This is a genomic window from Streptomyces sp. NPDC057287, assembly GCF_042667905.1.
Lineage (GTDB): Bacteria > Actinomycetota > Actinomycetes > Streptomycetales > Streptomycetaceae > Streptomyces.
The window spans coordinates 56,333-112,530 of sequence record NZ_JBHUYV010000023.1 but is presented as its reverse complement, the minus strand read 5'-3'; the positions used below and the strand labels follow the sequence as shown (position 1 = coordinate 112,530).

51 protein-coding genes (2 of these 51 running past the window's edge) are annotated in these 56,198 nt (G+C 71.9%); 29 read left to right on the top strand and 22 right to left on the bottom strand.

The features are described from left to right. Together ACFUNE_RS33170 and gdhA are read left to right on the top strand one after the other, a co-directional pair. Window positions 1-225 carry the 3' portion of an ABC transporter ATP-binding protein gene (locus ACFUNE_RS33170; protein ID WP_383575706.1) on the top strand. The gene continues 459 nt to the left of window position 1, outside the view, so only the last 225 of its 684 coding nucleotides appear in the window; the start codon falls outside the window, past its left edge; its stop codon occupies window positions 223-225. Window positions 226-511: 286 nt separating this feature from the next. Continuing rightward, a complete protein-coding gene (gene gdhA / locus ACFUNE_RS33165) occupies window positions 512-1,891 on the top strand; it encodes an NADP-specific glutamate dehydrogenase (protein WP_383575703.1) in 1,380 nt (459 codons plus the stop codon). A 43-nt stretch (window positions 1,892-1,934) separates the two neighbouring features. On the opposite strand, the gene ACFUNE_RS33160 is transcribed toward gdhA, so the two are convergent. Beyond that, entirely contained in the window at window positions 1,935-2,318 is a 384-nt protein-coding gene (locus ACFUNE_RS33160; protein ID WP_383575701.1) for a YrdB family protein, read from the bottom strand. A gap of 246 nt (window positions 2,319-2,564) precedes the next feature. On the opposite strand from ACFUNE_RS33160, the gene ACFUNE_RS33155 reads away from it, so the two are divergent. Continuing rightward, a complete protein-coding gene (locus ACFUNE_RS33155) occupies window positions 2,565-2,921 on the top strand; it encodes a helix-turn-helix domain-containing protein (RefSeq protein WP_383575698.1) in 357 nt (118 codons plus the stop codon). Window positions 2,922-2,951: 30 nt separating this feature from the next. Here ACFUNE_RS33155 and ACFUNE_RS33150 read toward each other — a convergent pair whose 3' ends face one another. From ACFUNE_RS33150 to ACFUNE_RS33125, 6 genes are all read right to left on the bottom strand, one after another. Then, window positions 2,952-3,557 carry a ClpP family protease gene (locus ACFUNE_RS33150; RefSeq protein WP_383575695.1) on the bottom strand — a complete coding sequence of 202 codons (606 nt, stop codon included), beginning with the start codon at window positions 3,555-3,557 and terminating at the stop codon, window positions 2,952-2,954. A gap of 1 nt (window position 3,558) precedes the next feature. Further along, complete coding sequence (locus ACFUNE_RS33145) at window positions 3,559-4,197, bottom strand: ATP-dependent Clp protease proteolytic subunit (RefSeq protein ID WP_383575692.1); 639 nt, start codon at window positions 4,195-4,197, stop codon at window positions 3,559-3,561. A 124-nt stretch (window positions 4,198-4,321) separates the two neighbouring features. Then, entirely contained in the window at window positions 4,322-5,107 is a 786-nt protein-coding gene (locus ACFUNE_RS33140; RefSeq protein ID WP_383575690.1) for a hypothetical protein, read from the bottom strand. Between the two features lie 113 nt (window positions 5,108-5,220). Beyond that, the gene (gene msrA, locus ACFUNE_RS33135; protein ID WP_383575688.1) at window positions 5,221-5,928 is read right to left on the bottom strand and encodes a peptide-methionine (S)-S-oxide reductase MsrA; all 708 of its coding nucleotides are present in this window, start codon (window positions 5,926-5,928) and stop codon (window positions 5,221-5,223) included. Window positions 5,929-5,996: 68 nt separating this feature from the next. Further along, window positions 5,997-6,155: a hypothetical protein gene (locus ACFUNE_RS33130; RefSeq protein WP_383575685.1), complete on the bottom strand. Its 159-nt coding sequence runs from the start codon at window positions 6,153-6,155 to the stop codon at window positions 5,997-5,999. A gap of 39 nt (window positions 6,156-6,194) precedes the next feature. Next, window positions 6,195-7,298, bottom strand: a complete 1,104-nt coding sequence (locus ACFUNE_RS33125) for a hypothetical protein (RefSeq protein WP_383575683.1) — start codon at window positions 7,296-7,298, stop codon at window positions 6,195-6,197. Between the two features lie 79 nt (window positions 7,299-7,377). Here ACFUNE_RS33125 and ACFUNE_RS33120 point away from each other — a divergent pair, with 79 nt between their 5' ends. After that, the gene (locus ACFUNE_RS33120) at window positions 7,378-8,523 is read left to right on the top strand and encodes a cystathionine gamma-synthase (RefSeq protein ID WP_383575680.1); all 1,146 of its coding nucleotides are present in this window, start codon (window positions 7,378-7,380) and stop codon (window positions 8,521-8,523) included. 82 nt (window positions 8,524-8,605) lie between these two features. Here ACFUNE_RS33120 and ACFUNE_RS33115 read toward each other — a convergent pair whose 3' ends face one another. Together ACFUNE_RS33115 and ACFUNE_RS33110 are read right to left on the bottom strand one after the other, a co-directional pair. Continuing rightward, window positions 8,606-8,797: a DUF1059 domain-containing protein gene (locus ACFUNE_RS33115; protein ID WP_383575678.1), complete on the bottom strand. Its 192-nt coding sequence runs from the start codon at window positions 8,795-8,797 to the stop codon at window positions 8,606-8,608. Window positions 8,798-8,883: 86 nt separating this feature from the next. Further along, complete coding sequence (locus ACFUNE_RS33110; protein WP_383575676.1) at window positions 8,884-9,414, bottom strand: MarR family winged helix-turn-helix transcriptional regulator; 531 nt, start codon at window positions 9,412-9,414, stop codon at window positions 8,884-8,886. Between the two features lie 158 nt (window positions 9,415-9,572). Here ACFUNE_RS33110 and ilvA point away from each other — a divergent pair, with 158 nt between their 5' ends. The 3 genes from ilvA to ACFUNE_RS33095 all read left to right on the top strand — a co-directional run bounded on the left by ilvA (window position 9,573) and on the right by ACFUNE_RS33095 (window position 12,799). After that, window positions 9,573-10,802 carry a threonine ammonia-lyase gene (gene ilvA / locus ACFUNE_RS33105; protein WP_383575673.1) on the top strand — a complete coding sequence of 410 codons (1,230 nt, stop codon included), beginning with the start codon at window positions 9,573-9,575 and terminating at the stop codon, window positions 10,800-10,802. 150 nt (window positions 10,803-10,952) lie between these two features. Continuing rightward, window positions 10,953-11,954: an ATP-binding cassette domain-containing protein gene (locus ACFUNE_RS33100; RefSeq protein ID WP_383575670.1), complete on the top strand. Its 1,002-nt coding sequence runs from the start codon at window positions 10,953-10,955 to the stop codon at window positions 11,952-11,954. 59 nt (window positions 11,955-12,013) lie between these two features. Beyond that, on the top strand, window positions 12,014-12,799 hold the full coding sequence (locus ACFUNE_RS33095) for an ABC transporter permease (protein ID WP_383575744.1): 786 nt from the start codon (window positions 12,014-12,016) through the stop codon (window positions 12,797-12,799). Window positions 12,800-12,862: 63 nt separating this feature from the next. Here ACFUNE_RS33095 and greA read toward each other — a convergent pair whose 3' ends face one another. Continuing rightward, a complete protein-coding gene (gene greA / locus ACFUNE_RS33090; protein WP_329232229.1) occupies window positions 12,863-13,360 on the bottom strand; it encodes a transcription elongation factor GreA in 498 nt (165 codons plus the stop codon). A gap of 188 nt (window positions 13,361-13,548) precedes the next feature. Next, window positions 13,549-13,953: a DUF4307 domain-containing protein gene (locus ACFUNE_RS33085; RefSeq protein WP_383575667.1), complete on the bottom strand. Its 405-nt coding sequence runs from the start codon at window positions 13,951-13,953 to the stop codon at window positions 13,549-13,551. A gap of 97 nt (window positions 13,954-14,050) precedes the next feature. On the opposite strand from ACFUNE_RS33085, the gene mca reads away from it, so the two are divergent. Beyond that, window positions 14,051-14,932, top strand: a complete 882-nt coding sequence (gene mca / locus ACFUNE_RS33080; protein ID WP_383575664.1) for a mycothiol conjugate amidase Mca — start codon at window positions 14,051-14,053, stop codon at window positions 14,930-14,932. Window position 14,933: 1 nt separating this feature from the next. Further along, complete coding sequence (locus ACFUNE_RS33075) at window positions 14,934-15,203, top strand: hypothetical protein (protein WP_383575662.1); 270 nt, start codon at window positions 14,934-14,936, stop codon at window positions 15,201-15,203. 161 nt (window positions 15,204-15,364) lie between these two features. On the opposite strand, the gene ACFUNE_RS33070 is transcribed toward ACFUNE_RS33075, so the two are convergent. Both ACFUNE_RS33070 and ACFUNE_RS33065 read right to left on the bottom strand, forming a co-directional pair. Further along, entirely contained in the window at window positions 15,365-18,583 is a 3,219-nt protein-coding gene (locus tag ACFUNE_RS33070) for a tetratricopeptide repeat protein (protein ID WP_383575658.1), read from the bottom strand. A 322-nt stretch (window positions 18,584-18,905) separates the two neighbouring features. Beyond that, window positions 18,906-19,472, bottom strand: a complete 567-nt coding sequence (locus tag ACFUNE_RS33065; RefSeq protein WP_383575656.1) for a Uma2 family endonuclease — start codon at window positions 19,470-19,472, stop codon at window positions 18,906-18,908. A gap of 172 nt (window positions 19,473-19,644) precedes the next feature. On the opposite strand from ACFUNE_RS33065, the gene ACFUNE_RS33060 reads away from it, so the two are divergent. Next, window positions 19,645-21,672 carry a thioredoxin domain-containing protein gene (locus ACFUNE_RS33060; RefSeq protein ID WP_383575653.1) on the top strand — a complete coding sequence of 676 codons (2,028 nt, stop codon included), beginning with the start codon at window positions 19,645-19,647 and terminating at the stop codon, window positions 21,670-21,672. Window positions 21,673-21,724: 52 nt separating this feature from the next. Here the strand turns inward: ACFUNE_RS33060 and ACFUNE_RS33055 are convergent, their stop codons facing one another. Beyond that, window positions 21,725-22,408, bottom strand: coding sequence for a hemolysin III family protein (locus ACFUNE_RS33055; protein WP_383575651.1), 684 nt, complete (start codon window positions 22,406-22,408; stop codon window positions 21,725-21,727). 207 nt (window positions 22,409-22,615) lie between these two features. Between ACFUNE_RS33055 and ACFUNE_RS33050 the strand changes: the two genes are divergently transcribed. Further along, on the top strand, window positions 22,616-24,442 hold the full coding sequence (locus ACFUNE_RS33050; protein WP_383575649.1) for a phosphoenolpyruvate carboxykinase (GTP): 1,827 nt from the start codon (window positions 22,616-22,618) through the stop codon (window positions 24,440-24,442). A 305-nt stretch (window positions 24,443-24,747) separates the two neighbouring features. Here ACFUNE_RS33050 and ACFUNE_RS33045 read toward each other — a convergent pair whose 3' ends face one another. From ACFUNE_RS33045 to ACFUNE_RS33035, 3 genes are all read right to left on the bottom strand, one after another. Beyond that, window positions 24,748-25,146 (bottom strand): hypothetical protein, encoded by a 399-nt coding sequence (locus ACFUNE_RS33045; protein ID WP_383575646.1) that lies wholly within the window; start codon window positions 25,144-25,146, stop codon window positions 24,748-24,750. An 80-nt stretch (window positions 25,147-25,226) separates the two neighbouring features. Beyond that, complete coding sequence (locus ACFUNE_RS33040) at window positions 25,227-26,438, bottom strand: pyridoxal phosphate-dependent aminotransferase (protein ID WP_383575645.1); 1,212 nt, start codon at window positions 26,436-26,438, stop codon at window positions 25,227-25,229. A 267-nt stretch (window positions 26,439-26,705) separates the two neighbouring features. Further along, entirely contained in the window at window positions 26,706-27,524 is an 819-nt protein-coding gene (locus ACFUNE_RS33035; RefSeq protein ID WP_383575642.1) for an arylamine N-acetyltransferase, read from the bottom strand. 77 nt (window positions 27,525-27,601) lie between these two features. Between ACFUNE_RS33035 and ACFUNE_RS33030 the strand changes: the two genes are divergently transcribed. Beyond that, complete coding sequence (locus tag ACFUNE_RS33030; RefSeq protein ID WP_383575640.1) at window positions 27,602-27,955, top strand: hypothetical protein; 354 nt, start codon at window positions 27,602-27,604, stop codon at window positions 27,953-27,955. Between the two features lie 119 nt (window positions 27,956-28,074). Then, window positions 28,075-28,968 carry a serine protease gene (locus ACFUNE_RS33025; protein WP_383575637.1) on the top strand — a complete coding sequence of 298 codons (894 nt, stop codon included), beginning with the start codon at window positions 28,075-28,077 and terminating at the stop codon, window positions 28,966-28,968. A gap of 21 nt (window positions 28,969-28,989) precedes the next feature. Here the strand turns inward: ACFUNE_RS33025 and ACFUNE_RS33020 are convergent, their stop codons facing one another. Further along, window positions 28,990-30,612 (bottom strand): amidohydrolase family protein, encoded by a 1,623-nt coding sequence (locus tag ACFUNE_RS33020; protein WP_383575635.1) that lies wholly within the window; start codon window positions 30,610-30,612, stop codon window positions 28,990-28,992. 54 nt (window positions 30,613-30,666) lie between these two features. After that, on the bottom strand, window positions 30,667-31,968 hold the full coding sequence (locus ACFUNE_RS33015; protein WP_383575633.1) for an alanine racemase: 1,302 nt from the start codon (window positions 31,966-31,968) through the stop codon (window positions 30,667-30,669). A gap of 138 nt (window positions 31,969-32,106) precedes the next feature. On the opposite strand from ACFUNE_RS33015, the gene ACFUNE_RS33010 reads away from it, so the two are divergent. From ACFUNE_RS33010 to ACFUNE_RS32995, 4 genes are all read left to right on the top strand, one after another. After that, window positions 32,107-33,168, top strand: coding sequence for a sugar kinase (locus tag ACFUNE_RS33010; protein WP_383575631.1), 1,062 nt, complete (start codon window positions 32,107-32,109; stop codon window positions 33,166-33,168). Beyond that, entirely contained in the window at window positions 33,165-33,923 is a 759-nt protein-coding gene (locus ACFUNE_RS33005; RefSeq protein ID WP_383575629.1) for an IclR family transcriptional regulator, read from the top strand. The genes ACFUNE_RS33010 and ACFUNE_RS33005 overlap by 4 nt, the downstream gene beginning before the upstream one ends. A 6-nt stretch (window positions 33,924-33,929) precedes the next feature. Then, the gene (locus ACFUNE_RS33000) at window positions 33,930-34,340 is read left to right on the top strand and encodes a RidA family protein (protein WP_383575627.1); all 411 of its coding nucleotides are present in this window, start codon (window positions 33,930-33,932) and stop codon (window positions 34,338-34,340) included. A 195-nt stretch (window positions 34,341-34,535) separates the two neighbouring features. After that, on the top strand, window positions 34,536-36,008 hold the full coding sequence (locus ACFUNE_RS32995) for a GntP family permease (RefSeq protein WP_383575625.1): 1,473 nt from the start codon (window positions 34,536-34,538) through the stop codon (window positions 36,006-36,008). Between the two features lie 144 nt (window positions 36,009-36,152). Here the strand turns inward: ACFUNE_RS32995 and ACFUNE_RS32990 are convergent, their stop codons facing one another. Next, a complete protein-coding gene (locus tag ACFUNE_RS32990) occupies window positions 36,153-37,580 on the bottom strand; it encodes a serine/threonine-protein kinase (RefSeq protein ID WP_383575623.1) in 1,428 nt (475 codons plus the stop codon). 172 nt (window positions 37,581-37,752) lie between these two features. On the opposite strand from ACFUNE_RS32990, the gene ACFUNE_RS32985 reads away from it, so the two are divergent. The 5 genes from ACFUNE_RS32985 (at window position 37,753) to ACFUNE_RS32965 (ending at window position 45,832) form a co-directional block, all read left to right on the top strand. Next, on the top strand, window positions 37,753-39,060 hold the full coding sequence (locus ACFUNE_RS32985) for an Nramp family divalent metal transporter (RefSeq protein ID WP_383575621.1): 1,308 nt from the start codon (window positions 37,753-37,755) through the stop codon (window positions 39,058-39,060). Window positions 39,061-39,222: 162 nt separating this feature from the next. Further along, complete coding sequence (locus tag ACFUNE_RS32980) at window positions 39,223-40,341, top strand: hypothetical protein (protein WP_383575619.1); 1,119 nt, start codon at window positions 39,223-39,225, stop codon at window positions 40,339-40,341. Continuing rightward, complete coding sequence (locus ACFUNE_RS32975) at window positions 40,338-41,039, top strand: hypothetical protein (protein ID WP_383575618.1); 702 nt, start codon at window positions 40,338-40,340, stop codon at window positions 41,037-41,039. The genes ACFUNE_RS32980 and ACFUNE_RS32975 overlap by 4 nt, the downstream gene beginning before the upstream one ends. A 2-nt stretch (window positions 41,040-41,041) precedes the next feature. Then, window positions 41,042-41,710 (top strand): RES family NAD+ phosphorylase, encoded by a 669-nt coding sequence (locus tag ACFUNE_RS32970; protein WP_383575616.1) that lies wholly within the window; start codon window positions 41,042-41,044, stop codon window positions 41,708-41,710. Between the two features lie 18 nt (window positions 41,711-41,728). After that, window positions 41,729-45,832 carry a CHAT domain-containing protein gene (locus tag ACFUNE_RS32965; protein WP_383575614.1) on the top strand — a complete coding sequence of 1,368 codons (4,104 nt, stop codon included), beginning with the start codon at window positions 41,729-41,731 and terminating at the stop codon, window positions 45,830-45,832. A gap of 12 nt (window positions 45,833-45,844) precedes the next feature. Here the strand turns inward: ACFUNE_RS32965 and ACFUNE_RS32960 are convergent, their stop codons facing one another. Beyond that, complete coding sequence (locus ACFUNE_RS32960; RefSeq protein WP_383575612.1) at window positions 45,845-47,803, bottom strand: caspase family protein; 1,959 nt, start codon at window positions 47,801-47,803, stop codon at window positions 45,845-45,847. A 197-nt stretch (window positions 47,804-48,000) separates the two neighbouring features. Here ACFUNE_RS32960 and ACFUNE_RS32955 point away from each other — a divergent pair, with 197 nt between their 5' ends. The 5 genes from ACFUNE_RS32955 to ACFUNE_RS32935 are packed head-to-tail and all read left to right on the top strand — an operon-like array spanning window position 48,001 to window position 52,768. Continuing rightward, window positions 48,001-48,471, top strand: a complete 471-nt coding sequence (locus ACFUNE_RS32955; protein WP_383575610.1) for a hypothetical protein — start codon at window positions 48,001-48,003, stop codon at window positions 48,469-48,471. Between the two features lie 30 nt (window positions 48,472-48,501). Then, window positions 48,502-50,283 carry a hypothetical protein gene (locus ACFUNE_RS32950; RefSeq protein ID WP_383575608.1) on the top strand — a complete coding sequence of 594 codons (1,782 nt, stop codon included), beginning with the start codon at window positions 48,502-48,504 and terminating at the stop codon, window positions 50,281-50,283. Next, window positions 50,280-50,495 carry a hypothetical protein gene (locus ACFUNE_RS32945; protein ID WP_383575606.1) on the top strand — a complete coding sequence of 72 codons (216 nt, stop codon included), beginning with the start codon at window positions 50,280-50,282 and terminating at the stop codon, window positions 50,493-50,495. The genes ACFUNE_RS32950 and ACFUNE_RS32945 overlap by 4 nt, the downstream gene beginning before the upstream one ends. Further along, window positions 50,492-51,151, top strand: coding sequence for a hypothetical protein (locus ACFUNE_RS32940; protein ID WP_383575604.1), 660 nt, complete (start codon window positions 50,492-50,494; stop codon window positions 51,149-51,151). The genes ACFUNE_RS32945 and ACFUNE_RS32940 overlap by 4 nt, the downstream gene beginning before the upstream one ends. 51 nt (window positions 51,152-51,202) lie before the next feature. Beyond that, window positions 51,203-52,768: an ATP-binding protein gene (locus ACFUNE_RS32935; protein WP_383575602.1), complete on the top strand. Its 1,566-nt coding sequence runs from the start codon at window positions 51,203-51,205 to the stop codon at window positions 52,766-52,768. Between the two features lie 69 nt (window positions 52,769-52,837). Here the strand turns inward: ACFUNE_RS32935 and ACFUNE_RS32930 are convergent, their stop codons facing one another. Continuing rightward, window positions 52,838-54,568, bottom strand: coding sequence for a chitinase (locus tag ACFUNE_RS32930; protein ID WP_383575601.1), 1,731 nt, complete (start codon window positions 54,566-54,568; stop codon window positions 52,838-52,840). A 571-nt stretch (window positions 54,569-55,139) separates the two neighbouring features. On the opposite strand from ACFUNE_RS32930, the gene ACFUNE_RS32925 reads away from it, so the two are divergent. Beyond that, on the top strand, window positions 55,140-56,006 hold the full coding sequence (locus ACFUNE_RS32925; protein WP_383575599.1) for a hypothetical protein: 867 nt from the start codon (window positions 55,140-55,142) through the stop codon (window positions 56,004-56,006). A gap of 84 nt (window positions 56,007-56,090) precedes the next feature. Beyond that, window positions 56,091-56,198 carry the 5' portion of a Flp pilus assembly protein CpaB gene (cpaB, locus tag ACFUNE_RS32920; RefSeq protein WP_383575597.1) on the top strand. The gene runs 597 nt beyond the window's last position, so 108 of the gene's 705 nt are visible here — the first part of the coding sequence; it begins with the start codon at window positions 56,091-56,093; its stop codon lies off the right edge, out of view.

The window sequence follows — 56,198 nt, the reverse complement described above, 5'->3', positions numbered from 1 at the left end:
AGGGCGCTGGTGAAGCGGCCGAAGGTGCTGCTCGCCGACGAGCCGACCGGCAACCTCGACGAGTCCATGCGCGACGAGATCATGGACCTGCTCGACGGGCTGTGGAAGGAGCACGGGCTGACCTTCGTGATGGTCACCCACGACAGCTCCCTCGCCCGCAAGGCACCCCGGGTGGCGACCATCCGCAAGGGGAAGGTGACGGTGACGGAGAACGCGGCGGCCTGATCCGCGGTGACGTGCGGACCTCACGGCCGTCCTCCTCCGGCTGTGAGGTTCGCCACCCGTACGGCCCCGCGACCCGGGCGCCGTGCGGCCTCGCGCGGACGGGCGTACGTGTGCAGAGCGGCCACTACCGGGGCGAACAACCCCGTCCATTCCGTGGATGTCGCCCGGGCACGGCCGGTTCGCGCTGCGAGACTTGCCGGGTGCAACGGCCCGCACGGACCGTAGGCGCCTCCGGGGACAGGGAGCGCCGACGCGCACGAGCCCACCCACGGAAGGTCTTGATCAGATGCCGGCCAGCTCCGAAATCCTCACCCCGCGCACCGCCGGGAACCGCGTCATCGAACCCCTCTACGCGGAGATCCTGCGACGCAACCAGGGCGAGGGCGAGTTCCACCAGGCGGTGCGCGAGGTCCTCGAAACCCTCGGCCCCGTGCTGGCGCAGCGTCCGGAGCTCGTCGACGCCCGCATCATCGAGCGGGTCTGCGAGCCCGAGCGCCAGCTCATCTTCCGGGTGCCGTGGTCGGACGACGCCGGCGACATCCACGTCAACCGCGGCTTCCGCGTCGAGTTCTCCAGCTCGCTCGGCCCGTACAAGGGCGGACTGCGCTTCCACCCCTCGGTCAACCTCGGCATCGTGAAGTTCCTCGGCTTCGAGCAGATCTTCAAGAACGCCCTCACCGGCATGCCGATCGGCGGCGGCAAGGGCGGTGCGGACTTCGACCCCAAGGGGCGGTCCGACGCCGAGGTCATGCGCTTCTGCCAGTCCTTCATGACCGAACTCCACCGCCACCTGGGCGAGTACACCGACGTCCCCGCCGGTGACATCGGCGTCGGAGGCCGGGAGATCGGCTACCTCTTCGGCCAGTACAAGCGGATCACCAACCGCTACGAGTCCGGTGTGCTCACCGGCAAGGGCCTCGGCTGGGGCGGCGCCCAGGCACGTACCGAGGCGACCGGCTACGGATGCGTCCTGTTCACCGCCGAGATGCTCCGTGTGCGCGGCGAGTCCCTCGACGGCCAGCGCATCGCGGTCTCCGGCTCCGGCAACGTGGCCATCTACGCCATCGAGAAGGCCCAGCAGCTCGGCGCGACCGTCGTGACCTGCTCCGACTCCGGCGGCTACGTCGTGGACGAGAAGGGCATCGACCTCGACCTGCTGAAGGAGATCAAGGAGCACGGCCGCGGCCGGATCTCCGAGTACGCCGAGCGGCGCGGCGATCACGTGCGGTACGTCGAGGGCGCGGGCGTCTGGAGCGTCCCCGTGGACGTGGCGCTGCCCTGCGCCACCCAGAACGAACTCCACGAGGCCGACGCCCTGGCCCTCGTGCGCAACGGGGTCAAGGCGGTCGCCGAGGGCGCCAACATGCCCACCACCCCGGAAGCCGTGCACGTCTTCCAGGAGGCGGGTGTCGCCTTCGCCCCCGGCAAGGCAGCCAACGCGGGCGGGGTGGCCACCAGCGCGCTGGAGATGCAGCAGAACGCCTCCCGCGACTCCTGGACCTTCGCCCACACGGAGGAGCGCCTGGCGCAGATCATGCGGCACATCCACGACTCCTGCCACACCACGGCGGAGAAGTACGGCAGCCCGGGCAACTACGTGGTGGGTGCGAACATCGCGGGCTTCGAGATCGTCGCCGACGCGATGCTGGCGCAGGGCTTGATCTGACGGTGCCGCGACGCGGGGGCCGGTGCGAGGAGCACCGGCCCCTTCAGGGCTGACGGCGCCGGTAGTACTCCGCGCAGCCCGTGTTCACCACCGTCACCGCGGCGAGGACGACGCCCGCCACCGGGTGCCCCGTCCCGTACACCGCCGCCGCGCCGCCGCCGAGGACCAGGGTCTTCACGGCCAGTACGCCCGCGAGCGGCAGTGGGAACCGGGCGCGGGGTGCGGCGAACAGGCCCCACAGCACGACGGCCGCCGCGGGTGCCCCGATCCCGAGCGCCGTCGACGCCGCCACACCCTCCGGGGCCGTGAAGCCCCAACAGGCCAGGGCGCCGATCGCGACCAGTTCCAGGACGAACGCGAGCACCTCGTTCGCGGCGAACCAGGGGCGGTCCCACGGGACGGAGCCGTCGCCGTCACTTGCCGTCATGCCGAGTCCTCTCGTCGCCGGTCCCCCTCAGGGTGCCGCACCATGGGGCGGCGTGCGGGCGTCTGTTGAAGGAGAGCGGCACCTGCGTGGACGTACCGATGGCGTCGTCAGCGGGCGCGCGGGGCCGGGGACCGGAGGGCCAGGCCGCGTCCGTCCCGGGCCACCGCCGTTCTGCCGACAGCAGATCCGCCCGGCGCGGAAGGGTTTCCCCTGCCGTTCCGGGCGGATCGTTCCTACGCTTGGACGATGAGCAGCCACGCGTCGAACCGCGCCCGGGTCATCCCTCTTCGTCCCGTTCCCGCCGCAAGGGAGCCCCTCTGGCGGGACGTCGTCGGCGATGTCCTGCGCCGCGAGCGCCTCGCGCAGGAGCGGACGCTCAAGGACGTGGCCGAGGCCGCGCAGATCTCCGTGCCCTACCTCTCCGAGGTCGAGCGCGGCCGCAAGGAGGCCTCGTCCGAGGTGCTCGCCGCGGCCGCCCGCTCGCTCGGGCTCGGGCTGGCCGACGTGCTCTCCCTGGCTCAGGGAGAGCTCGCCCGCCGCAGCACGACCTCCCGTGTGTCGCCGGTCCGGGCCTCGATGGGCGAGGTGAGGCTGGCCGCCTGACCCGGCACGCGTGGGTGGGTGGGGCGTGCGTCAGGCGGCGGCCAGGGCCCGTCGGCTGAGGACCTCGTCCGCGAGGCCGTACGCCACCGCCTCCCGCGCGGTGAAGATCCGGTCCCTGTCGGTGTCGGCCCGCAGGGTCGCCGGGTCGTGCGGGGTGTGCCGGGCCAGGACGTCCTCGACCTGTGACCGGATCCGCAGCATCTCCCTGGCGTGCAGCCGGAGGTCGGAGACGGTGCCCTGCTGTCCGCCGCTGGCCGGCTGGCCCAGCAGCACACGCGAGTGCTCCAGGACGAACCTCCGCCCCGGGTCCCCGCCGGCCAGGAGCACCGCCGCCGTCGAGGCCGCCTGGCCGACGCAGTACGTCGCGATGGGGGCCGAGACGAAGCTCATCGTGTCGTAGATCGCCATCAGCGAAGTGAACGATCCTCCGGGTGAGTTGAGGTAGACGGAGATCTCGGCGCCGGGGCTCGACGACTCCAGGTGGAGCAGCTGGGCGATGACGACGTTGGCGACCCCGTCGTCGATCTCGGTACCGATGAAGATGATCCGCTCGGACAGGAGCCGGCTGAAGACGTCGTAGGACCGTTCCCCCTGCGGGGTCCGCTCGACGACGTTCGGGATCGTGTACTGGCCCATGTCAGAGTCCTGCCCGTCGTCGCGAGCCGGCCGGACGCACGTCGTCGAGCGACGTGACGACGTGGTCGACCATGCCGTACGCCTTCGCCTGCTCGGCCGTGAACCAGCGGTCCCGGTCGCCGTCCCGGGAGATCGTCTCCGCGGACTGCCCCGTGTGGGCCGCCGTGATCCGCTCGACGGCCTGCTTCGTGAACTCCAGGTTCTCCGCCTGGATCGCGATGTCGGAGGCGGTCCCGCCGATACCGGCCGACGGCTGGTGCATCATGATCCGCGCGTTCGGCAGGGCGAACCGCTTGCCCTCGGTCCCGACGGTGAGCAGGAACTGCCCCATGGACGCCGCGAAGCCCATGGCGAGGGTGGAGACGTCGTTCGGGACGAGCCGCATCGTGTCGTAGATGGCCAGCCCCGCCGTCACGGAGCCGCCGGGGCTGTTGATGTAGAGGCTGATGTCCGTGCGCGGGTCCTCGGCGGACAGGAGCAGCAGTTGCGCGCAGACCCGGTTCGCGGAGATCTCGTCCACCTGGGTACCCAGGAACACGATGCGCTGGGCGAGGAGCTGGGCCGCGAGGTGGTCGTCGAAGCGCGTCGGCGGGGTGCCCTCGTCGGCGGCGCGTGGAAGGGCTGCGGGATGGGGCGACATCGGATCTCCCGGTGGTGGGGGCGGCCGGTGCGGCCGCGCTCACTCCACTCTTGGCCCGCCCGGGCGCGCACGTCACCGATCTCTGCCCGCGGCAGATTCGCCGCGGGCAGAGGAGGCCGCCTGCCTACTTCACCGTGACCGCGTCACCGGTGGAGACGACCTTCATGGTCGTCGTCGTGCCGAGGAACGCCCAGCGCCAGCTGCCCGACGCCGAGGCCTTCACGGTCGTCCGGAGCCGTCCCGCGCTGTCGGTGGTCGCCGTCTTGACCGTGTGGTAGGAGCCGCCGGGCGTCTTGTACTGCAGCTTCACCACCTGCTTGGTGAACCCGTGGTACTTGAGGTCCGTCCAGTTGGCCCGGGACAGCTTGCCGGTGACGGTGAGCGTGCCGCCCTTCTTCACCGGCTCGGGCGCCGCGTCCGTCGTCAGCGTCGCCGCGCGCTTCACCTTGAACGTGGTGATGCGGTCGGAGATCCAGTAGTCCTTGTCGTTGGCCTGCACCGTGGCGTTGACCTGCCAGGTCCCGGCCACCGAGTTGGCGTCCCAGCCCTCGTTGCCACTGCCGTAGGAGTCGATCCACGACGGGTCGATCTCCATCGTCGCCGTGCACACGGACGTGGTGGAGCTGCTCTTCCTGCACGACGTGCCCAGGTACGACACCGGCCCGTGGGCGTTGGCCGTGTTGAAGGCGGACACGTGCGCCACGCCCTTCACCCCCGAGTTGTCCTTGATCGTCATGACGATCGGGAACCGCTTCACGTTCTTGACGCCGACGATCACACTGCCGCCCGCGTTCACGACCGTCTTGACGACCCGGATGTCGCCCCGGCCCTCGGCGTGTGCGGCCGGAGCCGTCACCACCGCGGCGCCCACGGCCGCCACCGCCGCGAGTGCGGCGATTCCTCTGCGCATGTCCCACCCCTGTTGTTCCCCCGCCCGTGGTCGGGCGGGGGAACAGAGTAGCGATCACGCGGTCACGGAGGTGCCGGCACTCCCGGTCGCCTGCTCCGCGGGACGGGCGGGGCTCAGCCGTCCGTCGGCGCGGGCGCGATGCCCGTCGGGCAGGCGCGGCCCCAGTTCGTCTCGGAGGGGGACTCCAGGGTGGCTCCCGTGCCGCCGATGCCGCAGTAGCCGTCGGGGTTCTTGTCGAGGTACTGCTGGTGGTACGCCTCCGCGGGCCAGAAGGTGCGGCCCTCGGCCGGGAGGATCTCCGTGCTGATCGTGCCGAAGCCGGCGCCCGTCAGCACCTGCTGGTACGCCTCACGGGAGGCCTCGGCGGCCTCCGCCTGTTCGGGGGAGTGGGGGTAGAGCGCCGAGCGGTACTGCGTGCCCACGTCGTTGCCCTGGCGGAAGCCCTGGGTCGGGTTGTGGGACTCCCAGAAGAGCTTCAGGAGGTCCGCGTAGCTGACGACCTTCGGGTCGAAGACGACACGGACCGCCTCCGTGTGGCCGGTCAGGCCCGAGCAGGTCTCCTCGTACGAGGGATTCTCGGTGTAGCCGCCCTGGTAGCCGACGAGCGTCGTCCAGACGCCCTCCGTCTGCCAGAACTTGCGCTCGGCGCCCCAGAAACAGCCCAGCGCGAAGTCGGCGACCTCGAGGCCCTGCGGGTACGGGCCGGTCAGCGGGTTGCCGAGGACCGTGTGGCGGGACGGCACCGTGAACTCGGGGGTGGGTCGACCGCGCAGGGCCTCCTCCGGGGTGGGGAGCTGCGGGGTGCGGTTGGTCAGGAACATGCGGGGGCTCCTCCGGGGTCGGGGTTCGCTCCGTACAACGCCGCGGGGGCGTCGTGGATTCCGTGGTCTCAGGCCGCGGGGGCCGGGGGATCGCGGCGCTCGTCGCCCTCACGGTCCCGCCCTGCGGGGGACTCGTAGGAGGACATGTACGCGGCGGTCTTCCTGCGCGCCCGGAGCCAGAACCAGACGGCGAGGGCAATCAGGATCAGCGGGACGAGTCGTGCCATGGGTGTGCCTGTCCAATCCGGAGGGGAGGGCGTGCCGGGTCAGTGGAGCAGCGTCGCGGGGCTGCCGCCGTTCGCCTCGTACCCGGCGACGGCCAGAGCCCGGTACACCGTGTACTCGGCGGCCGGGTCGGGGTTCTGGGTCCAGGGCAGCGCGCCCACGTGGCCGTCGATGTGGACGAGCTGGTGCATCGCCTCCGACCAGCGTTCCATGCGGACGAGGAAGAGGACCAGCAGGTGCCGGACGTGCGCGAGCACCGGGTCGTCGGCGCGTGCCGCGTGCACCGCGAACATCGCGCCCTCGACCGCCTTCGTCACGACGGCACCCCGGTAGAAGCCCTGCACGAGATTGACCTCGGGCAGGTGCTCGTACAGCGCGAACAGGGGCAGCGCGGCCAGTAGCGAGCCCTGCGGGGCCCGGGCGGCGGCGGTCGTCGCGAAGCGGTCGGCCTCCTCGCGCGAGCCGTGCCACTTCTCGCACCAGAAGTGGAGGGCGGCGATGTGCGCGCCCATGTGCGCGGGGGCACGGTCGATGATCTTCGCCCAGAGCTGGTCGAACTGCTCGTGGGAGTAGCCCAGTCCACGGGCGACGGCCAGCTCCACGAGGTACGGGACGGGGTCGCCCGGGGCCAGCAGGGCCGCCTCGCCGCAGACCGTGCGGGCCTCCTCCAGGATGATCCGGAAGTCGTCCGTGCCCACGGTGCCGGTGCGCCACGCCTGCTGCACCAGGAACTCCGCGTGCACCGCGGCGGCGCCCGCGTCCTTCGGCGCCTCGGCCCGCCACGTCCTCAGCCAGGCCCCGCCCGTACCGGGCTGCCGGGCCAGCTCAAGCGACGCCGCCCCGGCGAACGCCTGCACCCGCTGCCAGCGGATCTCGCTCTCCTTGGGCGTCCCCGCGAGCAGCTGGGAGGCGGCCTTCCAGCTCCCGGTGGACTGCACGACGTCCAGGACGTCGAGGAGGTCCTGGTCGGGTCCGGGCATCCGGACGTCCAGCTCCTCCTGACGCGCGAAGCCGTAGGTGTCCGGGTCGGCGGCATCGGGCGAACCGGGCGCGACCTGGCGGATACCGCCGCGGCGCCGCAGCATGAGCGGCCCGACGACGGCGACGAGCATGCACAGGGCGAGCAGCAACCAGAGAATCTCCATGCGCTCCATTGTCCCCGGACGGGTAAGCGGGCGGCGAGTGGCCTGTAACTGCCCGCCCGACGAACTACGCTCGGGCCCCATGAGCGACCAGCACAGCTTCGAGACCCTTGCGATCCATGCCGGCAACACGGCGGATCCCCTCACCGGCGCCGTGGTCCCGCCGATCTACCAGGTGTCCACGTACAAGCAGGACGGTGTCGGCGGACTGCGCGGCGGTTACGAGTACAGCCGCAGCGCCAACCCGACCCGCACCGCGCTGGAGGAGAACCTCGCGGCGCTGGAGGGCGGCCGCCGAGGACTCGCCTTCGCGTCGGGCCTCGCCGCCGAGGACTGCCTCCTGCGCACGCTGCTGACCCCCGGTGACCACGTCGTCATCCCGAACGACGCCTACGGAGGCACGTTCCGGCTGTTCGCGAAGGTCGCCTCCCGCTGGGGCGTGGAGTTCTCGGTCGCCGACACCTCGGACGTGAGCGCGGTACGGGCGGCGCTCACCCCGCGCACCAGGGCGATCTGGGTGGAGACGCCGTCGAACCCGCTCCTCGGCATCACCGACATCGCGGCCGTCGCCGGAGTGGCCCGCCAGGCGGGCGCCCGGCTGGTCGTCGACAACACCTTCGCCAGCCCCTACCTCCAGCAGCCGCTCGCGCTCGGCGCCGACGTCGTGGTGCACTCCACCACCAAGTACATGGGCGGTCACTCGGACGTCGTCGGCGGCGCGCTCGTCGTCAGCGACCCGGAGCTGGCCGAGGAACTGGCGTACCACCAGAACGCGATGGGCGCGGTGGCCGGGCCGTTCGACGCGTGGCTGGTGCTGCGCGGCATCAAGACCCTCGCGGTCCGCATGGACCGCCACGACGAGAACGCGACCAAGGTCGCCGACCTGCTCACCCGGCACCCCAAGGTGACCCAGGTCCTCTACCCCGGGCTGCCGGAGCACCCGGGCCACGAGGTCGCCGCCAAGCAGATGAAGGCGTTCGGCGGGATGGTGTCCTTCCGGGTCGCGGGCGGCGAGGAGGCGGCGGTCGAGGTCTGCAACCGCGCGAAGCTCTTCACGCTCGGTGAATCGCTCGGTGGCGTCGAATCGCTCCTGGAGCACCCGGGCCGCATGACGCACGCCTCGGCGGCGGGCTCCCCGCTGGAGGTGCCGGCCGACCTCGTCCGGCTGTCCGTCGGCATCGAGAACGCCGACGACCTGCTGGCCGACCTGACACAGGCGCTCGGCTGACGACGTCCGTCCGGCCGGGACGGTTGGGTCCCGGCCGGACGGCTCCAGCGCGATCGGACGGCGGTCTTCCGGCCCTCCGCGGTCAGACGGCGACCTTCTCGTCCTCCAACGAGGCCCGGATCTCTTCACGCATTCCGGGGCTGTCCTCGTGCTCGTGGACCGAGACCGCGTGTTCGGCCGCGGCACGGACGACTTCGTCCTCCTCACCGGAGATGGTGAGGGAACAGTTCGACACGCTCGGGTACTTGCGGCAGTCGGCGACTTTCCGTGTCATGGCGGCCTCCTCGATGGACGAGTGCACGCACTACAAGGGTAGATCCGAAACGCCGCACCCACAGGCCGGGAACGCGGGACCGCCGGTCAGCTCTCCTGCGCCGGCTGGCTCGCCGCCTGCCGGGCCGCCAGCGAGGCGTTGAACCGGGTCAGCAGGGTGCAGAAGGTGTCACGCTCCTCCTCGCTCCACCCGTCGGTCACCTGGAACATCAGCTCACGCCGCGAGGCGCGGACCTCGTCGAGCCGGGCCTGGCCGCGCGGCGACAGCTGCAGCACGACGGCGCGCCCGTCCTCCGGGTGCGAGGTGCGCTTGACCAGGCCGGTGTCGACGAGCGGCGCGACCTGCCGGGTCACGGTCGAGGAGTCGATCCCCATCCCCGCGGCCAGCGCCTTGACGCCCATGGGGCCTTCCACGTCGAGCCGGTTGAGCAGCAGATAGGCCGCCCGGTCCATCGAGTTGCGGACCTGGCCTACACCGCCGAGGCGGGTCTGCTCGGCACGCCGGGCGAAGACGGCCACCTGGTGCTGGAGCGCGTCGAGGAGGTGGTCCGTTCCCGGATGTCCGGGGGCCGTGCCCCCGGAAGGAGACGCAGCAGTCGTCATGTCCTGAGGGGGCATGGCCGTGGGCTCTCTTCGTGCGAGTGTCGGATGGGTGGGGGACAGAGTACGCGGCCACGGGGCAACGTGTACCAGCGCTGCACAAACCCGTGGACACCACCTCAGGCCGCCATGAGATGCGACGGCCCCGACCGCTCCGAGCTGCAAGACTTGCTGTCATGACCTTCCGTACGTCTGGCCCCTTTCCGCCGCTGATCCTCGACGACGTCCGAGGCGCGCAGAAGATGCTGTCCGGGGTGGCCCGGACGACCGGGATGGAGGGCAGCCGCCATCTCAGCTCCCTCGTCGGCGCACCGGTCCACTTCAAGTGCGAGAACCTCCAGCGCACCGGCTCGTTCAAGCTGCGCGGCGCGTACGTGCGGATCGCGGGCCTCAGCCCCGTCGAGCGGGCGTCCGGCGTGGTGGCCGCGAGTGCCGGAAACCATGCGCAGGGTGTGGCACTCGCCTCTTCGCTGCTCGGCGTACGCTCGACGGTCTTCATGCCCGTCGGCGCCCCCCTCCCGAAGGTGGCGGCGACCCGCGAGTACGGCGCCGAGGTGAGGCTGCACGGGCACGTCGTCGACGAGACGCTGGCCGCCGCCCAGGAGTACGCCGAGGAGACCGGCGCCGTCTTCATCCACCCCTTCGACCACCCGGACATCATCGCGGGCCAGGGCACCGTGGGCCTGGAGATCCTCGAACAGTGCCCGGAGGTCCGCACGATCGTCGTCGGCGTCGGCGGGGGCGGCCTCGCCGCGGGCATCGCGGTCGCCGTGAAGGCGCTGCGCCCCGACGTCCGGATCGTCGGCGTCCAGGCGGCGGGCGCGGCCGCCTTCCCTCCCTCGCTGTCCGCCGGGCACCCGGTGGCGCTCGACTCGGTGCAGACCATGGCCGACGGGATCAAGGTGGGGCGGCCGGGCGACCTCACGTTCCCGCTGGTCCAGGAGCTCGTGGACGAGGTCCGCACGGTCTCCGAGGACGAGCTCTCCAGCGCGCTGCTGCTGTGCCTGGAGCGGGCGAAGATGGTCGTCGAGCCCGCCGGGGCGAGCCCGGTCGCGGCGCTGCTGAGCGACCCGGGGTCCTTCCGGGGGCCCGTCGTCGCCGTGCTGTCGGGCGGCAACGTGGACCCCCTGCTGATGCAGCGCATCCTGACGCACGGCATGGTCGCGGCGGGCCGTTACCTGAGCCTGCGGCTCCGGCTCACCGACCGTCCCGGGGCGCTGGCCGCGCTGCTCGCCACCCTGACCGTGGCCGACGCCAACGTGCTCGACATCCAGCACGTACGGACCGATCCCCGGCTGGGACTCACCGAGGCCGAGGTGGAGCTCCACCTGGAGACCAAGGGCCCGGCCCACTGCGACGAGGTCGCCTCGGAGCTGCGGGCCGCAGGGTACCTGGTGAGGATCTGAGCGGCGGGATCTCCGGGCAAAACCTGTTGTGGGCCCCGCGCCACGGCCTTACTGTGCATCGCCGAACATCCCGGTGTTCCCGGCTCTCAGCGGCCGGAAACTCTACGATCCGCTCAGGAATCCATGCGAGAGCAACTGGGGGAGTCCCGTATGCCAGGCGCCATCTACGCCGAAGGCCTGGTGAAGACCTTCGGCGATGTACAAGCACTGGGCGGCGTCGATCTCGACGTACCCGAAGGCACCGTCCTCGGCCTGCTGGGGCCCAACGGCGCCGGCAAGACGACAGCCGTGCGCGTTCTGACCACACTGCTCCGGCCGGACAGCGGGCGGGCCGTCGTGGCGGGCATCGACGTCCTGAAGAATCCCGACGAGGTGCGCCGCTCGATCGGCCTCTCCGGCCAGTTCGCGGCCGTCGACGAATACCTCACGGGCCGCGAGAACCTCCAGATGGTCGGGCAGCTCTACCAGATGAGCTCGCGCGACGCGAAGAGGCGGGCCGGGGAGCTCCTGGAGAAGTTCAACCTCGCCGACGCGGCCGACCGCACCGCGAAGACGTACTCCGGAGGCATGCGCCGCCGCCTCGACCTGGCGGCCGCGCTCGTCGTCTCACCACCGGTGATGTTCATGGACGAGCCCACCACCGGACTCGACCCGCGCAACCGGCAGCAGCTCTGGGAGGTCATCGAGGAGCTCGTCGCGGGAGGTACGACGCTCCTGCTGACCACGCAGTACCTGGAGGAGGCCGACCACCTCGCCCACGACATCTGCGTCATCGACCACGGCAAGGTCATCGCCCGCGGTACGTCCGACGAGCTGAAGGCCCGTACCGGCGGCGAACGCGTCGAGGTCGTCGTCCACCAGTCCGACCAGATCGAGGCCGCCCGCTCGGTGCTCGCCACGTACGGCAAGGGGGAGATCTCCGTCGCCGAGCACACCCGCAAGCTGACGGTGCCGGTCACCGGCGGGGCCAAGCTGCTCGCCGACGTCATCCGCGACCTCGACACCCACGGCGTGGAGATCGACGACATCGGTCTCCGCCGCCCCACCCTCGACGACGTCTTCATCTCGCTCACCGGGCATGCCGCAGAGCTGGAGAAGAACGGCGAGAACGCGTCGCCCGAGGCCGCAGAGGGCCGGAAGGAGGAGAAGTGAGCATCACCGACACGCCGAACCAGGCTCCGCTCAGGACCCGGGGGGCGGTCAGCCGATCGATGGCCGACTCCCTGGTCATGGCCCGGCGCAACCTGATCCGCATGAGCCGCATCCCCGAGATGGTGCTCTTCGGGCTCATCCAGCCGGTCATGTTCGTGGTGCTGTTCAGCTACGTCTTCGGTGGGTCGCTCGTGGTCGACGGCTCGACCAGTGCCGTCGAGTACCGCAACTTCCTGATGGCCGGGATCTTCGCGCAGACGGTCACCTTCGCCACGGCCGGCGCGGGCGCCGGGATCGCCGACGACATGCACAAGGGGCTCGTCGACCGGTTCCGGTCACTGCCCATGGCGCGCGGCGCGGTGCTCACCGGCCGCACGCTGGCCGACCTCGTCCAGACCACGCTCACCGTCATCGTGCTCATGATCGTTGCCCTGCTGGTCGGCTGGCGCATCCACGAAGGCGTCCCGAAGGCTCTGGGGGCCTTCGCCCTGCTGCTCCTCCTCGGGTACGCCTTCTCCTGGATCGGCGCCCTGATCGGCCTGTCCGTACGCACCCCGGAAGCGGCGACCTCGGGCGGCCTCATCTGGCTGTTCCCGGTCACGTTCATCTCGAACGCCTTCGTGCCCACCGAGAACATGGCGGGCTGGCTCCAGCCGATCGCCGAGTGGAACCCGTTCAGCGCGACCGTCCAGGCGTGCCGCGAGCTGTTCGGGAACCCCGGTGTCTCCCCGTCCGACGCCTGGCCGATGCAGCATCCGGTCTGGGCCTCGCTGATCTGGTCCGTCGTCATCGTCGTGGTCTTCCGCACGCTCGCGGTCAGGAAGTACCGCCAGGCGTCGGTCTGAGCCGCCCCACGACGGAGCCCCCGGCCGCCTGTGCGGCCGGGGGCTCCGTACGTGCTGGGGGGATCAGCCCTGGTACGGCTTGGCCGAGACGATCTTCACGCCGGCCTTCTTGCCGTTCGGGAGCTCGTACTCCGCGTCGTCGCCCACCCGCTTGCCGTTCACGCCCGTGCCGAGCGGGGACTGCGGGGAGTAGGTCTCGATGTCGGTGCTCGCGTACTCGCGGGAGGCGAGCAGGAAGGTGACCGTGTCGTCCAGGTCGCCGTCGAAGGCGATGGTCACGACCATGCCGGGCTCGACCACGCCGTCGTCGGCGGGGGCCTCGCCGACCTTCGCGTGCTCCAGGAGCTGGGTCAGCTGACGGACCCGGAGCTCCATCTTGCCCTGCTCCTCCTTGGCCGCGTGGTAGCCGCCGTTCTCGCGGAGGTCACCCTCCTCGCGGGCCGCCGCGATCTTGACGGAGATCTCCGTGCGCGCGGGACCAGACAGGTACTCCAGCTCCGCCTTCAGCTGGTTGTACGCCTCCGGCGTGAGCCAGGTGACGTTATCGCTGGTCTGGGTCACAGGGTGCTCCTCGTCGGTGCTGGGAATACAAAGCAACGCCCTACCCCAAGCATGCGCTGCCACGGGTGGGCGAAACAACGAGCCTAACAATTCCGCGCGAAAAGGGGGAGAAGGTAAATCATCACACGCGCGTTCCCGCAGGTCGGTGCGGGAGCGCGGGCATCGGGGGCGGCGCGCGCCCCGTACCGTCAGCCGTCCGCCGAGCACCCCTTGAGCTCCACCGCGGTCGCCCTGGAGGTGGTCCGCAGTGAGACGACCTCGTCGATCCGCTCGGAGCGCTCGTCGAAGCGGAAGTCCGCCCTGCCGACCTCGCCGCCCTCCTCGCTGAGGGCGCGGAGCGTGCAGTGCCCGTCGGTGTCCCGTTCCTTGCGGACCTCGAGGTGGGCCTCCGCGCGGGTGTCCGAGACGACCTTGGACTTGATGAGCTCCGCGCTGACGTCCTGACCGGCCACGTAGTCGTAGCCGAACCAGCCGATCATGGCCAGGAAGGCCACGCCCAGCACCGAGCCGACGATCTTCAGCTTGCGGTCCGCGCGCTCGTCCTGCGACCGGCCGTAGCGCCCCTCGGGCAAGGCCTCGCGCACCGCTGCCATGATCGTCCCTCCCGTGCCGGGGATCGAGGAATTTTCCACCCCCCGGTTCAGTCACTATAGAAGCCGACCATTGCGACCAATCACTGAGGACCGAGTCTTGACCGAGCAGCTGAGACTGATGGCCGTTCACGCCCACCCCGACGACGAGTCGAGCAAGGGCGCGGCCACCATGGCCAAGTACGTGTCCGAGGGGGTGGCCGTCCTGGTCGTCACCTGCACAGGGGGCGAGCGGGGCTCCATCCTGAACCCGAAGCTCCAGGGGGACGCGTACATCGAGGCCAACATCCACGAGGTGCGCAAGAAGGAGATGGACGAGGCCCGGGAGATCCTGGGCGTCGAGCAGGAGTGGCTGGGCTTCGTCGACTCCGGTCTGCCCGAGGGCGACCCGCTGCCGCCGCTGCCCGAGGGCTGCTTCGCACTGGAGGACGACGAGACGGCGGCGGGGCGTCTCGTCGCGAAGATCCGGGCGTTCCGGCCGCAGGTGATCACCACCTACGACGAGAACGGCGGGTACCCGCACCCCGACCACATCAAGACGCACACGATCTCGATGATCGCGTTCGAGGCCGCCGCGGACACCGAGAGGTTCCCGGAGGCGGAGTTCGGCCCGGCCTGGCAGCCGCAGAAGCTGTACTACAACCAGGGCTTCAACAAGCCGCGCACGGTCGCCCTCCACGAGGCCCTGCTGGCCCGTGGTCTGGAGTCCCCGTACGGCGACTGGCTGGAGCGCTGGAAGGAGTTCGAGCGCGCCGAACGCACCCTGACCACGCACATTCCGTGCGACGACTTCTTCGAGATCCGCGACAAGGCGCTGATCGCGCACGCGACGCAGATCGACCCGGACGGCGGCTGGTTCCGGGTCCCGATGGACGTCCAGCGGGAGGTCTGGCCGACCGAGGAGTACGAGCTCGCCAAGTCCCTGGTCGATACCTCCCTCCCCGAGAGCGACCTCTTCGCGGGCATCCGCGACAATGCCTGATATGTACGCGACCCAGGCACTGACGCAGCTCGTTCCGCTCGCCGCCGATGAGCTCGACAAGAACAAGGTGACTCCCGGCGTCCTCGGCTTCCTCGTCTTCGCGGCGCTCGCCGTGGGGGTGTGGTTCCTGATGAAGTCGATGAACCGACACATGGGCAAGGTCGACTTCGAGGAGGCCCCCGACCCGGCGGCGGAGCCCGCGGGCACCGACGGGAAGGCCGGGACGGCCGCTTCCGGCACGACGAAGGCGGTCTCCTCCGGCCAGGGCTGACGAGGCCGGGCGGCCGGCCCCACCTCCTGCCGGCGCGTCGGTCCGCCGACGTCCCGCGGGTCCGCCGACGTCCCGCGGGCCCGCTGTCGTTCCGGCCCGCCGCTGTGCCGGGCCGTCGCCGTTCCGGGCCATCCCGGTCCCGGAACGGCCCGGTGCCGGTCTCAGGGCCGTACGCCCACCGGCACCCCCATCACCTCGCGGGCGTGCCGGGACGGCGTGAGGCCGAGGCGCCAGGCCTGCCAGCCGTCGTCCAGGTCGACCCCCCGGTTCAGGACGACCCGGAAGGCCTCGGCGCAGTCCTCCAGCTTCGCGTCACGCAGCGGGTGGACGGCGTCCAGCAGGTCCGCGAGCTCCTGCTGGGCCACCGCGGTGCCCACCTCGCTGCCGCCCGGCGAGGCGTACGGCAGCAGAGTGCACCGCAGGAACGCCGCCCAGTCGCCGCCCCGGACGTCCCCGTACGAGGCGAACAGGGTGACGGCCTCGCCGCAGAGCTCCAGCGCCTGCGCCGCGCGGTTGTTGCCGCCGTCGATCAGCGCCAGGTCCAGGCAGGCCCACGCCTCCCCGTGGGGCACCCCGATCCGGCGGAAGTCGGCCCGGGCGTCCGCCAGCAGCTGGCGGGCGAAGCCGGAGTTGCGCAGGTTGCCCGTCTGCGCGGCCCGCTGGTCGCGGGTGACCCGTCCGGAGTGGTGGCGGGCGCACGCCAGGCCGTACACGTCCCGCATCCGGGAGAACATCGTGCGGGCCCGCTCCAGCTCCCGCACCGCCTGGTCGGTGTCACCGTCCTCCTCCAGGGCCTGTCCCAGGTGGTAGCGCGTCCACGCCTCGCCCCGGGCGTCCTCGTTGCCGCGGTGCCGGGCGAGCGCCCCGCGCAGCTGTTCCACCGCCGGGGCCGGGGCGTCCTCCATCAGCCGGGCGCGCCCCAGCTGGGTCAGGGCCCAGGCCTCCCCGCGCTCGTCCCGGGTGCGGCCGTACAGGTCCAGCGCGGTGGACAGCTCCTCCTCGGCCCTCGTGACCTCGCCCATCCGCAGGCAGACCTGGCCGAGCTGGAAGTGCGTCCAGGCCTCGCCGTGCAGCGACTCGCCCTCGCGGTGCAGGGCCAGCGCGGTGTCCAGCAGGGTCAGGGCCTCGGCCAGATTCGCGCGGTCGCGCTCTACGGCGGCGAGGGCGTGCAGGGACCAGGCGCGGTCCTCGGCCTGTCCCGGCGAGGCCTGAAGGTCGAGGGCCTCCCGCAGCCGTGCCGATGCCTCGCTCAGATTGCCCTGGTGGTGCAGCGTGATGCCGAGCGAGCAGAGCGCGAGGGCGGCGCCCGCGTCGTTCTGCGCCTCGCGGTAGAGACCGACGACGGAGGACAGCGTGGTGCGCGCCTTGTCGAGCTCGCCGAGCTGCCGGGCCGCGATGCCCGTACGCCACTGGACCGACCGCTCCAGGAGCCCGTGGTCGACGGCGCGCGTCAGCTCGCTGATCTCGCCGAGCCGGTAGAGGTCGCCGCGCAGCAGGCAGTAGTCGCACAGGGCGCCCAGCAGATGGAGCACCGCCCCCTGGTCGACACCCTCCGTGTGCCGCAGCGCCGAGGTGATGAAGCTCGACTCGTCGTCCAGCCAGCGCAGGGCCGCGTCCAGCGAGCTGAAGCCGTGCGAGCCGAACTGCCCCGCGCGGGTGGACATCTTGCCGTCCACCATGCGGATCACCGCGTCGGCGAGTTCCGCGTAGTTCTGGATGAGGCGTTCCTGTGCGGCCGTACGGTCCGCCGCCGGTTCCTCGTCCAGCAGCCGTGCCAGGGCGAAGTCCCGTACGAGGTCGTGCAGCCGGTAGCGCGCGCCCCGCACATGGACGAGGAGACCGGTCCGGGCCAGTGACTCCAGGAGGCGGCCGGCCTCCTGCTCGTCGGAGGAGAGCAGCGACGCCGCGGCGGCGGCCCCGAGGCTGGCGCGTCCGGCCAGGGCGAGCCGCCGCAGCAGCCGGCGGGCGGCTTCGGGCTGGTCGGTGTAGCGCAGCCACAGGGCCCGCTCGACGGGGGCGACCGGGCCGTACGCCCCGAGGGCCACCGCGAGCTCCGCCCGGGTGCGCGCGCCGAGTGAGGAGCCGGCGACGCGCAGGGCGAGCGGCAGCCCGCCGCACAGCTCGGCGACGGTGTCGGTCGACGGGGCGTCGTACGGACCGGCCTCCTCGTCCTCGGCGGACTCGCGCAGCACCTCCTCGGCGCCCGCCGCGTCCAGACCGCCGACGGGCAGGTGGTACACCCGGGCCGGGATGTCGGCGGGCAGGTCGAGGGGCTCGCGGGCGGTGACGAGGACGAGGCTGTCGGAGCGCTCGGGCACGAGCGTGCGGACCTGGGCGGCGTCGGTGGCGTCGTCCAGGACGACCGTGACCGGTGTCCCCGTCAGGTGCTGGTGGTACAGCTCGCTCAGCCGCCGTACGTGCTGTTCGGCGGAGGACCTCTCCCGGAAGAGGAGCTGTTCGCGGGGTGCGCCCAGCCGGTTGAGGAGGTGCAGCAGGGCGTCCCGCGTCGGCAGGGGGGCCTCGCCGGCGACGTCGCCCCGCAGGTCGACCACGCACGCCCCGCGGAACTGGTCCTTGAGCGCGTGCGCGGCGCGTACGGCGAGTGTCGTGCGTCCGGAGCCCGGGGCGCCGTGCAGGACGACGACGGTCGGCCTGGTCTCGGTCGCGGCGCGCGCGGCGTGCACCCACTGCGCGATCTGCGCCAGTTCGCTCCTGCGCCCCGCGAACGGGCCGTCCACGGCGGGCAGATGACTGAACGACTGTTCGAGGAGTGACCGGGTGCGCGCGGCGGCGCTGCGGTCTCCGCCGCGCAGCTGCGCCACCACGGACGCCCCGGCCTTCTTCGACGGGCGCGCGGAAGCCGTCAGCATGCGCTGCTGGTCGAGGAACGGGCGGATTCCCCGTACCTCCAGGGCCGTCAGCCATGCGAGCCGCAGCTGTTCGGGGCCGCCGGGCTGGTTCCGCTCGCCCGCCCTGCGATGGGCCGCGGGCCAGTGCGAGGCCGTCACCCGAGCCACCGTCGCGGTCGTCCCCGCGACGGCGACGACCGCGCCCGCGCCGAGGGCGAGACCGGCCGCGGTGCCGAGCGCCAGGTCCGCCCCGAAGGCAGCCGCGGCGGCAACCCCCGTCACCAGCAGGGGTGTTCCCAGCGTCGCTCTGCTGAACCGTGCCGACAGCGGTTGCAGGCCGGCCCCCGCGGCGTCCAGCGCCTGCGTGTAGGCGGCGTACTCGTCGGCCGCGCCCGCCGCCAGGGCGTCGAACGCACCCCGCGCACGTGTCAGCAACGCGCCGGCGTCCGTCCGGCCGCCCGTCCGCCGTGCCTCTTCCTCCACGGCACGTACCAACAGCCGTTCGGCTTCCGCCCGATGGCTGTCCCGCATGCGTCCCCCTAGGTTCCAGCGACTTCGACCCGACGAGCTGTCAGAGGCGTCCAGTGTCCTGCGTACGGCCCGTCAGCGCGAGGGAGCGTGGCGATCGGCCGGTGACCGCGGCCGCCCGGAAGCTTCGAGGAGGCGCGCCGGCGAGGCGTCCCCGTGCCGGCTCAGCCTGCTGACCGCCCGGGCCGGACCGCTTTCCTGCCCGAATCGGCGTGGTGAGAGGTTCGCCAAGTCCGGAGATGGAGGACGCCTCGTTCGGACTGCGAAGTAGCACGACGCGTGCGTCAAAGGTCAAGCATCGATGGTGGACGACCTCTCGGTGCCCCTACAGGACGCCGAGGTCGACCGTCACGGGGAATGGTGCGGTGGCCTTCACGGTGCCGGTGAACACCTCGCCGTCCCTGTAAGCCTTGGTGGCGGGATCGAGAACGTAGGTGTAGACGATCGGGACGCCGGTGGCGGCCTGCTCGACCCTCCAGTAGAAGGGGATGCCGGCCTTGGCGTACTGGTCGGCCTTCACGATCCGGTCGGTGGTCTCCGAGCCGGGCGCCACGACTTCGACGACCAGGAGCACGTGCTCGGGGCGGGTGGGCGTGAAGTCGATGGTCTCCGCACGGTAGACGGTGACGTCCGGGCGGCGGTTGGTGAGGGGAACGTCCTGCAGGCGGACGTCGAAGTCCGTGTCGGCGTTCCAGTCCGGGCCCGCGGCGGCGTCCAGGGCGTTGGCCAGGATGCGGGCCAGCCGGTTGTGGCGCTTGGAGGCGCTCGGGCTCACGACGACCATCCCGTCCACGATCTCGATGCCGGCGCACTGCTCCTCAGACCAGGAGTCGTACTGTTCCGCGCTGATCTGGGTGTGCATCCACGCGGGCGCCACCATCCCGGCGGTCATGGTGTACCTCCTTCGAGGAGCCTCAGCAGTCCCGGGGCTGCTGGAGTCAGCCTACTGTCCGCCGATGCCGCGCCGCCCGGTATCCGCTGCGCCCACCCGTCCCACCTGCCCGTTCCCGCCCCGCCCCGTGGCGCAGCCGCGTCGTGGGGAGCGGTGCGCGAGGATTAGGCCTATGGCCAACCGACTTGCGCAGACCACGTCCCCGTACCTCCTCCAGCACGCCGACAATCCCGTCGACTGGTGGCCGTGGTCGCCGGAGGCGTTCGAGGAGGCCCGCCGGCGCGGCGTCCCCGTGCTGCTCAGCGTCGGCTACGCCAGTTGTCACTGGTGTCATGTGATGGCCCACGAGTCGTTCGAGGACGCGGCCACCGCCGACTACCTCAACGCGCACTTCGTGCCGGTGAAGGTCGACCGCGAGGAGCGGCCCGACGTCGACGCGGTGTACATGGAGGCCGTCCAGGCCGCGACCGGCCAGGGCGGCTGGCCGATGACCGTCTTCCTGACCGCCGAGGCCGAGCCCTTCTACTTCGGTACGTACTTCCCGCCCGAGCCCCGCCACGGCATGCCCTCCTTCCAGCAGGTCCTCGAAGGGGTCGTGGCCGCCTGGTCCGACCGGCGCGAGGAGGTCGCGGAGGTGGCCGGGCGCATCGTCCGCGACCTCGCCGGCCGCTCCCTGACCGCCGCCGAGGGAGGTCTGCCGGGCGAGGCGGAGCTTGCCCAGGCCCTGCTGCGGCTGACCCGGGACTACGACGAGAAGCACGGCGGCTTCGGCGGAGCGCCCAAGTTCCCGCCGGCCATGGTCATCGAGTTCCTGCTGCGCCACCACGCCCGCACGGGTGCCGAGGGCGCCCTGCAGATGGCCGCGGACAGCTGCGCGGCCATGGCGCACGGCGGGATCTACGACCAGCTCGGCGGCGGTTTCGCCCGCTACGCGGTGGACCGGGAGTGGGTGGTCCCGCACTTCGAGAAGATGCTCTACGACAACGCGCTCCTGTGCCGCGTGTACGCCCATCTGTGGCGGTCCACCGGCTCGGACCTGGCGCGCCGGGTGGCCCTGGAGACGGCCGACTTCATGGTGCGCGAGCTGCGGACCGCAGAGGGCGGTTTCGCCTCCGCGCTCGACGCCGACAGCACGGACGCGCAGGGGCGGCACGTCGAGGGCGCGTTCTACGTGTGGACGCCCGCTCAGCTGCGCGAGGTGCTGGGTGAGGAGGACGCCGCCTTCGCCGCCGAGTACTTCGGGGTGACCGAGGAGGGCACGTTCGAGGAGGGCTCCTCCGTGCTGCGGCTCGTGCGGGCCGGTGGGACGGAGCACGCCGACGCCGAGCGCGTCGCCGATGTGCGGGCCCGGCTGCTGGCGGCGCGCGAGCTGCGGGTGCGCCCCGAGCGCGACGACAAGATCGTCGCCGCCTGGAACGGGCTGGCGATCGCCGCGCTCGCCGAGACCGGGGCCTACTTCGACCGCCCGGACCTGGTCGAGCGGGCCACCGAGGCCGCCGACCTGCTGGTGCGGGTGCACATGGGCGACGTCGCCCGGCTCTGCCGCACGTCGAAGGACGGCCGCGCGGGGGCCAACTCCGGGGTCCTGGAGGACTACGCCGATGTCGCCGAGGGCTTCCTCGCCCTCGCCTCGGTCACCGGTGAGGGCACCTGGCTGGAGTTCGGCGGCTTCCTGCTGGACATCGTGCTGGAGCACTTCTCCGGCGCGGGCGGCCAGCTGTTCGACACCGCCGACGACGCGGAGCAGCTGATCCGGCGCCCCCAGGACCCCACCGACAGCGCCACCCCGGCCGGCTGGACCGCCGCGGCGGGCGCGCTGCTCTCCTACGCCGCGCACACCGGCTCCGAGCCGCACCGTACGGCGGCCGAGGGAGCGCTCGGGATCGTCGGGGCGCTCGGTCCGAAGGCCCCCCGGTTCATCGGGTGGGGGCTGGCGGTGGCCGAGGCGCTGCTCGACGGGCCCCGTGAGGTCGCGGTGGCCGGGCCGGTCGCCGGGGAGCTCCACCGGGCGGCGCTGCTGGGGCGGGCCCCCGGGGCTGTCGTCGCGGTGGGGGAGGGGCCGGACGCCGGCACCGAGTTCCCGCTGCTGGTGGACCGGCCCCTGGTGGGCGGCGAGCCGACCGCGTACGTCTGCCGCCACTTCGTCTGCGACGCGCCCACGACGGACGCGGGCTACCTGACCGCGAGGCTGGGCGGCTGACGCGGGTACGGCGAAGGGCCCGGCCGGAGCGGCCGGGCCCTTCGCCGTACGGTCACTGCTGGTAGGCGATCAGGGAGATGCCGACGTAGTGCGCGATGAACGCCGCCAGCGTCAGGGAGTGGAAGACCTCGTGGAAGCCGAACCAGCGCGGTGACGGGTTCGGGCGCTTGAGGCCGTAGATGACGCCGCCCGCGCTGTAGAGCAGCCCGCCGACAACGACGAGCACCAGCACCGCGATGCCGCCGGCGCGCATGAAGTCCGGCAGGAAGAACACCGCGGCCCAGCCCATGGCGATGTAGCACGGGGTGTAGAGCCAGCGCGGGGCGCCGACCCAGAAGACGCGGAAGGCGATGCCGGCCGCCGCGGCCCCCCAGATCCCCCACAGGAGCGGGCGGCTGGTGGACTCGGGCAGCAGCAGGAGGGTCAGCGGCGTGTAGGTGCCCGCGATGATCAGGAAGATGTTGGCGTGGTCGAGCCTGCGCAGCACCGCCTCGCCGCGCGGGCCCCAGGTGCCCCGGTGGTAGACGCCGCTCACACCGAACAGCAGGCAGGCGCTGAGCGCGTAGACGGCGCAGCCGATCTGCGCGCGTGCGGTGTCGGCCAGGGCGATCAGGACGATTCCGGCGATGACCACCGCGGGGAACATCCCCGCGTGCAGCCAGCCGCGCATCCGTGGCTTGACCGGGACGGGGTCCGTGAGCTCGACAGGTCCGGACGCGGAGGCGGCAGAAGTCATATCCGCATGCTACCTACGCTTCCGTAGGTAACCGATCCGAGTGGCGATGCTCACGTGTGCGGCCCTCTGGACATATGGGCGGCTTAGTCGGATGATCAAATGAGTGCGGTCGGCACCGGATGAGCGCCAGGGGATTTCGAAGGGGTCAGCATCCGGGTCGCAGCCCCCACGGGGCCTGACAACACACCCTCATCACAAGGAGCGATCGTGGCGCGAGACATCGCGGCTCCCCTCACTGTTCCCACTCGGCACCAGGAGCTGGCCTCCTGGGTGGACGAGATCGCCGCCCTCACCCAGCCGGACCGCGTGGTCTGGTGCGACGGTTCCGAGGCCGAGTACGAGCGCCTGTGCGAGGAGCTCGTCGCCAAGGGCACCTTCACCAAGTTGGACCCGGTCAAGCGCCCCAACTCGTACTACGCCGCCTCCGACCCGAGCGATGTCGCGCGCGTCGAGACCCGGACGTTCATCTGCTCCGAGAAGGAGGAGGACGCCGGTCCGACGAACCACTGGAAGGACCCCGCCGAGATGCGGGAGATCTTCGTGGGGGAGAAGGGCGTCTTCCGCGGCTCCATGCGCGGCCGCACGATGTACGTCGTCCCGTTCTGCATGGGCCCCGTCGGCTCGCCGCTCTCCGCGATCGGCGTGGAGATCACCGACTCCGCGTACGTCGCCGTCTCGATGCGCACGATGACGCGCATGGGCCAGGAGGTCCTGGAGGAGCTCGGCACCGACGGCTTCTTCGTCAAGGCCGTCCACACCCTCGGCGCACCCCTGGCCGACGGCGAGGCCGACGTGCCGTGGCCCTGCAACTCCACCAAGTACATCTCGCACTTCCCCGAGGACCGCGAGATCTGGTCCTACGGCTCCGGCTACGGCGGCAACGCCCTGCTCGGCAAGAAGTGCTACGCGCTCCGCATCGCCTCGGTGATGGCCCGCGACGAGGGCTGGCTCGCCGAGCACATGCTGATCCTCAAGCTCACGCCGCCGCGCGGGGAGTCGAAGTACGTCGCGGCGGCCTTCCCGAGTGCCTGCGGCAAGACCAACCTCGCCATGCTGGAGCCCACGATCCCCGGCTGGACCGTCGAGACCATCGGTGACGACATCGCGTGGATGCGGTTCGGTGAGGACGGCCGGCTGTACGCCATCAACCCGGAGGCGGGCTTCTTCGGTGTCGCCCCCGGCACCGGCGAGCACACCAACGCCAACGCCATGAAGACGATGTGGGGCAACTCCGTCTTCACCAACGTCGCGCTCACCGACGACGGCGACGTGTGGTGGGAGGGCATGACCGAGGAGGCGCCCGCGCACCTCACGGACTGGAAGGGCAACGACTGGACGCCCGAGTCCGGCACGCCCGCCGCCCACCCCAACGCCCGCTTCACCGTCCCGGCCGGGCAGTGCCCGATCATCGCGCCGGAGTGGGAGGACCCGAAGGGCGTGCCGATCTCGGCGATCCTCTTCGGCGGCCGCCGCGCTTCCGCGGTCCCCCTGGTCACCGAGTCCTTCACCTGGCAGCACGGCGTCTTCCTCGGGGCCAACGTCGCCTCCGAGAAGACCGCCGCCGCCGAGGGCAAGGTCGGCGAGCTGCGCCGCGACCCGTTCGCCATGCTGCCGTTCTGCGGCTACAACATGGGCGACTACATGAAGCACTGGGTCGAGGTCGGTGCCGACAAGGCCGACCAGTCGAAGCTCCCGAAGATCTACTACGTGAACTGGTTCCGCAAGAACGAGGCGGGCACGTTCGTGTGGCCCGGCTTCGGTGAGAACAGCCGTGTCCTCAAGTGGATCGTCGAGAGGCTGGAGGGCACGGCGGAGGGCGTCGAGACCCCGATCGGCATCCTGCCGGCCAAGGGGTCGATCGACGCGGAGGGACTGGACCTCTCCGAGTCCGATCTCGACTTCCTGCTCACCGTCGACAAGGAGGTCTGGCGCGAGGAGGCGGCGCTGATCCCCGAGCACCTCAACACCTTCGGTGACCACACGCCGAAGGAGCTGTGGGACGAGTACCGCGCGCTGGTCCAGCGCCTGGGCTGATCCCCTCACCATCCCCGCGGCCGGGTCTCCTCGGCATCCGCCCTGACCTGTGGGGTCGACGGCCCGCCGCGGCACGGCACCCGGAGCCCCCTCATGGTTCCGGGTGCCGCTCCTCTCCAGGAGAGCGCCTCCGGCGGGGTGCTGCCCCGTTCCGGGCGGAACGTCCATGCATCGCCGACAACGTGCGCACACGGGCTTCACATCCGCGTCGGCCGGCGGTGCCGCTCGGTCCCGCCTCCCGGCCGGACGGTCCTGCCGTTGTGGCACCCGGTCCACGCGTCTTCGCGGCCCGTGGACCGGGTGCGTCAGGGGGCGCCGACCAGGACGGTCGGCGCGGTGGGGGCGGACAGAGCCGCGGTGTGCGTGTCCATGGCCTCGGCCGCGAGGATGGCCGCGGCGGTGTCGGCGCGGGACGCGGCGACCACGAGGGCCCGGCCGGCGAGGGCGTGTGCCCGGCGGTGCAGGGCGGCCGGGGATGCCTCGCTCCGCCCGGCGTGCCGGGCCGGCGGTGCGGAGCGCAGCCGGGCCACCTGCTCGGCGATCCGGTCGCCCATGGAGTCGAGGCCCAGCTCGTCGGTGACGGCGAGGAGGGCGGCGAGATGCCCGGCGAGCTGGATGTCCAGCTCGTCCTCGCGGCTCCGGTGCGGGAAATCGGCGTCGTCGACCGCTGTGTGGACCGACTTGGTGCGGATCGGCTCGTACATGGATGGCCTCCTGGTGTTGCTGTAAGGCCATCCTATCTTGGATTCAGTCTAAAGTTGTGTCGGATCCGGAGATCTTGGCCTCAGGGCTGGCTGTAGCCGTCCAGGAAGTTCCCGATCCGGGTCACCGCGTCGGTCAGCTCCTTGGCCGACGGCAGGGTGACCACCCGGAAGTGATCGGGTTCCGGCCAGTTGAAGCCCGTGCCCTGCACCACCATGATCTTCTCGGCCCGCAGCAGGTCGAGGACCATCTGCCGGTCGTCCTTGATCTTGAAGACCTTGGGGTCGAGCTTCGGGAAGAGGTACAGAGCCCCCTTGGGCTTCACGCAGGTGACCCCGGGGATCTGTGTGAGCAGGTCGTACGCCACGTCCCTCTGCTCCAGGATCCGCCCGCCCGGCAGCACCAGCTCGTTGATCGACTGCCGTCCGCCGAGCGCGGTGGCCACCGCGTGCTGTGCGGGCATGTTGGCGCACAGGCGCATGTTGGCCAGGACCGTCAGGCCCTCGATGTACGAGGAGGCGTGCGCCTTCGGGCCGCACACCGCCATCCAGCCGGAGCGGTATCCGGCGATCCGGTAGTTCTTGGAGAGCCCGTTGAAGGTGAGCACCATCAGATCCGGTGCGATGGCGGCGGTCGGGGTGTGCGTCGCGCCGTCGTAGAGGATCCGGTCGTAGATCTCGTCGGAGCAGACGACCAGGTTGTGGCGCCGGGCGATCTCCGTCAGCCCGCGCAGCATCTCGTCGTCGTAGACCGCGCCCGTCGGGTTGTTCGGGTTGATGATCACGAGCGCCTTGGTGCGGTCGGTGATCTTCCGCTCGATGTCGGCGAGGTCGGGCATCCAGTCGGCCTGCTCGTCGCACCGGTAGTGCACGGCCGTGCCGCCGGCCAGCGCGACCGACGCCGTCCACAGCGGGTAGTCCGGAGCGGGGACGAGCACCTCGTCGCCGTCGTCGAGCAGCGCCTGCATCGACATCTGGATCAGCTCGGAGACGCCGTTGCCCAGGTAGATGTCCTCGACGCCGAGGTCGATCCCCTTGGTCTGGTAGTGCTGCATCACCGCACGGCGTGCGGAGAGCAGCCCCTTCGCGTCGCCGTAGCCGTGGGCGCCGGAGAGGTTGCGCAGGATGTCCTCGAGGATCTCCGGCGGGCACTCGAACCCGAACGCCGCCGGGTTGCCCGTGTTGAGCTTGAGGATGCGATGACCTGCGGCTTCGAGCCGCATCGCTTCCTCGAGCACGGGGCCGCGGATTTCGTAACAGACGCCGGCGAGCTTCGTGGACTGGATGACCTGCATGTCTGCGAGCTTACGACCGCGTTTCACGCGATGCGCCCAGTTCGAGCACCGGTTGCTCCCTCCGGGGGCGTACGACGGCGCGCCGGGTCTTCCATCGGCATGCGGCCCCGCCCGCGAGCCGTGGGAACGGCCGGTCGGGGCGGCGCCGCGGCTTGGAATGCGGGAACGGGGCACGGGCCGGGTGAGATGCACCACGCGGGGGCGCGTCCGGCCCCTCCCGGCCGGCCGGCGCCCGCCCGGGCGGGCGCCGGCCGGGAGGCCGGTGGGTCAGCCGGGCAGGACGGTCCCCTCGGGGAGGCGTACGCCGAAGTCCTCGGCGAGCACCCGCAGCACTTCGGCGGAGTCGCTCAGCTCCCGCTCCTCGACCGTGCCGTCGTCGGCGGTCTCCACCAGCGTCCGCCCGGACAGGGCCCGGTGCAGGCCCGGAAGGGTGCGCTGGGCGTACACCGCCTGCCGGAACGGCGAGCGGGGGTTCGTGGCGATGTGCCAGTTGATGACGTCGTAGTCCGGGGCCTCGAACGGCTCCAGGGTGAACTCGTACTGCGGTTCCCAGTAACCGCCCTTGTCCGCCTGGAGCTCCCACATCTCCAGCGGGCCGTCGTGCGGGGCGTGCACCAGCCGGTGGCGGCGCGGGGTGTCGAGCAGCTCGGTGTCCACCACGAGCGGGATCGGCTCCAGCAGCGCCCCGTGCGAGCCGAAGCCGACGTCGGCCAGCCAGGGAGTGGGCTCACCCTCCACGTCCACCTGCATGAGCATGTGCGTGCGGGGCCGGACGTCACCGGGCGCGGCGCCCACCACCACCCGTGCGGTCAGCAGCGTCACCCGGAACCCGAGCTGCGTCAGGACGGCGGCCAGAAGGGTGTTGTGCTCGTAGCAGTACCCGCCGCGCTCGCTGCGGACGAGCTTCTCCTCCAGGTCCGGGAGCGCGAGGGAGGGGGCGCTGCCGAGGAGGGGTTCCAGATTCTCGAACGGGATGCCCAGCATGTGGGCGCGGTGCACGGACCGCAGCACCTCCGCGGTGGGGCGGCGGTCCTTGCTCCCCTCCCGGCCGATGCGGGCGAAGTAGGCGTCGAGGTCGAGTGTCATGCAGCGACAGTACGCAGACACCTCAGATGTTTATCAAATGCGGTGCGACGGCCGGGGATACGGGGAACGCTGGCCGCATGTTCGGTACGGGCAGGGCCAGGCGGGAAGAGATCGTGATCGTGCTCCGTGACTCGGAGGAGGCCGGCGCGCTCCTGCGGGACGCGTTGAGCACCGCGCCGGACGAGGAGCGGCCGGGCCTCGAACGCGCCCTCGCCGTCGTCGAGCGGGCGGCCGCGGTCCCGGACGCCGAGTTGCGCGGCCGCTGGGTGCGGCAGCGGCTCTCGGCGGCAGGTTACGAGGGACCCGCCGATTCGGTGGAGGCCATCAGGATCCTGCGCAGGGCCGAACCCGGGCTGAGCCTGCTCTCGGCGGTGACGTACTCGAAGGAGGCGGCCGCCGGGGAGGCCGCGCCGGCGGCCGGCCGGGAGTGAGCGCCGCCGCGCAGGCGGCTTGATTTCGCCCCTTGTTGGATCTCCCTCGGTGCGCAAGCATGCGCATGTCAAAAACCGGAAGAACTCCGGTCACTGGCACATCTGGAGGGGACCCCCACATGAACAAGCCTCTCGTCGGCGCACTTCTTTCCGTCCTGCTCCTCGGGGCGGGCGTCGCACCCGCGGCGGCGTCCACGGCCACGAGCACGGACGCGGCCACCGACACGGCCACGCGTACCGTGACGGCCACGCGTAAGGCCACGCCCGAGGTCCGCGCCAAGGCCGTCACCTTCGCCGGCACCGTCGCGCTCAGCAACTGCTCCGGCTCGGTCGTCCGGGCGCCCTCGTCGCAGCCCGGCGACCCCGCGCTCGTCCTGTCCAACGGCCACTGCCTGGAGACCGGCTTCCCGGATCCGGGCGAGGTCGTGCTCGACAAGGCGTCGACCCGCAGCTTCACCCTGCTGAACGCCGCGGGCAGCGGTGTCGGCACCCTGCGCGCCTCCAAGATCGCGTACGGGACCATGACGGACACCGACGTCTCGCTGTACCAGCTCACCCGCACCTACGCCCAGATCGAGAGTTCCTACGGGATCAAGGCCCTGGAGCTCGACGCCTCGCACCCGGTGAAGGGCACTGCGATCACGGTCGCCTCGGGGTACTGGAAGCGCACCTACAGCTGCGCCGTCGACGGGTTCGCGTACCGTCTCAAGGAGGGTGCCTGGACCTGGAAGGACTCGGTCCGCTACACCTCGGCCTGCCAGACCATCGGCGGCACGTCCGGGTCCCCGGTGATCGACAACGCGACGGGCAAGGTCGTCGCCGTCAACAACACCGGGAACGAGGACGGGCAGCGGTGCACGGACAACAACCCGTGCGAGGTCGACGAGAGCGGCACCGTCACCGTCCGCAAGGGCATCAACTACGCCCAGCAGACCTACGGCATCGTGCCGTGCATCGGCACCGGCAGCCGGATCGACCTGAACCGGGCCGGCTGCGCGCTGCCCAAGCCGTGAGGGAGGGTGCGGGGCCCGCGGTCAGGCCGCTCGCCGGCCGCCGCCCCGCACCGCCCGGCCCGCCAGGGTGGAGGTCCGCCGGCCGTCCTCGATGACGAAGCGGCCGTCGATCAGGACGTGCGGGATGCCGACCGGCAGGGTGCGCGGCTTCTCGAAGGTCGATCCGGCCGCGACCGTGTCCGGGTCGAAGAGGACCAGGTCCGCGCGGTGGCCCTCGCGGACGTACCCGCGGTCCGGCAGGCGCAGACGTGCGGCCGGGCGGGACGTGAGGTGCGCGACGCACTCCTCCAGCGAGAGGATGCCCAGCTCCCGCACGTACCGGCCGAGGTACTGGGGGAACGTGCCGTACGCCCTGGGGTGCGGCTTGTCGCCCTGGAGGATGCCGTCACTGCCGCCGGTGTGCACCCGGTGGCGCATGATCTGCCGGACGTTCTCCTCGTGGCCGACGTGCTGGAGGATCGTCGTGCCGAGCCGGTCCTCGACGAGCAGCCGACGGGCCGTCACCCAGGGCTCCTCGCCGTGCAGCCGGGCGGACTCCGCCACCGTGCGGCCGACGTACGACGACAGGGCGGGCGAGCCGACGCCGGAGATCTCGATCCTGTCCCACTCGATCGGGACGCCGTGGCAGCCGTCGGAACCCAGGACCTCCACGTGGTGGCGGATCCGCTCCGTCGTCGCCTCGTCCGCGAGCCGGGTCAGGATGGACTCGGGCCCGCCCTCGCTCGCCCAGCTGGGCAGCATCGCCACGAGGGTCGTGCAGCCCGGGGTGTACGGATAGGTGTCGAGGGAGATGTCCGCGCCCGTCGCGAGGGCGTCGTCCAGGAGGGAGAGGAGCTCGGGGGCCTTCCCCTTGTTCACGCCGAAGTTCATGGTGGCGTGGGCGAGATGGAGGGCACAGCCCGCTTCACGGGTGAGCTGCACCATCTCCTCGTACGCGTCGAGTGCTCCCGCTCCGTACGAGCGGTGGTGCGGGCAGTAGTAGCCGTCGTGGGCGGCCACCACCCGGCAGAGCTCGGTGAGTTCGGCGTTCTTCGCGTACATCCCGGGGGTGTACGTCAGGCCCGAGGACATGCCGACCGCGCCCTCGGCCATGCCCTGGGCGACGAGTTCCTTCATCCGCTCCAGCTCGGCGTCCGTGGCGGGGCGGTCGTCCCAGCCGACGGCGAGCATCCGGACCGTGCCCTGCGGGATGAGGTAGGCGGCGTTCACGGCGATGCCCCGGCCGCCGAAGTTGCGGTCGAGGCGGTCGAGGTAGCCGCCGACGGTGCGCCAGTCGAAGTCGATGTCGCTGCCGTCGCCGTTCCAGCCGGCGATGGACCGGCGGACCTCGGCGAGCGTGCGGTCGTCGGCCGGGGCGTACGACAGCCCGTCCTGGCCGAGGACCTCCAGGGTGACGCCCTGTGCCGCCTTCGCGCTGTGGTCGGGGTCGCGCAGCAGGGCGAGGTCGCTGTGCGCGTGCATGTCGATGAAGCCGGGCGAGAGCGCCAGGCCGTCGGCGTCGACGGTGCGGGCGGCCGTGGGCCGGGGGCCCTCGCCCTCCCTGCGGATCTCGGTGATCCGGCCGTCCGTGATGCCTACGTCGGCCCGGTAGGAGGGGGTGCCGGTGCCGTCGACGACGCGGGCGTCGCGGATGACCAGGTCCATGGGATGTCGCCTTTCGAGTGAGGGGGAGCGGTCCGCCGGGTCGGAGGAACGGGATCAGAAGAAGGTGCGGACGTAGTCGGTGACGGTGCCGTCCGCCTCCACCAGCGGGATCAGCTGCCACTTGTCGAACGAGGTGCAGGGGTGCGAGAGGCCCATGCCGATCCAGTCGCCGACCTCCAGCTCGGCGCCCGCCTCCGTGCGCACCCAGCCGTGCTGGTCGGACAGACCGGTGACGGCGACACCGGTGGCCGGGCGCACCGAGCCGTCCCGTCCGGAGCGCACGACCTGCGCCTCGGGGAGGTCGAGGTCGTAGGCGGCGTCGCGCTTGCCTGCGTTGACGAAGGCCTGCTCGGGGGTGGGGCGGGAGACGACCTGGGCCCAGAGCCGGAAGGCGGGCTGCAGCGCGCCCTCCTCGGGGACCCGGTTGAAGGGGGTGAGGTGGCGGTAGTGGCCGTCGTCATGGCTGACGTACGCGCCGGACCGCAGCAGCTTGCACACGGGGCGGCTCAGGGCGGGGATCTTGGCGAAGACATCGGCGACGGCGTCGAACCAGGCGCTGCCGCCCGCGCTGACCAGGATCTCCTCGTCGTCGGCGAGCGCGCCGAAGCGGCCGGCCGCGTCGAAGTCGGCCGCCAGCGCGACGAGCCGGCGCAGCCATTCCCGTACGCGCTCGGGAGAGGCGTCCGGCACCTCGCCCTCGTAACCGGCGACGCCCACCAGGCGCAGGGTGGACACGGCGGCCACCGCGTCGGCGACCGCCGCGCAGTCGGCCTCCGTGCGGGCACCGGTGCGGGCTCCCTGGCCGGCTCCCAGCTCCACGACGACATCGACGGGGCGTACCGCGCCCGCCGCGCGCAGCGCTTCGTCCATCAGCTCCACGCCGCGCACGGAGTCCACGTAGCAGGCGAACGTGAAGTCCGGGTCGGCGTCGAGCTCGCCGGCCAGCCAGCGCAGAGCCACCGCGTCCACGAGCTCGTTGGCCAGGAAGATCCGGCCGATGCCGTAGGCGCGGTAGACCCGGGCCTGGTGGGGGACGGCGGCGGTGATGCCCCAGGCGCCGTGCTCCAGCTGGCGGGCGAAGAGCTGCGGTGACATCGACGTCTTGCCGTGCGGGGCGAACGCCAGGCCGTGCCGCTCCGCGTACGTGTCCAGGAGGGTGAGGTTGGCCTCGACCGACTCGGCGGACAGGGCCAGCACGGGTGTGGTGAAGCCGCCCGTGAACAGGTTGCGGCGTTCGGCCGCCAGCGCGCCCACGGTCAGCCCCTCCGCGTCCGGCGGCAGCGCCTTGAAGCGGTGGTCGACCCGTTCCTCGGCGAGTGCCGTCACGGACTGTTCGGGGGACTGCTCGGGGGCCAAGGGGAGCTCCTCGGGTGGGTAGTCGTTGCATTGTGTGCAACAGGCGTTGCGTATATCGCTCAAGGCTGTCTAACATCCGAGCCGATGCCGGGTCAATGGTGAGCACCGGCGCCCACGGCCGACCAAGAGGAGCCCAGAGTGTCCGGATCCGCAGCCAGGACAGCCACCGCGGACGTCGTCTGCCTCGGTGAGTCCATGGTGACGTTCCTGCCCTCGCAGCCGGGCCGCCTCGCCGACGTCCCCTCCTTCGGCCGGGGCATCGGCGGCGCCGAGTCCAACGTCGCCTGTGCGCTCGCCGCCGCCGGCCACCGGGCGAAGTGGGTCGGCCGGGTCGGAGCCGACGGCTTCGGCGACCACCTCGTCGACACCATCACCGGATACGGCGTCGACACCTCCGCCGTGCGCCGCGACCCGGAACGCCCCACCGGCATCTACTTCCGCACGGCGACGGACCGGGCCACCGACACCCACGAGGTGGCCTACTACCGCGCCGGGTCCGCGGCCTCCGCGATGTCCCCGCAGAACGTCCCGTACGAGGACCTCCTCCCCACACGCGTCCTGCACCTGTCCGGCATCACCGCCGCGCTCTCCGCCGACTGCCTCGCGCTCCTCCACGACCTCACCGCCCCCCGCGACGGCCGCCCGCTGATCTCCTTCGACGTCAACCACCGACCCGGTCTGTGGCGCGAGGCCGAGGAGGGCCCGGAGGTCCTGCTCGCCCTCGCCCGCCGCTGCGACCTCGTCTTCGTCGGGGACGACGAGGCGGAGGAGGCGTGGGGACTCCACGGTGCCGAAGCAGTCCGTGCCGCCCTGCCGGAACCCGACGTCCTCGTCGTCAAGCGGGGCGCCGACGGCGTCACCGTCTTCTCGCGGACGGAAACGGGGGACGGCGGCCACGACACCGTCACGACCGTCCCCTCCCTCCGCGTCGACGTCGTCGCAGCGGTCGGCGCCGGTGACGCCTTCGCCGCCGGCTTCCTCTCCGCGACCCTGCGCGGCCTGCCCGTACGCGACCGGGCCCGGCACGGCCACCTCATGGCAGCCGCGGTCCTCACCGTCCCCGGCGACCTCACCGGCCCCCCGCCCCGCGCGTGCGCCGACCGGCTCGCGGCCCTGGACGACACGGCCTGGGGCACACTTCGTCTCGGCCCCGGCTGGACAGCCGCCGCCGGGGCGAACGAGGAGGTACGAGTTACATGAGCCAGACCGTCGACCGCGCGCTGAGCATCCTGCCGCTGCTCGCCCAGGGCCCCGCCGACCTCGGCCAGGTCGCGATACGGCTCGGCGTCCACAAGTCCACGGCGCTGCGCCTGCTCCGTACGCTCCACGAGCACGGGCTGGTCTACCGCCAGGAGGACCAGCGCTACCGCCTCGGCGCCCGGCTCTTCGCACTCGCGCAGGAAGCCGTCGAGAACCTCGACGTGCGCGAGATCGCCCACAGCCACCTCGTCGCGCTCAACGAGCAGTGCGGGCACACGATCCACCTCGCGGTGTACGAGGAGAACGAGGTCCTCTACATCGACAAGGTCGAGAGCCGCTACCCCGTGCGGATGTACTCACGGATCGGCAAGCCCGTCGCGATCACCGTCGCCGCGGTCGCCAAGCTGCTCCTCGCCGACCTCACCGAGCCCGAGCGGCGCGCGATCGCCGAACGGCTCGACTACCCCATGTACACGTCCCGTTCGCTCCCGAACGCCGGCGCCTTCCTCAAGGAACTCGCCGTCGTACGCGAACAGGGCTGGGCCACCGACCTCGGCGGCCACGAGGAGTCCATCAACTGCGTCGGCGCCCCCATCCGGGGCGCGGACGGGCGGGTCGTCGCCGCCATGTCGGTGTCCGCACCGAACGTGGTCGTCACGGCCGAGGAACTCCTCACCCTCCTCCCGCTGGTGCGCCGCACCGCGGACACGATCAGCCGGGAGTACTCCGGCACCACCCCCACCAAGAAAGCCTGAAGCGCCATGACCGAGAAGACCGCCCTCACCCCCAGCACCCACACCACCCCGCCCGCGAAGTTCTCGCACGGCGTGAAGAAGGGGAACATCCTCCAGGTCGCCGGTCAGGTCGGCTTCCTGCCCGCCGTGGAGGGCCAGGCCCCGACCCCGGCCGGCCCCACGCTGCGCGAGCAGACCCTGCAGACCTTCGCCAACGTCAAGGCGATCCTGGAGGAGGGCGGCGCGAGCTGGGACGACGTGATGATGACGCGCGTCTACCTCACGGACGTCGACCACTTCGCCGAGATGAACGCCATCTACAACGAGTACTTCGAGGAGCAGGGACTCAAGGCCCCCGCGTCCGCACGTACGACGGTGTACGTCGGCCTGCCCAAGGGGCTGCTCATCGAGATCGACGCCCTCGCGGTCCTCGGCTGACCACCGGCCCGGACACCCCGGTGCCCCGCTGATCCACCGATCCGCGGCCCGGGCAGCGGCTCCCCCCGAGCCGCTCGCTCCACCGCAGTACCCCGCACCACGGCACGGCGCCCCGTCCCCCTTTCGCAGTGGGGCGCCGTGCCGCGCTCCCCCCTGCCCCGAAGGACCCCCTGTCACCACCGGAGTTGACCGCTCATGCTGCTCGCCGCCGCCCCCGCCCCCGAGGCGCCACCCCACACCGGTGGACTGCTCCTCCTGATCGGCGGAACGCCCGGTCTGCTGACCGTCGCCGCGCTCGGGATCGTGCTCCTGCTGTTCCTGATCATCAAGATCAGGCTGCAGCCGTTCGTCGCGCTGCTCGCCGTGTCCATAGCCGTCGGCCTGGGTGCCGGTCTCTCCGTCACCGAACTCTTCGGCACGGTCCAGAAGTCCGCCGCCGTGTCCGTCATCGAATCCGGCATGGGCGGCATCCTCGGGCACGTCGCGATCATCATCGGCCTCGGCACGATGCTCGGTGCGATCCTTGAGGTGTCCGGCGGGGCGGAGGTCCTGAGCGCCCGCCTGCTGAACCTCTTCGGCGAGAAGCGCGCCCCGCTCGCCATGGGCCTCACGGGCCTCATCTTCGGTATCCCGGTCTTCTTCGACGTCGGCATCTTCGTCCTCGCGCCGATCGTCTACGCCGCCGCCAAGCGCTCCGGCAAGTCGATCATCCTCTACGCGATGCCGCTGCTGGCCGGCCTCTCCATGACCCACGCGTTCCTCCCGCCGCACCCCGGACCGGTCGCCGCCGCGGGCCTCTTCAACGTCTCCCTCGGCTGGGTCATCCTGATGGGCGCCGTCGTCGGCATCCCGTCCGTCCTCGCCGCCTGGGGCTACGCCGCCTGGATCGGCAAGCGCGTCTTCGTCGACGTCCCGCAGGACATGGTCGAGGCGGCCGAGGAGTCCAAGGCCGCGGTCGTCGCCGAACAGCGCGCCGCCGGTGTCACCCCGCACGAGGAGCCCGTCTCCCTCGGCACCGTGCTGGCGATCATCGGCACCCCGCTGATCCTCATCCTCGCTGCGACGTTCTCCTCCATCGCGCTGGACCCCTCGACCCTGCGCTCGGTCGTCGAGTTCTTCGGCAACCCGTTCGTCGCGCTGACGATCGCGCTGTTCCTCGCCTACTACCTGCTGGGCATCCGGCGCGGCTGGTCCCGCAAGTCCCTCGAAAAGGTCTCCACCGCCTCGCTGAAGCCCGTCGGCAACATCCTGCTGGTCGTCGGCGCCGGCGGCATCTTCGGAGCCGTGCTGAAGGGGAGCGGCATCGCCGACGCGCTCGCCGACACGTTCAACGACGTCGGCCTGCCCATCATCCTGCTCGCCTGGCTGATCTCCGTCGTCCTGCGCGTCGCCCAGGGCTCCGCGACGGTCGCGATCGTCACCACCGCCGGCATCGTCGTCCCGCTCGTCGAGGGCCAGGACATGTCGCAGGCCCACCTCGCGCTGATCATCATGGCGATCTCGGCGGGCTCCATCTTCGCCTCGCACGTCAACGACGGCGGGTTCTGGATGGTCTCGAAGTACTTCGGCATCTCCGAGCGCGACACCCTCAAGACCTGGACGGTCCTGGAGACGGTCCTCTCGGTCGCGGGCTTCGTCGTCGCCGCGGCGCTCAGCCTGGTGATCTAGGGCCGCCCACCCCGGTCCGGACGGACCCCTGCGCACAGATGAGAACCACCGCACGGCACGACTCCCGGGAGTCGTGCCGTGCGGTGGTTCCGACGGCCGTGCAGGTGCCTGTGCGGCCGTCGGAGTTCCCGTGCCCGGGTCCGGCTAACCGATCAGCCAGACGAACGACGCGATGACGACGGCCAGCACCACCAGCCAGGTCACGAAGGAGGGCCCCTTCCGGGCCGCGGCGGGCGCGGGAGTCCGGGGCGCGGCGGGGCGGGGCACCGGCCGGTCCGCCCTGGGAGGCATCCCGGCGGAGGCCGAGGCGGCGGGCGTCCGTGAGGCGCGCTGCCGGGCCCTGCCCTCGGCGGCTCTCAGCCGGGCGGCCTCCTTCTCCGCCCGCTCCCGCTCCTCAGCCTCGGCCCGTTCACGCTCCTTCTGCGCCGCCTCCTTCTGCGCCCTCTTCCGGTCCTTCTGCTGCTGCTTCCTCCGCTCCTCCTCGCGCCGCCGCTCGCGTGCGCGCCGGGCCTGCTCCTGCTGGGCCCGTTCGTGTGCGGCCCGCTCGGCCAATTCGCGTTCCTCCGTGAGCACCAGGGTCGGCCCCGGCGGCGGGACCACACCCGTGGGCTGATCGCCCATGACTCCGCCGGGAGCCGTACGCCCGAGGCCGATGCCGGCCCCACGCGCCAGGTCATGTCCGTGGCGCTCGTACGCGGCGATCAGGTCCGTCCAGCGCGGCGGCAGCCAGCGGCGGCCCCCCAGCGACACCGGGAGCCCGGCCAGCGACTGCCGGAAGCGGGCCAGCATCTCGGCCGGGACGGGGCGCTGCGCGGGATCGGCCGCGAGGCAGGGACGGATCAGGTCCGTCAGCTCCTTGGGCAGACCGTCGAGGTCGAGCTCGCCCCGCTGCACCTGGGCGAGCAGACCGAGGGTGTCGCTGCCGGCCCGGTACGGGGGCCTGCCGAGCGCCAGGTGGAACAGGGTCGCCCCGAGCGAGTACACGTCCGACGCCTCGGTCGACGGCTCCCCGCGTGCTTGTTCCGGCGAGGTGAAGGCGATCGTGCCCAGCGTGAGACTCGTGCGGGTGATGTCGTTCGCGTGCGAGATGCCGAAGTCGATCACCCGGGGGCCGGGCAGCGGCAGCAGGATGTTCTGCGGCTTCAGATCCCGGTGGATGATGCCCTCGCCGTGCAGCGTGACCAGCGCCTCCGCCGTGCCCGCGGCGAGCCAGCGCACAGCCGACGCGGGCAGTACACCTGCCGTGCGCACCAGTTCGGACAGCGACGGCGCGGCGATGTAGTCGATCGCCATCCACGGCCGTTCCGCCCGCGGGTCCGCCTCCCGCACCCGCGCCGTGAACGCGCTGTCGACGCGCTGGGCCAGCTCCACCTCGCGCGTGAACCGGCGCCGCTCGACCTCGCTGACGACGCCCTCGGCGAGCAGCGTCTTCACGGCTGCCAGCTGACCGCCGGCGTCCCTGGCGAGATAGATCCTCCCCATGCCGCCGGACGCCAGCCTCCCGAGCAGTTCGTACCTGCCGAGCGTCGCCGGATCCCCGCTCCCCAGCGGATCAACTTGCGCGCCTGTCATGCCACTTCCCCCATCCAACCGTCCAGCGCGCCAAGCGTCCCACGGGCGGTGGGGGAGCGCACCACTGTCCGCTGTCACGGAACGTCCACAGCTGTTCCCGCCACGAGGGGGCATGACGGTGGTACGACGCACCCTCTTGTGCGATCCGGCAGGATGCGCTTCGTTGATCGACATGGTGGAGACGAGCGAGACCACAGGAACGGGGGAGCCGGGCTCCCAGCCGCGTAAATCCAGCTGGCGCTACATCGGACCCGGCATCGTCGTCGCGGCGACCGGGGTCGGGGCCGGTGACCTGGTCGCGACGCTCATCGCGGGGAGCAAATTCGGCTACACCCTCATGTGGGCGGCCGTGATCGGCTGCCTCGTCAAGATCTCCCTCGCGGAGGCGGTCGGCCGCTGGCACCTCGCGACGGGCCGCACCCTCTTCGACGGCTGGCGCACCCTCGGCGGGTGGACCACGGGCTACTTCGCGGTGTACGTCGTCATCTGGGGCTTCGTGTACGGCGCGACGGCCATGTCCTCCAGCGCCCTGCCCATCGTGGCCCTCTTCCCGGACGGACCGGGTCTGAAGACCTGGGCGATCATCACCGGGCTGATCGGTCTGGTCTTCGTCTGGTTCAACCAGTACGCCGTGTTCGAGAAGGCCATGACCATCCTGATCGGCGTCATGTTCGTCGTCGTGGTGTACGTCGCGATCCGTGTGGTGCCGGATGTCGGCGCGTCCTTCGCGGGGCTGCTCCCCGTCCTCCCGGACGGTTCGCTGGTCTACACCCTCGGCCTGATCGGCGGGGTCGGCGGCACCATCACGATGGCGGCGTACGGGTACTGGGTGAACGCCAAGGGGTGGTCCAACTCCTCCTGGATGAAGGTGATGCGGATCGACAACCGGGTCGCCTACATCACGACGGGCATCTTCGTCGTGGCGATGCTCGTCGTCGGCGCGGAGCTGCTGCACTCCTCCCAGATCGCCCTGACCAAGGGAGACCGCGGGCTGATCGACCTCGGCCAGATCCTGGAGGACCGCTTCGGGGCAGGCACCGCGAAGCTCTTCCTGGTCGGCTTCTTCGCGACGTCCTTCTCGTCCCTCATCGGCGTGTGGCACGGCGTGAGCCTGATGTTCGCCGACTTCGTGGAGCGGATCCGGGCCGCCGGACGCGACGAAGCGGTTGTGGAGAGGGCGGGCAGCGAGACGATCGGCCGCCAGGAGCGGTCCGTGCCCTTCCGCGCGTATCTGCTCTGGCTGACCTTCCCTCCCATGACCCTGCTCTGGCTGGACGAGCCCTTCGGTCTGGTCATCGGCTACGGGGTCCTCGGCGCGTTCTTCATGCCGTTCCTCGCCCTGACCCTGATCTGGCTGCTCAACTCGGACCGCACGCCCAGGGAATGGCGCAACGGATGGCTCAGCAACGGAATGCTGGGCGCGGCGGGGCTGCTGTTCGTCGTGCTGTGCGTCCAGCAGGTGCGCGACCTGCCCTGGTGACGGCGGCGTACGAGCCCTTCCGCGGGTGACGGTGGCGGAGCGCGGGACGGCCGTGCCCGCAACCGACCCGGAAACGACCCGGGTCCGACCGGCGCGACGTGTCCAATGGATGGCGGAGGAACGGCTTGTGGCGCGGGGAACGCCGCTGACATCGTTGACGGCATGACGCTCCCCCCTCACCTGCCGGATCACGGCGCGGTACTCGCGGAGGTGCGGATGATTCGACGGGCAGGAGTCGTGGGACTGCGTGCGCTCGCCACCCCCGAACTCTCCGGTATCGCGGACCTGCAGGGCGTCGGTGCGACCGGAGACCGCCCCGTCACGGTCGAGCAGCTGCTGCGGAGCGCCGTCACCCGCATCGGTGGCGGCACCCTGCAGAGCGCCGCCGAGTACAGCCTCGGCCTCGCCGACGGGACGAGGGACTGGCCCGCCGCGGACCGGCGCCGACGCGCCGCACAGGTCTACGGGGTCAGTATCGAGCGGTTCCGGAAGCACCAGGAGCTGATGGTGCTGGGACAGGTGGCGGAACAGATCCTCGTCAGCGCAGTGGCGCAGACCACGGGGCGGGGGGCGTCGGGGGTTCCGGCCGCCCCGGGGGTCCCCGCGCTCGCGGCCGCGCACCGGGTGCTCAGCCCGCTCGTGCACGGCCGCCGGGTCAGGGTCACGGTCCATGTCCACTCCGTCGATCTGCTGCGCGACATCGACGTCGTGGTCTCCCCGTCCAACGTCTGGTTCGCCCTGCCCGCCGCCTACAAGTCGTCGGTGGCCGCCGCTCTGAGACGGGCGGGGGCGCGCAAGGACCCCACGGGCGCGGTCGTCGAGGACCACCTCCACGACGAGTTGAGGGAGTGGGCCGCACGCAACGGGATGCCGGGCAGGGCGGCCCTGCCCGGAGCTGTGGCCGCCACTTCTGCGGGCGCACTCGGGGGCCAGGGCATCCGCCGCGTCTACCACGCGGCGACGGCCGTGCCCCGCCCCGACAGCAACGACTACGACGTCCTGCCGGTGGACGTCACCCGCTCGGTGGCAGCGGTCTTCGCCCTCCTGGCGCGGGAGTCCGCCGGTCATGTCCCGCCGCTCCGTTCCCTGTGCCTGCCGCTCCTCGGCGCCGGGCGCGGCGGACTGACACCCCTGGAGAGCTTCGGCGCCCTGTGGCCCGCGGTGGAGGCCGAACTGGCCCGCGGGGCCCCCTGGGACATCCACTTCGTGGTCCGGCGGCACGCCCGCGCGGATCTCATCGCACGGCTCCTCGCCGACCCGCCCGGAAGCAGGCAACCGTGAACGAGAGGGCGGCAGTGAATCCTTACGCCGTACTGGCCGCAGCCGCCGCCCGGTGGGAGCGGGTCGTCGGCCTGCTCGGCCCGGGGCAGCTGGAACGACTGGCCGGCCTGCTCGGCGACGTACGCCAGGGCGGTGACCGGGGCGAACAGGCGGAGGGCCGGCGCCACGAGGCCGCGCTCGGCGCCGCGGAACTGCTCGCGGCCACGCTGCCCGACCTGTCCGGCGGCGGCGGGCAGGGCCGCTTCACCCTGACGGCGCCGGGCCCGGAAGCAGGCGCACAGCACGCCACCCACCAGGGTTTCTCCGCCGAGGACCTCGCGGTACTGCTGCTGGACGGCCACCGCATGGTGGGCCCGCTGCTCGGCCCCGTACGCAGACGGCTGCTGGCCGCCCCGGCGCTGGACCCCGACACCCTGCGGCGGGCGGGCACCGACCCGGACACGCCCGTGCTGATCCGGCTGACCGGGACCGGCGGCGCCGTACGGCTGCCGAGCTTCCAGTTCACCGTGGCCGCACGGCCCCAGCCGATCGTGACGGGCGTCAACGCGGTGCTGGCCGCGGACCGTGACCCGTGGGGCGCTGCGGACTGGTGGCTCTCCGCCAACGCTTGGCTCGGCGTCCGCCCCGAAACGCTCGTCGGGACCACGGACGAGGCGCGTCTGCTCGACACCGCCAGATTCTTGATGGAGCAGGAGTAGCCGTGCCGAACTACCGTCCGCCCACCGTCATCCGGGGGACACCCGCCAAGGTCGGACTCCCGGCCGGTACCCCGCTGTACCGCGTGCACGCGGCACACCGCGCGCCCGTGGCCTTCAACCCGGTCCCGGCACACTGCCTCTACGGGGGCGGCCGGTTCGACGCCACCGCCTGCGACGGGTACGGCTACCTCTACGCGGGTCTGGGGGCGGCGGCCGCCGTCTGCGAGACGTTGCTGCGGGGGCTCCCCTTCGATCCGGCAGGCGGTCCGCGGCTCCTCCCGCGCGTCGCGGTCGAGGGCCGTTCGCTCTCCACGCTCCGGCTGAGGGCCGGCATCACCCTCGTCTCCCTGATGACCGCGGAGGACCTCGCCGCCGTCCATCAGGACACCTGGCTCGTCCACACGGAGGCCCAGGAATACGCCTACACCCGTGACTGGGCGCACTGGATACGACGCCACACCGACCCGTGGGCGCAGGGGATGGTCTGGTCGTCGAAACGGGAGCCCGGTGATCGCACCGTCGTCCTCTTCGAGGACCGGTGCCCTCCCGGCGTGCTGGGGGAGGCGGCCGACAGCACGCTGGACCTCGGCGCACCGGACGGCGGGGAATGGCTCAACGGGGTGCTGCAGCCCTACCGCGTCCAGCTGTCGCCTCCGGCCGGAGACCACTGAGCGCGGGGAGGCGCCGAAATGGACAAGGAGTACGGGACAGCCCGTGCGTTCGTGGCCGAGACCGCCTACCGGAAGTACGGCGAGACCGGTGACCCGGGCGAACTGGCCCTGGCGGCAGCCGCTTTCGAAGACGTCTTCGCCGACCCCGGCACGGGCCCGGCCTGGGCCGACCGGCATGTCATGTTCGGTCATGTGCGCTGCTTCCAGTACGACGCCGCCCCTTCGGACCGTCTCCTGCGCCACGCCCGTCACCTCCTGGACGAGGGCCTGCGCGGGCTGGCGGCCGACCCGGACGGCGACGGTGCGCGGGACGGCACCCGCACCCTCGCCCACGTGCTGTCGTGCAACGTCGCGAAGTTCCGCTTCCTGGCGAGCGACGGCGGCAGCAACGGCCTGCGTCTGCCACTGCTGGACGAGGCCGTGCGGCGGCACACCGAGGCGGAGACCTGGCTGACGGGCTGGGCCGGCCACCCGGACGCCGACCCCGGCACCCTGTCGGAGCTCCACGAGGCCCAGGGGTACCTGTACTTCCAGCGCAGCCTGCTGACCGGTGACACCGAGGCCGCTCGGGCGGCGGCCACGCACTACGCGGCAGTGCTGGACGCCGCCCTCCCCACGAGCGATCTCGCCTTCATCCAGCACTCCATGGGAATGGCCCTGCTCGTACGGGCACGCGTGACGGGGGACCGCGCTCTGTGGGAGGAGGCCGGTGAGGCGTTCGGCGGCGCGCTCGCCCGGGCGGGGGAGTCGGGCGGGGGTGAGCAGCCGTGGTCCCGGGACGCCGAGGTCCGGCTGGCCTACGTCCATGCCGTCCTCTGGGCGGCCTGGAAGGACCCTGAGCACGGCGAAGCCGCCGCACGGGAGGTCGGGCGCCTGCTGGCGGAGCCCGGTGCGGAGGAACGGCTCGACCCCGTCTTCCTGGACGCGTTCGCCCGTGTCGTCTACGAGTGGGCCGGCCGCCGCTCCGACGGCGAGGGCCAGGACCGCGCCCTCGCCATGCTGCGCCGCGCGCTCGGGCTGTGGCAGCCGGAGCGCGACGGCCCGGTCCTCGCAACGCTGCTGCTGACGGCCGGTTACCAGCAGATGCGGTACTACGCGGACCAGGATCCGCAGCGGATCAGGGAGGTCGGTCGGCTGGCGGGAAGGGCGTTGGCGGAGGAGCAACAGGGTCCCGAACTGACGGACGCGGCTGTGCTGATGCAGGGGTGGGCCAGGACGGTGCTGGAGGAACGGGGGCTGCTGGAGCCCGACGACGACCGCTCGATCCCGCCGACGGACACAGGGGCCGTCGTGAGGATATGGGGCACCGTGGTCGAGAACGCCGAGAACGGCCGGTGCTTCCCGGGCCAGGGGGGCACGGACCCCCACCTGCCCGGCACCCTCTCGCTTTCCTTCGAAAGGAGCCGCAGGGACGCCGACTTCGCCCTGATGTACGCGCACTGGAGCCGTATGGAGGAAGGGAGCAGGGCGCGCGCGGAGTACGGGGCTGCGGTGCTCACCATGTCGGTCCTGGCCGATCTCCAGGCGGAGACCGGCACCGGGGAGCAGCGGGACGCTCTGCTGGACGCCATGTTGCGGACCGACCAGGACGACCCGGCCTGGCAGCGGCGCGCCCACGGTATGGCGGGCTGGGTGCTGTTGCGGTACGAGGCGCGGGGCAAGGGCCCCGGCATGGACCGTGTGATGGCCCACCTCGGCCGGGCTGTGGCCCATGACCCGGGTGCGCACCACGACTACGGCCTGGACCTGATGGCCCTGGTCGCCCGCATGCACCGCGCGCAGACGGAGGGGGGAACGGACGAGCTCGACGCCATGCGCACCATATTCGAGCGGCTGCGTGACGACTCGTCCGTGCCCGCCTACATGCTGCTGCTCACCGAGGCGCATCAGCTGTTCATGGAGGCGCGGGCCGCCACCCTGCGGCGTGATCTCGCCGTCGTGGACCGGTGCATCCACCGGGTGTCCGCCGTCCACGCGCGGCTGGGCACGGACGACCCGTCGAGGGTCGAGGTGTGGACGGGGCTGGCTCTGACCCACCTGGCGCGGGAAGGGCTGGCCCGGCGTCTCGGCGCCCCACCGCTGCCGCGGCCGCTGCCCGGCGCCCCGACCGCGGCCCAACTGCGCAGCTCCTCGCTGTCGTTCCACCGCGGACGGCGGGCCTGGGTGCTGGGCAGCAACGGAGCCCACGGGCTCGTCATGGCCGCGCTGGACGAGGACACCGACGCGACGGCCGAGGCGATGGAGCTGATCGGTGAGGCAGCCGCACTGGCTGAGCCGGGCGGGGAGGACCACCTCAGATACACCGGAATGCTGGCCGGCGGCCACTGGACCCTGGCGTGCGCGCTCAGCGCTCCCCGCCCGCGCGACGAGCACCTGGCGCAGGCGATCACCCTGCTCGAGCAGGCCGTGCGCACCTGCGGGGGCCCCGAACACCCGCTGTACGCGTCGTCCGCGCTGGCCCTCGCCCGCGCGGTGCGTGAGCGGGCCGCCCGCACCCGCCGGAACACCACACGCGACCTGCGGACCTCGCTGCGCGGCGGTCTGGACGCGCTGCGTGGCTACGCGTGGTCCGCACTTCTCCAGTCGGGCACGGAGCATGCCGCGCAGGTCGCGGCCCAGGCGACGGAGGAGGCGCTCGAAGTCGCCGCCTGGGCCCTGCGGGACGGCGACCCGGTGTCGGCCGTCGAGGCGCTGGAAGCCTGCCGGGGCCTCACCCTGCACGCAGCCGTCACCTCCGGCACCCTTCCGCAGCGGCTGGCCCGGGCGGGCCTCGGCTCCCTTGCCGACGAGTGGCGGGCGGCCCTCGCGGACCCGGAGCCGGCCGGGCTGTTCAGCGGGGGCGGCGGGGAAGGAGGCGTACCCAGTGCACTGCGGCGCCGGGTGCTCACGGCGTTGCGCGCACGTGCGGGCACACCCCAGGACCATCTCCTCGACCCGCCGGACATCCCCGCCGTCGCCGGGGCACTCAGGTCCCTCGGCCGCGACGCACTGGTCTACCTCGTGCCGGAGTCGGACGAGGGCGGCGGTGCGGCCGTCATCGTGACCGCCACGGGCGAGGTGCACGCCCTGCCGCTACCGGACCTCAGCGAGCAGGCGGGCCCGCTGCGGGACTACGGCCCGGCCCCCGGCGCCGGACGCGACCTGGGCCCGGCCCCGCAGTCCGGGGCACCGGCCGGCCGGCCCGGCCCGCGCCTTGCGCTGGACCGGTTGTGCGGCTGGGCCTGGTACGCGGCGATGCGCCCGCTGCTCGACGTCTTCGCCGCTCCCGGCCGTCCGCACCGCGTGCCCCGCCTCGTCCTCGTCCCGATGGGCCGCCTCGGGCTCGTCCCCTGGCACGCCGCGTACCGGGCGGACACGCGGGGCCGCCGGTACGCGTTGCAGGAGGCCGACCTCTCCTACACCGCCTCCGCGCGGCTGCTCTGCGAGGTGGCGGCCCGGCCCGTCGCAGGGGCGCCCGCCGGCGCCCTCGTCGTCGGTGATCCCACGGGTGATCTGCGCTACGCGGGTGAGGAGGCGGACATCGTGCAGCGGACCTACTACCCCCTCGGGCAGTTCCTGGGGAGGCGTAGTGGCGGAGCGGCGAACGGCGCCGGAACGCCGGCCGAGGTGCTCGCCTGGCTCCGGGGGGACGGGAGCGCGGACGGCGTGCTGCACCTGGCCTGCCACGCCTCGGTCGTGGAGAGCGCCCGGCACACGGCGGGACTGGCGCTGCACGGGGGCGGGCTCTACGCGGAGGAGCTCGCCGAGGCGGTGCGCGGCGCGGAGCACGCCGGCCCGGCCCTCGTGGTGCTGGCCGCCTGCCGCAGCCATGTGTCCGGACACGGACACAACGAGGCGTTCACCCTGGCCACGGCGTTCCTCGTGGCGGGCGCACGCTCGGTCCTGGGCTCGCTGTGGCCGGTGCCGGACGAGGCGACCTCCCTGCTGATGCTCCTGGCCCACCACTACCTGCGCCGCGAAGGGGAGTCCTCCGCCGGCGCGTTGCGGCGGGCCCAGCTGTGGATGCTGGGGACGGAGCGGGCCCTGCCCGAGGGATTCCCCCCGGGACAGGCCGCTCGGGCCGCGCGGGTGGATCCGGCCGACCTCAGCGCGTGGGCGGGCTTCCTCCACCTCGGCCGGTAGCGCCGGGCCAGGTCAGGCCGTCGGCACGACGATGCGCAGCGGGACCGTACGCGTCGTCCACCGGCCGTACGAACCGCCGGCCGGCATGCCGAGGTCCCTGGCGTACGCCCCCCGCCGGGGAGGTCCGAAGCGCAGGACGCCGTCATCACGGGGCGGGGGGTCCTCCCGCGCGCCGGACGGGTCCGCGGACCACGCGGGCAGGTGGAACGGCACCGTGCCGATCTCGTGCTCGGCGACCACGAGCTTCAGCCAGTCCCTCGCCTGTGCGCCCGGCACCGGCGGGCGGTCCCGGGGCAGGGAGAACTGCACGGGCTGCCCGTCCAGTGCGTGCCCGGTGTGGCCGGGAGCGATGAAGTGCCCCGGGTACAGAGCCGAGTGGCTCGCGTAACCATCGGTCAGGTCGAGCAGCAGGCACCACAGGGGCCGGTCCGCCGAGCGGTTGTGCAGACGTACGGAGAGGAGCGGAGCGCTCGCTCCCGGGCCGTAGGCGCAGACGATCTCGCCGCTGCCGTCCGGCGAGAGCGGCTGTCCGTCCTCGGCGCCCCACGGGACGATCTCGACCCGCACCAGTCCGTCGAGCGGGGACGGGCGCGGCGGCAGGTCCCGCAGCCGGTGCCAGCGCGTCAGATGGATCAGGCAGTCGGCGATCCGCCGTGCGTCCCCGGGCACGCCCAGCCGCTGCGGTCCCACGAAAGGGCTGCCGTCGCGGCGCAGGATGTGGGCGGCCGATCCGCGCACCTCCACACGGAAGTGCAGGTCACCCGCCTGCCGGGGATCGGTCACCTGCCGCAGGAGCGGGGAGGGGCCGCCCAGCGGACCGGCCGTGGCCAGCGCCAGCGCGAGGTCCTCCACGGGGCAGGCCCCCGCGTCGGCATCGGGCAGGAGGGCGAATGTGGCGGCGGGCAGGCTCAGCGCGCCGAGTGCCACGGGGTGGACCCGGCCCGGCGCGGGAGCCCAGCCGAGCGGTTCGACCAGGGAGCGGTCCGGCAGGACGGTGCGAACGGCGACGCTCCGGCCGGTCTGCTCCGCGTCCACCACGGTGAACTCCGTGGCCGCCGAGCCCGCGGCCGTGTCTCCCTCGGGGAGCCCGTGGCCAGCCCCGCAGTCCACTTCCCAGCCCTCGGGACCGTGGCGCAGCAGGTGCTCACCGGCCGGGAGCCGGCGGGCGCCGTCCGCGAGGAAGGGGGCATCGGCCGTGCCGCCGGGCCCGGCGGGGAGGAGGACCGGCTGCTGGTGCCCTCCCGAACACCGCACCCGGGCATCGGCGGCGGCCAGCACCTCCCGGTAGGTGATGTCCGGCCCCGCCTCCCGCACCGCGTCGAGCACCGCGCGGGTGAACACCCCCTGCCGCCGGCCCCCGAAGTAGGTCTCGTACGCCCGCTGGTCCAGCCGGCAGGCGGCCAGCAGCAGGACATCCCGGTTGGCCGGGGACCCGGCCGCCCGCTCCGTCGGGGCCGCGTCACGGGACGACGCGGGCGCCGGCACCCGGTGGCCGGGTGCGGGCGCGAACCGCGCCGTGAACGCCGGGTCGCGCGTTGCTCCACCGGAGAAGCAGCAGTCGAGTACGGCCACGACCCGCGCGCCGCGGGCGGCCACCTCGTCGAGCAGCACCCGAAGCCGCTTGTCGGGCAGTGGACCGTCCGTGCAGAGCAGCGCCTGGTTGCGGCCCGTCGCCTCGATCAGCAGGTCGGCGCCGTGTGCCGGGGTCTCGGTGCCGTGCCCGGAGAACCAGAGCAGTGCCGTGTCGCCGGGGCCGGCCGCGCCCAGCCGGTGCCGGATGCCGTCCTCCACCGCCGCCACGGTCGCCTCCCTGTCCAGCAGTACGTGGACGTCGGGCGCGTGCCCTCGGGCGGTGCGCCCGGCCAGCAGGGCTCGCACGTCGCTGATGTCGTTGACACAGCCGCTCAGTCGAGGGGCAGTGCCCGGTGAGTACTCGTTGATCCCCACCAGCAGTGCACGGATCGATGTCATGACCGGAATTCTTCCAGCCCGTCGCCGCCCGACGAGTGAGTTCATGGGCACCAACTGGGCTTGTTCCGGGCGTTGTCGGGTCGGGAGGAGCCCAACGTGTCCTGGCATGCACATAGTTGAGGAGCCAGCAGGAATGCATGGGTAGCCGGCCGGTGATCCGTTCCCGCATCCGAGGGGCCGAGACGTGGAGGGGTGACATGGGGGACCTCGACAGACCCCGGCGGCTCGACGGCGCCGGAGCCGCAGCGGCACCCTGGCACGCATCCGGACCGGATCACACCCCGGGACCCGCGGACGACGTCACCGTCCGGAGCCGGTATCTGCCGCGCTCGCGCCGGCTGCTCGACATGGTGACGGCGCTGGACAGCGGTGTCACCGAGGCGGAGATCGCCCACCGCGCCGACGAGATCCGCCGGATGTACGCCGGCGACCGGGGCGGCCTGCCGATCGGGTTCCTCGCCCGCTGCCGCCTCGGCGCACCGTTCGTCGATCACCGGCTGGACCTCGCCCACACCGTCGTCACCCACTTCGCCGCCGCGGACCCGGTACCCGAGCCCTTCGGCGCCGCCCGGATGCTGGCCCGCTCGCAGAGCTACGCGTACATCGAGATCTACAGCGACGGACTGGTCATTCCGGTACTCCGGGACGGCAGCGTCGTACACCCCTGACCCTCGGCCCACCTGATCGGAGCATGCTGGATGAACGACGTGGACCACACCCTCCGCCGCCGGGTGCAGGAGGTCGGCAACCAGGTGGCGGTGGTGAGCGAACAGGTAGGCCTGGTCTCGTCCCAGGTCCGGACCGTGCAGGCCAACCAGGACTGGACCCGTTCCGAACTGCGGGAACTGCGGGACGAGTTCCTGGCGTTCGTGCAGGCGTCCCAGCAGGTGGCGCACGTCCAGCGGGCCGAGACCAGGATCGTCGCGGTCCAGGACCGGCTGGACCACGAGTTCGGCCATCACAAGAAGGTCCGGCGCACCGCGGTAGGCCTGCTCCAGGCCTTCGACGTGGGCCTCGTCTCCGAGGAAACCGTCCGTACGGTCACCGAGCAGCTGATGATCCAGACACCGCGCTACTGGCTGGCTCCCGCCCTCGTCGCCCTGGCCTCCTGGTCGGCCGACGACCCGCAGCTGTGCGAGCGCGGCATCGACGAGGCCTACAGCCGCTCACCCGGCCGCACGTCACTCTTCTTCGCCCTGGTCCTGCGCCGCCAGGGCCGCGCGGACGGATCGGTCAGGTGGCTGGAGCACTACCTCGGGTCCCAGGACCCGGACGCGCTCGGCCGGGAGTTCGGCGTCATCCTGGAGGCGGTGGCCCAGGGCGCGTTCGGGGCCGCGGCCAGGGACCTGCTCAGCAGGACCCTCCTCCACTGGCAGGCCAGGGCGGCGGACGGCGTCGAGCGGCAGGAGGCCCACGACGCGCAGACCCGGCGTTGGCGTGCGGAGATCGACTCGCTCCGCCCGGCGTCCGCAGCCGCGGAGTTCCCCCTGCTGTCGGCGGTGTCACCGCAATGGGGTCTGCTCGACGGAGCACTGGTCGCGGCCAGGACCCAGCGGCAGCTGCTGGACAAGTACCGGGGCATCCTGGGCGCGGTGCCGCTGCCGTCGCAGCGGATGGAGGACGCGGTCGACGACATCCTCGACCAGCTGGTGTCGGAGTACGACGACGACGAACTGCCCTTGCGGCGCGAACTCGCGCTGATGGAGGCGATCGTGCGGCACGACGGCGACCTCGCGGCAGCCTCCCCGGAGGCGGACACCGACCTCGCCGCGCTGGCGGAAACCCTGGATCTGCTGACCTTCCACACGACCGCCGCGCTCGACCCCGAAGCCATCGGCGTCTCGTCGGCCACCCGCCGGCTCGCCGTGGGCGTCTGCCGCGAGTGGTTCCTGCGCGCCCACGGAGGCTTCACCCGTGACTACCGGGCCGCCGTGCCGCAGGAGGTCCAGGCCCGCTTCCAGGCGGACCACACCGTGGGGGCCCGGAACTTCCGCCTCCCTCCCTGGACGGGATCCTTCCTGCGGCCCCTGGACGAGCTGGAGTCGTCGCTCGCCGGGCACTGGGACCAGCACACCGCCCCGTACATCGCGTCGTTCCGGTACCCCCTGGTACGAAGATCCCTCCCCGCCGTCGTCGTCGTGCTCGCCGTCCTCCTCGTCCTCGGCCAGGCGCACACCGGTGCCGCCCTGGTCGTCGCCCCGGCCATCGGTCTGGTGTGGTGGCTGAGGATCCACCGGGACGCTCGGGCCGCGGCACGGCACCGGGACCAGGCGACGGAACTGCTCGCCGGGGCGAAGGCGGACTCCCTCCTCCAGCTGAGAGCCGCGTCGGCGGAACTCTCCGACTGGAACGCCGGGTACCAGGACGCGGACGAGGTGGAAGCGGGCTGTTCCGAGCTGATCGACTCGCTCGCCACCGTGACCGACAACGGATCGCCCTACGCGGGCCGTACGGTCCCGGGAGAGGACGGACCGGAATGAGCCAGGACCCCGACCGGCGCGGCCACGCCGGCACACCCCCGTGGGCCGGCGCCGCGGACGGCGGCGCTCCCTGGGCGGCGACCACGCCGAGCCGTCCGGCCGGCCGCTCCATGCAGCGCAGGCACCGCATCGTCGAGGACCTCCCCGCGTGGGAACCACTGCCACCCGGGGACTTCCTCCTGCGACGCCCGGGCGCGGGGGACGGCTCGTGAACGGATTCTGGGGCGACGGAGGGCCGTACGAGACCTGGGTCGGAGCTCTGCGGACCTGGCAGAGGGGAGAGCCGGTGGACCTGGCGGCGCTGCCCGCCCTGGAGCGCGAGCAGTTCACGGCGGACACCTGGGCACGGCTCACCCGCCACATCCTCACCGCCGTCGACGTACGGCTGAAGGACTGGGCTCGCCGGTTCCAGCAGGCCTTCGACCAGGCGCCGGACGAATTCTCGGCCGGACGCGAGCTGACCCAGGCGAGGGAGGGGCTACGGGCCATCCGGGCCCTGGCCGGCCACGCAGGGCTGCCGCCGGACATCCGAACCCCGGTCGGGGAGCTCTGCGACCGGCACATCCGCTCGGTCCAGGAGCAGCTGGAGCACTCCCTCACCGTCGCGGCCCGCGACGGCGGCGACCCCGACCGGCTGGATCAACGGCTGCGGACCGTGCGGGACAACGCCCTGACCGCGGTGGTCGTCGATCCACCGCCCCTGCCCTCCGCCCGACGCGCCCGGTTCACCGCGCTGCGACGGAGCCTGGGCCGGGAACGGTCCGGCCCGGGGCGGCGGGAGGTCCGGCCCGCGCCCGGTCCGCCGTCCGCCGGTCCCTGGGCGACGGACGCCGACGAGGGCCCGCGGCGCCGCATCATGCCGGACTGAGCCCGTCCGTACCGCAGTTGCTCCCGTCCGCTCCTCACTCCTGAAGGCCGCATGCCTGACTACGCCGAAAGTCTGAGCCATCTCGACAGCTACATCTCCGCCCGCGTGCCGGTGATCAGCCTCCGCACGATCGAGCAGCAGCGTGCCCTGCGGCTGCTGCGGGAGGCCGCCTCACGGCCGAAGCGCAGTGGCATGCCGTTCTGGATCCACACCCGGGCGACCGGGCTGCGGGACCTGCGGACCCGCGCGTCCGTCCACGAGGACCGCTCGCTGACCGGAGCGATGGAATTCGCGGCATCGCAGTTCGCCGCGCGGGCCAACGCCACCCTGGTGCTGGTCGACCCGCCCGACACCGGGTCCGACACCCCCGCCGCCCGCCACATCGCCGAACTGGCCCGGATCGCCGAGGGCAACATGGGCAGCCTCGTCCTGGTCTCCGACTCCCCGGTGTGGAGCGGACTCCAGCGCCTGGGCATGGGCCTGACGCTGGACCTGCCCGACGCGGACGAGATGTACGGCATCCTCAGCAACTTCCTCACCGATCACCGCGGGCGTTTCCCCATCGAGTGGGAGGAGGGCGACGCCCGCCGCGCGGCGGAGTTCCTGGCGGGTGCCACCGAGTCCGAGTGCGTCAACCTCATGGCCACGGTCGCGGCGAAGGGCTCGGTGAAGAAGGAGGACGTCCTCGCGCTGGCACAGGCGAAGGAACGGATCTTCAGCAACATCAACGGGCTCGAACGCATCCCCCTCAAGGACAGCGACTACAAGGTGGGCGGCCTCACCAGCCTGCGCGCCTGGCTCCGGCGGCGCAACCAGCTGATCCACGCCGATCTCCGGAGCACCCGGCTGCGCCCGCCGCGCGGGGTGCTGCTGGTGGGTGTCCCGGGGTGCGGCAAGTCGCTGTCGGCCAAGGCTGTCGCCCAGGAGTGGCAGCTGCCGCTCTACCGCCTGGACATGGCGAGCATCCACGGAAAGTACTGGGGCGAGTCCGAGGGGAACCTGCGTGCCGCCCTGGAGACCGCGGACCGGGTGGCTCCCTGCGTCCTGTGGATCGACGAGATCGAGAAGGGGCTGGCCGGCGGCGCCGGGGAGGTGACCGGGACGGGCCAGCGGGTCATCGGCCACTTCCTCTTCTGGCTCCAGGAGTCCCAGTCGAGGTCGTTCGTGGTGGCGACGGCGAACGACGTGCGGGGGCTGCCCGCCGAGCTGCTGCGCAAGGGGCGCTTCGACGAACTGTTCTTCGTCGACCTTCCGGACCGGGACGACCGACAGGAGATCATCGAGCTGTACTACCGGCGCTATCTGACGCGGGAACCCCCCGCGGACGAACTGGAGCAGCTCGTCGACCTGTCCGAGGGGTTCGCCGGGTCCGACATCGAGTCCGCGCTGCACACGGCGGGCGCCGAGGCGCTGCTCGACGGGGGCGTGGAGCATCTGAGCCCGTCGTTCGTACGGGACACCTTCGCCAACACGGTCCCGATGATCAGAGTCAATCCGGAGCGGATCGAGGAGATCCGGGCGTGGGGCAGGGAGCGCGCCGTACCGGCGGGACGGTCGCCCATCAGCTCGGCCCAGGGCGCCACGACCCCGCGTCGCATTCTTCTCATGGGCGACTGATCCCGGAGCCCGCACGCAGCAGCGCCGCCGGGGGAGCGGCGGCGCTGCTGGTTCGAAGGCCCTGCGGGGTTACGGGAGCCCGTGGACGTGCGGGCCGACCGCGTTCGACCAGGCGTTGCCCGAGGTGGCGTCCCAGTTCGTGGACCAGGTCATCGCGCCGCGCAGGTCCGGGTAGGTCCTGGACGGCTTGAAGGAGCCACAGCCCGTGCCCTTGGCCAGGCAGTCCAGGGCCGCGTTCACCACGGACGGGGCGACGTAGCCGCTGCCCGCGCCGCGGGTGGAGGCGGGGACGCCGAGGCCGACCTGGGACGGGGCCAGGCCGCCCTCCAGCTGGATGCAGGCGAGCGCGGTGAGGAAGTCCACCGAGCCCTGGGAGTAGACCTTGCCGTCGCAGCCGAGCATGGAGCCGCTGTTGTAGTACTGCATGTTGACGACGGTCAGGATGTCCTTGATGTTGAGCGCCGTCTTGAAGTACTCACCGGAGGTCGACTGCATGTCGATGGTCTGCGGCGCCATCGTGATGACGAGGCCGGAGCCCACCTTCGACGACAGGGAGCGCAGCGCCTTCGTCATGTAGGTGGAGTTGAGGCCGTTCTCCAGGTCGATGTCGACGCCGTTGAAGCCGTACTCCTGGATGAGGGCGTACAGCGAGTCGGCGAAGGCCGTCGCGGAGGCGTCGCTGTTGACCGCGACGGAACCCTTCTCGCCGCCGACCGAGATGATGACGTTCTTCCCGGCGGCCTGCTTGGCCTTGATGTCGGCCTTGAACTGGGCGACCGTGTAGCCGTTCAGGCCGGCCGAGTCCAGGTTGAAGGTGACGGCGCCCGGAGTGGCCGTGGCGTCCGCGAAGGAGACGGCGATGATGTCGTAGTTCGCGGGGACGTCACTGAGCTTCTGGACGGTGGCGCCGTTGTTGAAGTTCTGCCAGTAGCCGGTGACCGCGTGCTTCGGCACCGAGGTCGAGGGGCCGCCCGGTTCCGTGGCCTTCGCCGTACGGCCGCTGACGGCAGCGGACTTGGCCGATTCGCCGGCGGCGTTGGTGGCGCTGACGGAGAACTGGTACGCGGTGTCCGCGGCCAGCCCGGTCACCGTCGCCGAGGTGCCGGTGGAGGTGGTGGCCTTCGTGCCGTTCCGGTAGACGGTGTACCCGGTGGCGCCGGAGACGGCGCTCCAGTTCAGGGTGACGGACGAGCTGGTCGTCGTTCCCACGGTCAGTCCGGCGGGGGTCCCGGGGATGGCGGGCTCGGGATCGGTGCCGCCACCGCCGTCGGGCCCGCTCACCTGGACGTCGTCCGCGTAGTAGGCGGCCTGGCCGTACCAGCCGTGGGTGTAGACGGTCACCGAGGTGGTGGAGGGGCCGGTGGAGAAGGTGGTCTTCAGCTGGGTCCAGCTGCTGGAGCCGGGGGACCAGGTGGAAACGTCCGTCGTTCCGGTGCCGCTCGCGCCGATGTAGGCGTAACCGCCCTGCACCCAGGAGCTGAGCGCGTAGGTGGAGTTCGGCTTCACGGCCACGGTCTGCGTGCACTTGGCGTTGTCCTGCCCGGCCGGGGTGGCCTTGAGCGCGGAGGTGCCGCCGTGCACGGGGGAGGAGACGGTGGCGCCGCTGCCCCCGGAACAGGTCCAGTTGGCGAGCCCGGACTCGAATCCGGCGTTCTTGGCGACGTTGACGTCGGCCGCCTGGGCGGTGCTGACGAGCCCGGTGACGGCAAGCGCCCCGGCTGCGACGACGGCGACGGCCCCGCCGAGGAGCGGGCGGACCCGGCGTCTTCTGTGCCTGCTGCTGCCTGTGGAGCGTTCCACTTGCTGCCTCCGGTGGGGGAGTTGGGTGTGCTGGGCGTGCCCTGGCGGGAAACGGTGGCCACCGTTGGCCGATAAACTGGTCCAGACCAATCAAGTTGTCAAGACCTCTGGTGGTGCGGATGTGTGCGGCGGGGCAGGCAGGCGGGCCGACGGGGCGCGCGTACACCTTCGAGTGACCCGCTGCGGAGTCGAGTCCGTGCACTCGCGCGGGTGACTTCACCGGACCGCCCGACCGTGACGGAGTGGATATCCCGGACGGCGGGGTAAAGCGGGCTGATATCCGTTCTGACGTGCGCGGATGAATTCCCGGGCATTTCAAACCCTGGCGGCAGAAGTAACTCTGCGCAGTGGTACAGGAGTTAACGAATTTGCTTTTCGTCCGATTTCGTACGGAGGCGTTGCGAACGCCTGTGCCGCACGTCTTCGTACTGGGTTCCGATATCTGTTCTCTGCCTGGTATGACGTGGCTAAAGTGCTGGGGAAGAAGCACGGAGCAGGAGCGATTGCGGCCGGAGTCAACCACGACGACGGCCGGAGCCGAACGGGGACGAGCGTGCCGACCGCAATAGCAGTGACCAGCGCTGATCTCGTGCTGCCGCCGACCGATCAGCAGACACCCACAGCGGCCCTGCTGCAGGCACCCGGAGCACAGCCCCTCGATCTCGCGATCGGGGACATGCACCTGCTCCTGGAGCAGCACGGCCATGTGGTCGCGGTCTACCCGGCGGGCATCAGCCCCGCCCACGAACGCAGACTGCACGCCATCCGCTCGGTCCTGGAGAGCGACCGCATCGCCCTGCTCAAGGTGGACCTGCCGCCGCTGGGCGTGGCCGTGCTGGTGCGCCAGCTGCGCCAGCTGTCCGTCTGCGACTTCAGTCCGGGAGTGGTGGCCTCGGCCGGCAGGCTCCTCGCCCACTACATCCACGCCGGAGCCCTGCTGAACTCCGTGGCCAGGCTGGACCGGGTCCCCGTCAGCCTCAAGACGCACGCCAAGTCCTGGGTGCCCGGCTCGCAGTTCGCCGTGGTCGCCGGGCCCAGCCCCCAGCTGATCAGGATCGGACCGGCCGTCGAGCCCCCGGCAGGACCGCCGTTCGCCACACACCTGCTGATCGCCAAGGGGCAGCTCACCTCGGAATGGGTCCAGCAGACCCTCGCCCCCGCCTGGAACGTGCAGGCGGTTCAGGAGTGCGCGCTGCCCACCGGTTCGCCGCGCTGGTGGGGCACGGGGAAGCTGGTGGAATTCGCGTCCTTCCTCCCGGACATCTCCGTGATCTACCAGCTCGTTTCCTCCGTGCGGCGGGAAAACTGCCACTGGTGCGGAATGGAACTCATCGGTGACCGCTGCGGGTTCTGTTCCTCCCCGCTGGCACCGTCGGAGAACCGAATGCTCTCCCCCGGTGTCCTGAACCATGGAGCGCCCGGGCCACCGAGCTCCTAGCGCCCCCACGGCTCTCCTCAGACACCGCGCATCCCTCTCTGTCCGCTGCTCCACGCATCCGATTCGAACGAGGTTGTCCGGCCCATGAACTCCCGCCAGCGCCGCGGCGTGATACTCCTGCTCCTCTCGGTCCTGTGCGCCTTCGGCGCCTTCGCCGGGGTGCTCTCGGTGATCAGCGACGTCAACTCGAAG

Coding starts and splice junctions, on each gene's coding strand:
- ACFUNE_RS33065 (WP_383575656.1), bottom strand. CDS start 19,472: ATGACCGCCGGGATGGTGGCGCCCGCGTGGATGCACACCCAGATCAGC.
- ACFUNE_RS33150 (WP_383575695.1), bottom strand. CDS start 3,557: ATGGGCCAGTACACGATCCCGAACGTCGTCGAGCGGACCCCGCAGGGG.
- ACFUNE_RS33100 (WP_383575670.1), top strand. CDS start 10,953: ATGCCAGGCGCCATCTACGCCGAAGGCCTGGTGAAGACCTTCGGCGAT.
- ACFUNE_RS32955 (WP_383575610.1), top strand. CDS start 48,001: ATGGGGGACCTCGACAGACCCCGGCGGCTCGACGGCGCCGGAGCCGCA.
- ACFUNE_RS33045 (WP_383575646.1), bottom strand. CDS start 25,146: ATGTACGAGCCGATCCGCACCAAGTCGGTCCACACAGCGGTCGACGAC.
- ACFUNE_RS32965 (WP_383575614.1), top strand. CDS start 41,729: ATGGACAAGGAGTACGGGACAGCCCGTGCGTTCGTGGCCGAGACCGCC.
- ACFUNE_RS33070 (WP_383575658.1), bottom strand. CDS start 18,583: ATGCGGGACAGCCATCGGGCGGAAGCCGAACGGCTGTTGGTACGTGCC.
- ACFUNE_RS33025 (WP_383575637.1), top strand. CDS start 28,075: ATGAACAAGCCTCTCGTCGGCGCACTTCTTTCCGTCCTGCTCCTCGGG.
- ACFUNE_RS33155 (WP_383575698.1), top strand. CDS start 2,565: ATGAGCAGCCACGCGTCGAACCGCGCCCGGGTCATCCCTCTTCGTCCC.
- ACFUNE_RS32935 (WP_383575602.1), top strand. CDS start 51,203: ATGCCTGACTACGCCGAAAGTCTGAGCCATCTCGACAGCTACATCTCC.
- ACFUNE_RS33000 (WP_383575627.1), top strand. CDS start 33,930: ATGACCGAGAAGACCGCCCTCACCCCCAGCACCCACACCACCCCGCCC.
- ACFUNE_RS33020 (WP_383575635.1), bottom strand. CDS start 30,612: ATGGACCTGGTCATCCGCGACGCCCGCGTCGTCGACGGCACCGGCACC.
- ACFUNE_RS33120 (WP_383575680.1), top strand. CDS start 7,378: ATGAGCGACCAGCACAGCTTCGAGACCCTTGCGATCCATGCCGGCAAC.
- ACFUNE_RS33005 (WP_383575629.1), top strand. CDS start 33,165: ATGAGCCAGACCGTCGACCGCGCGCTGAGCATCCTGCCGCTGCTCGCC.
- ACFUNE_RS33145 (WP_383575692.1), bottom strand. CDS start 4,197: ATGTCGCCCCATCCCGCAGCCCTTCCACGCGCCGCCGACGAGGGCACC.
- ACFUNE_RS33030 (WP_383575640.1), top strand. CDS start 27,602: ATGTTCGGTACGGGCAGGGCCAGGCGGGAAGAGATCGTGATCGTGCTC.
- ACFUNE_RS33075 (WP_383575662.1), top strand. CDS start 14,934: ATGTACGCGACCCAGGCACTGACGCAGCTCGTTCCGCTCGCCGCCGAT.
- ACFUNE_RS33035 (WP_383575642.1), bottom strand. CDS start 27,524: ATGACACTCGACCTCGACGCCTACTTCGCCCGCATCGGCCGGGAGGGG.
- ACFUNE_RS33055 (WP_383575651.1), bottom strand. CDS start 22,408: ATGACTTCTGCCGCCTCCGCGTCCGGACCTGTCGAGCTCACGGACCCC.
- ACFUNE_RS33140 (WP_383575690.1), bottom strand. CDS start 5,107: ATGCGCAGAGGAATCGCCGCACTCGCGGCGGTGGCGGCCGTGGGCGCC.
- ACFUNE_RS32985 (WP_383575621.1), top strand. CDS start 37,753: ATGGTGGAGACGAGCGAGACCACAGGAACGGGGGAGCCGGGCTCCCAG.
- ACFUNE_RS33040 (WP_383575645.1), bottom strand. CDS start 26,438: ATGCAGGTCATCCAGTCCACGAAGCTCGCCGGCGTCTGTTACGAAATC.
- gdhA (WP_383575703.1), top strand. CDS start 512: ATGCCGGCCAGCTCCGAAATCCTCACCCCGCGCACCGCCGGGAACCGC.
- ACFUNE_RS33130 (WP_383575685.1), bottom strand. CDS start 6,155: ATGGCACGACTCGTCCCGCTGATCCTGATTGCCCTCGCCGTCTGGTTC.
- ACFUNE_RS32980 (WP_383575619.1), top strand. CDS start 39,223: ATGACGCTCCCCCCTCACCTGCCGGATCACGGCGCGGTACTCGCGGAG.
- ACFUNE_RS32995 (WP_383575625.1), top strand. CDS start 34,536: ATGCTGCTCGCCGCCGCCCCCGCCCCCGAGGCGCCACCCCACACCGGT.
- ACFUNE_RS32945 (WP_383575606.1), top strand. CDS start 50,280: ATGAGCCAGGACCCCGACCGGCGCGGCCACGCCGGCACACCCCCGTGG.
- ACFUNE_RS33095 (WP_383575744.1), top strand. CDS start 12,014: ATGGCCGACTCCCTGGTCATGGCCCGGCGCAACCTGATCCGCATGAGC.
- ACFUNE_RS33125 (WP_383575683.1), bottom strand. CDS start 7,298: ATGGAGATTCTCTGGTTGCTGCTCGCCCTGTGCATGCTCGTCGCCGTC.
- ACFUNE_RS33160 (WP_383575701.1), bottom strand. CDS start 2,318: ATGACGGCAAGTGACGGCGACGGCTCCGTCCCGTGGGACCGCCCCTGG.
- ACFUNE_RS33110 (WP_383575676.1), bottom strand. CDS start 9,414: ATGCCCCCTCAGGACATGACGACTGCTGCGTCTCCTTCCGGGGGCACG.
- ACFUNE_RS32960 (WP_383575612.1), bottom strand. CDS start 47,803: ATGACATCGATCCGTGCACTGCTGGTGGGGATCAACGAGTACTCACCG.
- ACFUNE_RS32990 (WP_383575623.1), bottom strand. CDS start 37,580: ATGACAGGCGCGCAAGTTGATCCGCTGGGGAGCGGGGATCCGGCGACG.
- msrA (WP_383575688.1), bottom strand. CDS start 5,928: ATGTTCCTGACCAACCGCACCCCGCAGCTCCCCACCCCGGAGGAGGCC.
- ACFUNE_RS33115 (WP_383575678.1), bottom strand. CDS start 8,797: ATGACACGGAAAGTCGCCGACTGCCGCAAGTACCCGAGCGTGTCGAAC.
- ACFUNE_RS33060 (WP_383575653.1), top strand. CDS start 19,645: ATGGCCAACCGACTTGCGCAGACCACGTCCCCGTACCTCCTCCAGCAC.
- ACFUNE_RS33085 (WP_383575667.1), bottom strand. CDS start 13,953: ATGGCAGCGGTGCGCGAGGCCTTGCCCGAGGGGCGCTACGGCCGGTCG.
- ilvA (WP_383575673.1), top strand. CDS start 9,573: ATGACCTTCCGTACGTCTGGCCCCTTTCCGCCGCTGATCCTCGACGAC.
- ACFUNE_RS32950 (WP_383575608.1), top strand. CDS start 48,502: ATGAACGACGTGGACCACACCCTCCGCCGCCGGGTGCAGGAGGTCGGC.